The organism is Bacillota bacterium (genome assembly GCA_036504675.1).
Taxonomy (GTDB): Bacteria; Bacillota; Sulfobacillia; order JAJYWN01; family JAJZPE01; genus DASXUT01.
In genome coordinates this window covers 57,672-103,453 of sequence record DASXUT010000173.1, presented here as the reverse complement: position 1 = coordinate 103,453, position 45,782 = coordinate 57,672, and the positions used below count along the sequence as shown (strand labels likewise).

The window sequence follows — 45,782 nt, the reverse complement described above, 5'->3', positions numbered from 1 at the left end:
CGCCTGGGCCGGCCGACGGTCATCGTCGGCCTCGGCACGTGCGGCATCGCCGCCGGTGGTCAGGAAGTCTACGATGCCATTGCCGCCGAGCTGAAGCGGCGCGGGGTCGGCGCCGACCTGGTTTCGGTCGGATGCATTGGCATGTGCGAGCAGGAAGTGCTGGTCGACGTGGTCCAGAAGGGCGCCCCGCGGATCACCTACGCCCGGGTCACCCCGGACATGGTCCCCCGCCTCGTCGAGCAGCACGTGGCCGGCGGCCAGCCGATCGGGGAGTGGGTCGCCGGGACGATCATCGACGAGTTCAACCCGTACCTGGACGTCGACTTCTACAAGAAGCAAAAGCGGATCGTTCTCAAGAACTGCGGGATTATCGACCCGGAGAAGATCGAAGAGTACTTCGACCGGGACGGGTACCGGGCCATGGCCAAGGTCCTGGCGACGATGAAGCCGGCCGAGGTCATCGACGAGGTCAAGAAGTCGGGCCTCCGCGGCCGCGGAGGCGCCGGGTTCCTGACCGGCCTGAAGTGGGAGTTCGCCGCCAAGGCGGCGGGTTCGAAGAAGTACATCATCTGCAACGCCGACGAGGGCGACCCCGGGGCCTTCATGGACCGTAGCGTCCTCGAGGGTGACCCGCACGCGGTCATCGAGGGGATGATCATCGGGGCCTACGCCATCGGCGCTGATGAAGGCTATATCTACTGCCGGGCCGAGTACCCGCTGGCCATCAAGCGGCTCGAGCTGGCCATCGAACAGGCCACCGAGCGCGGCCTGATGGGGCCGCATGTCCTCGGCACCGACTACCGCTTTGAACTGCACATCAAAGAAGGGGCCGGGGCTTTCGTCTGCGGTGAGGAGACGGCCCTGATGGCCTCGATCGAGGGTGAGCGCGGGATGCCGCGCCCGCGGCCGCCGTTCCCGGCCAACCGCGGACTGTTCGGCCGGCCGACTAACATCAATAACGTGGAGACCTGGGCCAACGTCCCCCAGATCATCCTCAACGGGTCGGGCTGGTACGCCGGCATCGGCACCGAGAAGTCCAAGGGGACCAAGGTCTTCGCCCTGACCGGCCGGATCAAGAACACCGGCCTGGCCGAGGTGCCGATGGGGATCACCCTGCGGGAGATCATCTACGACGTCGGCGGCGGGATCAAGGACGACAAGGAATTCAAGGCCGTCCAGATCGGCGGCCCGTCGGGCGGCTGCATCCCGGCCAAGCTGATGGATACCCCCGTCGACTACGAGTCGCTGGCCGCCACCGGGGCGATCATGGGCTCGGGCGGCCTCGTCGTCGTCGATGAGACGACCTGCATGGTCGACTTCAACAAGTTCTTCCTGAACTTCACCCAATCGGAGTCGTGTGGTAAGTGCACCCCATGCCGCGAAGGCACGAAGCGGATGTACGAGATCGTCACCCGGATCACCGAGGGCAAGAGTCAGGTCGAGGACCTCGACAAGCTCGCCGAGCTGGCCCAGATGGTCAAGGAGACGTCCCTCTGCGCCCTCGGCCAGACGGCCCCGAACCCGGTCCTGACCACCCTGAAGTACTTCCGTGACGAGTACCTGGCCCACATCGTCGACAAGAAGTGCCCGGCCCACGTCTGCAAGGCTCTGATCAAATACCGGATCGACGCCGACAAGTGCAAGGCCTGCCTGATCTGCAAGCGCTCCTGCGCCCAGCAGGCGATCAGTGGCGAGAAGAAGATCGCCCACGTGATCGATCAGGCCAAGTGCACCCAGTGCGGGACCTGCGAGCAGGTCTGCCCGTTCGGCGCCGTCATCCGAGAGTAGGAGGGGAGCGAGATGACGGAAATCAAGATGCTCAACCTGAATATCGACGGCAAGCCCGTCAGCGTCGCGGCCGGAACCAACGTCCTGGAGGCCGCGAAGCAGCTCGACCTCGACATCCCGCGCCTCTGCTACGACCCTGAGCTGACGTCCGTCGGCGCCTGTCGCCTGTGCATCGTCGAGATCGAGAAGATGCGCGGCCTGCCGGCTTCATGCGCCACCCCGGTGGCCGAGGGGATGGTCGTCCGGACGAACACGGAGAAGATCCGGAAGTACCGGAAGATGACCCTCGAACTGCTCCTGGCCAACCACCCGCAGGATTGCCTGACCTGCGAGAAGAACGGCGACTGCAAGCTTCAGGAGTACGCCTACATCTACGGCGCCCGGCAGGACACCTATGCCGGCGAGCGCAAGCACTTCAAGCCGGACGACACGAACGCCTTCTTCATCCGCGACCACGACAAGTGCATCGTCTGCGGGCGGTGCATCCGGACCTGCGCCGAGAGCATGGGCGTGGGCGCCGTCGACTACGCCTGGCGCGGCTTCAAGGCCAAGGTGGCGACGTCCTACGACGTCCCCCTGGAAGAGTCGCCCTGCGTCTTCTGCGGCAACTGCGTGACCGTCTGTCCGACCGGCGCCCTGCAGCCCAGGACCCGCATCGGCCAGGGGCGGCCGTGGGAGCTCCGGCGGGCCCGAACGGTCTGCCCGTACTGCGGCGTCGGCTGCCGGTTCGAGCTGCTCTTCAACAAGGAGGGGCGGATCGTCGGCGTTGAGCCGGCCGATGGCCCCGCCAACCACAACAAGCTCTGCGTCAAGGGCCGCTTCGGCTGGGAGTTCATCCAGAGCCCGGACCGGCTGACCAGGCCGCTCGTCCGCAAGGGCGTCCTCGAGGGCCAGACCGGCCAGGCCGGCCGCGACAGCGAGTTCGTCGAGGTCTCCTGGGATGAGGCCCTGGACCTGATTGCCCGCCGTTTCACTGAGCTGAAGAAGACCGGCGGCCCCGGCACTCTGGCCGGCCTGTCTTCGGCCAAGTGCACCAACGAAGAGAACTACCTCATGCAGAGACTGGTCCGGCAGGGTTTCGGGACGAACAACATCGACCACTGCGCCCGTCTGTGCCACGCCTCCACGGTGGCCGGCCTGGCCCTCTCCTTCGGGAGCGGGGCGATGACCAACTCCATCGACGACATCGCCCAGTCCGACTGCGTCTTCGTCATCGGTTCGAATACCACCGAGGCCCACCCGGTCATCGGCATGCAGGTCAAGAAGGCCAAGCGCAACGGGGCCAAGCTGATCGTCGTCGACCCGCGCCGGGTCGACTTGGCCGAGCTGGCCGACCTCCACCTGCAGCAGATTCCGGGGAGCGACGTCGCCCTCCTCAACGGGCTCATGCACGTCATCCTCCGCGAGGACCTTTACGACAAGGGCTTCGTCGAGAGCCGCACCGAGAACTTCGAGGCCCTCAAGACGGCGGTCGAGAAGTTCACGCCCGAGTACGTCGAGAGCCTGTGCGGTGTGCCGGCCGGGCTGATCGTCGAGGCCGCCAGGGCCTACGCCAAGGCGGGGCGGGCGGCGATCATCTACTCGATGGGGATCACCCAGCACACGACGGGCACCGACAACGTCCAAACCGTGGCCAACCTGGCCATGCTCACCGGGAACATCGGGCGCGAGGGGACCGGGGTCAACCCGCTCCGCGGCCAGAACAACGTCCAGGGGGCCTGCGACGTCGGCGCGCTGCCGAATGTCTTCCCGGGCTATCAGGCGGTCACCAACCCCGACCTGAAGGCCAAGTTCGAGAAGGCCTGGGGGGCCAGGCTCGACGATAAGGTCGGTCTCACGGTCACCGAGATAATGAACGCGGCCGCCCACGGCGACCTCAAGGGCCTCTACATCATGGGCGAGAACCCGATGGTCTCCGACCCGGACCTCCGGCACGTCGAGGAGGCTCTGGGCCACCTCGATTTCCTGGTCGTCCAGGACATCTTCCTGACCGAGACGGCCAAGCTGGCCGACGTGGTCCTGCCCGGAGCCTGCTTCGCCGAGAAGGACGGGACCTTCACCAACACCGAGCGCCGGGTCCAACTGTTCCGGACGGCCACCGCGGCCCCGGGCGAAGCCCGGCCCGACTGGCAGATCCTCCGCGACGTCGGACGGCGCCTCGGCCTGGACTGGAACTACAACTCGGTGGCCGAGGTCATGGACGAGGTCGCCGACCTCACCCCGATCTACGGCGGAGTCCGCTGGGACCGCTTGGCCGAGGGCGGGGACGCTTTCAACAAGGGCCTCCAGTGGCCCGTCCCGAACCGTGAGCATCCGGGCACGCCGGTCCTCCATCGCGAGAAGTTCAGCCGCGGTCTGGGCCAATTTGCGACGATCGACTACCGCCCGGCGGCCGAGGGCACCGACGCCGAGTACCCGCTGGTCCTGTCGACCGGCCGGATCCTCTATCACTACCACACCGGGACGATGACCCGGCGCTCCAAGGGGCTCAACTGGATCAGGCCCGAGGGCTACATCGAGGTCAATCCGGAGACGGCCGCCGATTACGGCTTGGAGGACCATGCCTGGGTCAAGGTGACCTCGCGGCGCGGCAGCGTGGTGACCAGAGTCAAGGTCACCGGCATGACCGGCCGGCGGGTCGTCTTCATGCCCTTCCACTTCGCCGAGGCGGCGGCCAACGTCCTGACCAACCCGGCCGTCGACCCAAGGGCTAAGATCCCCGAGTTCAAGGTGGCCGCGGTGAAGCTGGAGAAGGCCGAGGCCCCGGCCTGGGCGGTCGAGAAAGCGGCGGCCCAAAGCGCGGCCGGTGAAGGACAGGCGGCGGCCAAGCAGGTCGCGGCCGCGGGAGGTGGGCGCCGGTGAGCGCGGTCGAGAAGGACGTCAACCTGGGCCACGGGCCCGACGCGACGGCTGAAGGGCCGGCCTTTGACGGCGGCCCGCTGGAGAAGATCCTCGAGAAGTACCGCGGGGCCAAGGGCCCCCTGATCCCCATCCTCCAACAGACCCAGGAAGCCTATGGCTACCTGCCCCGACCGGCGGTCGGCCGGATTGCCAAGTTCCTGAAGGTGCCCGAGTCGAAGGTCTTTGGCGTGGCCACCTTCTACGCCCAGTTCCACCTGACCCCGCGGGGGCGCAACATCGTCCGCGTCTGCCTGGGGACGGCGTGCCATGTCCGGGGCGGCGAGAAGATCCTCGACGCCGTGGCCGACGAGCTGAAGATCCAGCCCGGCGAGACCACCGGCGACCGGCGCTTCACCTTCGAGCGGGTGGCCTGCCTCGGGGCCTGCGGCCTATCCCCGGCGATGATGGTCAACGCCACCACCTACGGCCGGCTGACCCCGAAAAAGATTGCCGAGGTGCTGAAGAAGTACGCGTAAGGACCTCAATCCCGGCCATGAAGAAGCCCCCCAAGGCTGCTTGGGGGGCTTCACCTAGGCCGGCCGCTTACGATTCATGAGGTCCAGGTTCGCCCTAATCCCATAATGGTCAAGCCTCCGGTGTTGATCTCCCCGTTTCTGACCGCTTCCAGGTAAACGTCTCCAGAGAGGACTCTGCGGACGTGTTGAAAGATCTCTTCCTGTTGCCCGCCTGATACAGGAGATGGGCCTCAACCGCCCGGGAAGTGCGACCGTTTCCGCCGGCGAACGGGTGGATTGAGATGAGGCAGAAGTGGGCCAGGATGGCCCGGATGAGCGGTCCGTACCCTCGTCTGACCTCGGGTGAGTTGATGAAGGTGACAGGCTTGCTCATCAAATCGGGTATTCGATCGCTCTAGGGTCGTCATGTCCGCCAGGTTCACGGGGGAATCGCCCGTGGGGCGGCGAACTAGTCAGCGACCACGCCCCCGAGGAGGCGGCCCCAAGGCACCGAACCCGCGGCGCCGGGCCACCGGACCCAACGCACCGGACCAAAATCCTCCCGAAGGGCTCCCTGAAGACCGTAAAGAAAGGACCGAAGGCCAATGGCTTCAGTCCCTGCGTCGAAGGCCTTGATGATCGAAGCTTGCGATGGGTCCGGGCGGGTCCGGCGGCCGGACCAAGTGGCCGTGGAGTATCCCCTGACCGTTCACCTGAATGATACGGAGCTGGCTACCCTTCTGTGCACTCCTGAGCACCTCGAGGATTTGGTGGTCGGGTTCCTGCACGGGGAGGGGCTCATCGTCGGCCTGGACGATCTCGCGGAACTCGGCATCGCCGCCGCCGCCGGCGCGGCCATGGTAAGCCTGCGGCGACCGATCTCGCTGGCGGACCGGCTGTACGCGCGGCGAGTCGTCGCCACGGGATGCGGTCAGGGTGGGGGCGACTTCTACAAAGCCCTCGATGCCCTCCAGATCAAACCTTTATCTCAACCGGGCGACGGCGGCCGGCACGGCCGCGGCTTGGCCAAAGAAGCCATCTTGACGGCGGCCCGCGACCTGCAGACTCGGTCGGGGCTGTTCCGCGAGACCGGCGGGGTGCACACAGCCGTCCTCTGTGCCTCCACCGGCGCCCCCCTTGTGGGCAGGGACGACATCGGCCGCCACAACGCCGTCGACAAGGTGGTCGGGAGCCTGCTTCGTGAGCCCTTAGCCGAAGCCGGGGATGGCCCGAGCTTCCTGATGGTCACCGGCCGTATCTCCTCGGATATCGTCCTGAAGGCCGCCCGTGCCGGCCTCGCCGTCATCGCCTCGCGTTCGGCCCCGACCTCGCTCGCCGTCGACCTGGCCGTCCGGTTGAACCTGGCCCTGGTCGGTTTCGTCCGGGGGCGGCGGATGAATATCTACACGTCGGTCGAGCGGATCGGCTAGGCATCCGCGTCCGTCGCCGGCCCGGTGTCCCCGCCCAGGAAGGCCCGGATGAGGTTCCGCACCCCGGCGGCCTGCTCTGGTGAAAGCTCTTGGAGGAGGCGGAACAGCTCGGCAAGGTCTGGCCGCCGGACAAGGAGGGCGGCCGCGGCCAAGCTCTCCGGCGGGATGTCCGCCGTGGTCTCCTGGAAGACCAGGTTTCCCAGGGGCACCCCGTAGAGCTCAGCCAGTTCCTTCAGGACCTGCAGGCTCGGCAGGCGCTCATTGCGCTCGTACTTGCTGATCGATGAGAAGTGGAGGCCGGTCCGTTTCTCCACGTCGTAGATGCTCATCCGCTTGCTTTTCCGCAGCCGGCGTAGAACGTGTCCGAGGTCGGTCAACGTCTGGAGCCCCTTTCGAGCGATGACGGCCAGGTTCATTGTCGGAGATATTCGACATCCGGGCCGGGAACCCTATGACCCGGCCTTTCCTTGTCGGCGGCCGTTGTCGATGGCCGTCTTCTCAGGGCTCGCCGGGGCTCCCGGGGGACTCTGGGGCTGGGTGGGTCGCGACGGCTTCCGCGGCGACCCCCGGCTGGCCCTCGGGCTTCCGGCCGGCGGTGGGCAGGTAAATCACCCGCCCCCTGGCGGGTGGACCGGTGCGCGGTCGGCCGGCACGTTCGTCGAGCCGGGCCCGCCGGCCCTTTCTTCTGGAGACCAGGGCCGGCCCGGGTCCGATTGACCGCTGCCCCCGAGTGCGCCGACTGACGACGGTGTAGCTGATGTCTCGAATCACCTCCGGCAGATGCTCCGGTAACACCGGCCGGCGCACCTCGCAGATCCGGGCGAAGACCTGCATCGCCTGGGGGCGGTTGCGGCCCAGCCCCCCGGCCGTCTCAAAGGCCTCACGGACCAGGACCGAGCCTTCCCATAGCTGGGAGTGGGCCTTGATGTAAAAGAACGATCCCCCGTGGACCGTCCGGTCACAGAACAGCCCGTAGCGCAGGACCCGCAGCCGCTGCCCCTCGTGATGCTTCTTCTCGACGACGAAGATTCTCTCGGTCAATAGCTCCAACGTGCTCCCTCCTTCACGGACGAGGTTTTTCTCAGGGAGGTCCTCCCTATCCTGTCAAAGATTGACAGAAATCGACGATAAGTTTGTCAACCGGCCACCCTTGCCCCGGCTACCAACGGACCACGTCCCTGGCCCCTGCCGGATTCCTGGCGGCCGACCCGGAAGGATTAGGAAACCAGCCCCGCGAACTAGTCCCACAGCGGCCGGGCCCACAGGGGACGGCCCACAACGCGACAAATGAAGGGGAGGATGCCCGTGCCTCGCGCCGTCATCGTTGCTGCAGCGAGAACACCATTCGGAGGGTTCGGTGGGGCCCTCAAGGACGTCCCCGCCGTCGACCTCGGTGGCCACGTCATCAAGGAGGTCGTCCGGCGGGCCGGGCTCAAGGGCCCGGAGATCGATTATGTTTACATGGGTCAGGTCGTGCAGGCCGGGAGCGGCCAGGTTCCGTCGCGTCAGGCGACGATCAAGGCCGGGCTGCCGACGACCGTCCCGTCCGACACGATCAACAAGGTCTGCGCGTCAAGCCTCCGGGCGGTCAACCTGTCCGACCTGATGGTCAGGGCCGGCGACGCCGAGATCCTCGTGGCCGGCGGCATGGAGAACATGTCGCAAGGCCCCTACCTGCTACCCAAGGCCCGCTTCGGGTACCGGCTGGGGGACGGCTCGATCATCGACGCCACGGTCCACGATGGGCTGTGGTGTGCCATCCACAATTGCCACATGGGCATCCACGGCGGTCGCGTGTCGGTCGAGTTCGGGATCACCCGCCAGATGATGGACGAGTGGTCCCACCGGAGCCACCTGCGGTCGATCAAGGCGATCAAGGACGGCAAGTTCAAGGAGGAGATCGCTCCCGTCACCATCCCGCGGCGCAAGGGTCCGGCCGTCGTCTTCGATACCGACGAGGGCCCGCGGGCCGACTCCACCCTGGAGAAGATCTCCGGCCTGCCGCCGGTGTTCGAGAAGGACGGCCTGGTCACGGCGGGCAACGCGCCGCCCATCTCCGACGGGGCCTCGGCGGTCGTCGTCATGAGCGAGGAGCGGGCCCACAGGCTCGGCCTCGAGCCCCTGGCCACCATCCTCGGGCAGGGCGCCGTCTCCCAAGACCCGCCCTACCTGCACACCGTTCCGCACCTTTCCGGGATGCAGGCCCTGAAGAAGGCCGGTCTGCAGCCCAAGGACGTCAACCTGGTCGAGTTCAACGAGGCCTTCGCGGCCGTCACCCTGACCGCCATCAAGTTGGGCGGGTGGGACCCCGAAATAGTCAACGTGAACGGCGGCGCGGTCGCCCTCGGCCATCCCATCGGGGCCAGCGGCGCCCGCATCCTGATGACCGCCATCTACGAGCTGCGGCGCCGGGGCGGCGGCATCGGCCTGGTCGGCATCTGCAGCGGCGGCGGGCAGGGTGAAGCCACGGTGTTCAAGGTCGGCTGAAAAGCGGCTAGGGAGGGTGACCGGCAGTGGACGTCAAGACGATCATGGTCATCGGCGCGGGCCAGATGGGCGGGGGTATCGCCCAAGTGGCCGCGGTCTCCGGGTTCAACGTGATCATCCGCGACATCACCGACGGTTTCGTCCAGAAGGGCCTCAGCGTCATCGACAGGAACCTGGCCCGCGGCGTCGACAAGGGCAAACTGGTCCAGGCGGACAAGGAGGCGGCGATGGCCCGGATCAAGGGCACCACCGACCTCGGTCTGGCCGCCGGGGCCGACTTCGTCGTCGAGGCGGCCGTCGAGAAGATGGAGGTCAAGCGGGAGATCTTCACCGAGCTGGACAAGGTCTGCCGGCTGGGGGTCATCCTGGCGACCAATACCTCATCCCTGCCTATCACCGAGGTGGCCGCGGTCACCAAGCGGCCGGACAAGGTCATCGGGATGCACTTCATGAACCCGGTCCCCCTGATGCAACTGGTCGAGGTCATCCGCGGCCTGCAGACCTCCGATGAGACCTTCGCGGCGGTTATGGACCTGTCCAAGAAGCTGGGCAAGACCCCGGTGCCGGTGAACGACTCGCCGGCCTTCGTCGCCAACCGCATCCTCATCCCGATGATCAACGAGGCCATCTACTGCGTCTACGAGGGCGTGGCCACCCCCGAGGCGGTCGACAACGTGATGAAGCTCGGGATGAACCACCCCATGGGGCCGCTGGCCCTGGCCGACCTGATCGGGCTGGACACCGTCCTGTACATCCTCGAGGTGCTCTACGAGGGCTTCTCCGACTCCAAGTACCGGCCGTGCCCGCTCCTGCGGAAGCTGGTCAAGGCCGGTTACCTCGGGAAGAAGAGCGGCAAGGGCTTCTACGACTATCAGCCGGCCCGCTAGCCGGCCGGACGCGGGGGGTCTTGGCGGTGAAGCCGGTCAAGCTGAACATGCGTGTCGTGGGTCTGGTGTTGGCCTTGGCGGGGGGGGCGATCGTCTTCTTCTGGCGAGCCCCCGGGCCGTGGCCGGGCTTCACCGTGGCCGTCATCGGCCTCTGGATCCTGACCGCGGGCAACCAGCGCGAGCGGCGGCAGCAGGAGAGGAAAGACCAGGAGGTTCGGGAAAGGCTAAGACAGAAGCGGCAGTCCGACCGACCGCGCGGCGGTAAGTCCGGCGGGGGGCCGTCTGCCTGAGCCGAGGGGGGCATCGTTTCAAGTGAACGGTGAATTCGTCCGCCTGGAGAGGGAAGGGGCCGTGGCCGTCCTGACCATCGATCGGCCCCAGGCCCTCAACGCATTGAACCGCAAGGTCCTGGAAGAAATCTTGGCCGGGGTGAAGGAGTTCGGCGACGACCCGGAGGCCCGCGTCCTGATCATCACCGGCGGCGGCGAGAAGGCCTTCGTGGCCGGGGCCGACATCGCCGGGATGAAGGACTTCTCGGTCCGGGAAGGTCGCGACTTCTCGCGCTTCGGTCAGGCCGTTACGGCCGCCATCGAGAACCTGCCGAAGCCGGTCATCGCCGCCATCAACGGCTACGCCCTGGGGGGCGGCTGCGAACTGGCGATGGCCTGCGACATCCGGATCGCCTCGGAGAAGGCCAAGATCGGCCAGCCCGAGGTCAACCTGGGGATCCTGCCCGGCTTCGGGGGCACTCAGCGCCTGGCCAGGCTGGTCGGCCGGGGCAAGGCCAAAGAACTCATCTTTTCGGCGGTCGCCCTGGACGCGGCCGCGGCCGAGAAGATCGGGCTGGTCGACGCGGTCGTCCCGCCGGAGAAGCTGATGGAGCGGGCCAACGAAGTGGCCACCCTGATCGCCTCGAAGGCCCCGGTGGCCATCGGTCTGGCTAAAGAAGCCATCAACCGGGGGCTCGACCTCGACCTGGCCGACGGCCTGGCCTATGAAGCTGAATTGTTCGCTCAGTGCTTCGCCACGGACGACCAACGCGAAGGGATGGGCGCCTTCCTCGCCAAACGCAAGCCGGAATTCAAGGGTAGATGAACAGAAAGAACTAAGTCATCTCGCAGCAGGGATTTTCAAAGCCGTGGAGAACCCTAATAGCAACTGCATACAACTCTCCGAGCTCGGACTCCTCACGCAGGCGTCTGGGCCGGCGCCCATCAGGCATGGTGGGCTAGGGTTTGCCGGGCGACCGGTAAGCCTCCCGCGCTTGGAAAGGAGAGGCCGTGGTCGCTTCGATTGAAAGACCGGGTCCTCGCCGCGAGCGGAACCTGGTCTTTTTTCGCGGCCGCGCCGAGCAAAATGGGTCCCGGGAGGTGAACGATTGTTGAGCCAAGACCAAGAGGGCAAGCGGGAAAGCAAGCCCAAGCCCCGCACGGAAGGCAACGAAGCCATCGAGGCCCGCGTCCGGGAGGGGGCCGAGGACGGTAAGCTTCCCTGCGCCGTCGCTTTCAAGATCGCCGAGGAGATGAAGGTCTCCCGGCTGGCCGTCGGCGAGGCCGCCGACCGGCTCGGGGTCAGGATCAGCCGATGCCAGTTGGGTTGCTTCCGGTAGGGACCGGGACCGTTTAGTCCTTTCCAGCGCGGATGCCGGGGGTTGTATGGCTGTGTTCCAAGGACAGCCAGTGAAAGGACTGAACCACCGTGGAAAACCGGTCAAAGAGCCGAACCCGCGCCATCGCCATCGCCGTCGTCGCCGTCGTCCTCGTCGCTTCCCTGGTCTTCATCGGTTACCGCAGCTACGCCAAGCCCGGCTCGACCCTGACCCTGGCAACGACCACCAGCACCCAGGACTCCGGCCTGCTGGAGGTGCTCATCCCGGCCTTCGAGAAGGCCGGAGGGATCAAGGTCAAGGTCCTCGCCCAGGGGTCGGGGCAGGCCATGGAGACCGGTCGCAAGGGCGATGCCGACGTCCTCCTGGTCCACTCCCGCAAGGCCGAGGACCAGTTCGTCGTCGACGGCCAGGGGATCGACCGAAAAGATGTAATGTACAACGACTTCGTCATCGTCGGGCCGGCGGCCGACCCGGCCGGGATCAAGGGTTCGGCCAAGGCGGCCGACGCCATGGCCAAGCTGGCCGCGGCCGGGGCCGCGGCCAAGGCCACCTTCATCTCCCGCGGCGACAACTCCGGGACCCATGTCAAGGAGAAGGACCTCTGGACGGCGGCGGGCGTCAAACCGGCCGGGACGTGGTACCTGAGCGCCGGCGCCGGCATGGCCGACGTCCTCCGGATGGCCGGCGAGAAGGCGGCCTACACGCTCACCGACCGGGCGACCTACCTCAACCTGAAGGACAAGCTCAACCTGCCCATCCTGGTCGAGGGGGACAAGGCTCTCTACAACCCCTACGGGGTCATCGCCGTCAACCCGAAGGCCCACCCGAACGTGAACTATAAGGGCGCCACGGCCTTCATCAAGTACATCACCGGACCCGCGGGCCGGAAGATCATCTCCGAGTACGGCCGGGACAAGTTCGGCTCACCGCTGTTCTTCCTCTATCCGGAGACCAAATGAGGCTCCCACCACGGGCCCCTTAGATCGGCGGGGATTCGCCTGTCTGACCTCCTCAACGGCATCATCCAGGGGTTTCAGCTCCTGATCCGGTTCGATCCCGAGCTCTATCGGATCATCTTTCTGTCCATCGTCGTCTCCGGCACGGCCAGCGCCCTCGGGGCGCTGGTCGGTGTGCCGTTGGGGTCGCTCCTGGCCTTCCGGCCCATCTGGGGTAGGGGCTTTCTGATCCGCCTGACCAACACCCTGATGGGCCTCCCGCCCGTCCTTGCCGGGCTCTCGGTCTACCTGCTTCTCTCGAACCAGGGGCCGTTCGGCCGGGCCCGCCTGCTGTTCACCCCGGCGGCCATGGTCATCGTCCAGTTCATCCTGGTCCTGCCCATCGTCACCGGGCTGACTCTGGTGGCCGTGAGGGAGAAGGACCGTCTGGTCAGGGACACCGCCATGGCTCTCGGGGCCAGCCGGTGGCAGACCGACCTGGCCGTCATCAGCGAGGCCAGACGGGCCATCGAGACGGCCGCCATGGCCGCCTTCGGCCGGGCCATCGCCGAGGTCGGCGCGGTCATGCTGGTCGGCGGCAACATCCAGGGGCAGACCCGGGTGATGACCACGGCCATCGTCCTCGACACCAGGCAGGGGCGGTATGACCTGGCCATCGCCCTCGGCCTGGTCCTGTTGCTTCTGGCTTTTGTCGTCAACTCACTGGTAGGCCGGGTCGCCCCCTCGGCGGGAGAGAAGAGACCATGACCGCGGAACCAACCTTCTTGGTCAAACGCCTCGCCCAGGCCTACCGCCGGGGGCGGCTGGCCCTCGACTTGACGAGCGACGGCGCTCCGCTGGCCCTGGCCGGCGGCGGGATCAACGTCGTCCTCGGGCCCAACGGTTGCGGGAAGACCACCTTCCTCCGACTCCTCGGTCTGATCGACCCTCCGGTGGAGGCCGAGGGCTCTATCTTCGGCCATCCGTGGCCGTGGGGGAACGGGTCCGGCTGGGGAGCCGAAAGGCAGAGGATGGCCCTGCGCCGAAGGATGGCCTTCATCTTCCAGCGGCCGGTGCTCTTCGAGGGGACGGTGGCCGGGAACGTGGCCTACGGCCTGCGCCTCCGGGGTCTGGACGGCGGGTCGCCGGAGGTCCGGGCGAGGGTCGAGGAGAGCCTGGCCCAGGTCGGCCTGGTCGGCTTCGCCCCCCGGGCGGCCAAGGGGCTGTCCTCCGGCGAGTCACAGCGGGTCGCCCTGGCCCGGGCCATGGCCTTCCGGCCGGAGGTCTTCCTCCTCGACGAACCGACGGCCAACCTCGACCCGGCCAGCGCCTCAGCCATCGAGGGGCTCCTGAAGAGACTCAGGGCCGAAGGCCGGACGATCGTCCTCGTCACCCACAACCTCTTCCAGGCCAGGCGCCTGGCCGATCGGGTCCTCTTCCTGTCCGAGGGGAGGCTCGTCGAAGATGCCCCGGCGGGGGCCTTCTTCGAACGACCGGCGACCGAGGCCGCCCGGGCCTTCGCGGCCGGCGAAACGGTATTCTAGGCGAAGATTCCAGACGTTTAATCCAGACGGAGGGCCCAAGACGTGAACGTTCGTCCGCTGAAGCTCCTGTCGGTGGCCGAAGCCACGGCACTTTACCACTCTAAACTAGCCGCGGCCGAACCGGCCGTCGAGACGGCCCGTTTAACCGAGGCCATCGGCCGGGTCCTGGCCGAGACGGTCCGGGCGGCCGACGACGTGCCCGGTTTTGATCGTTCCACGGTCGACGGTTACGCGGTCAGGGCCGCCGACACCTTCGGGGCGTCTGAGCCTCTGCCGGCCTTGCTGACCGTGGCCGGCGACGTCCGGATGGGCGCTCCCGCCGGCCCGGACCTGGCGTCGGGAAGGGCCGTCCGGATTCCGACCGGGGGGATGCTCCCGGGCGGGGCCGACGCCGTGGTCATGGTCGAGTACGCCGAGGAGCTTGACGCGAGCACGGTGGCCGTCCAGCGACCGGTGGCGCCAGGGGAGAACGTGCTGGTCCGAGGGGAGGATATGACCGCCGGCGCGCTCGTCCTCGACCGTGGACGGCGCTTGCGGGCCAGTGACATCGGAGCTCTCGCCGGGATCGGGCGCACCGAGGTCGCCGTCTTCCGGCGTCCGCGGGTGGCCGTCATCTCCAGCGGCGACGAGATCGTCCCGCCCGACCGGGCCCCCGGACCCGGCGAGGTCCGGGACATCAACGCCTATGGCCTGGCCGCGCTGGCCACCCAGACCGGGGCGGTGGCTTCCATCGCCGGCATCGTCCGGGACGACTTCGACGAACTCTTGCGGGTGGCGCGGGAAGCCCTGGCGGCCGACGCCGTGGTCATCTCCGGCGGCAGTTCCGTCGGGACCAGGGACGCCACGGCCAGGGTCATCGACGCTCTCGGGCCGCCCGGGGTGCTCGTCCACGGCGTGGCGGTCAAACCGGGGAAACCGACCATCTTGGGCCTCGCCGCCGGTTCACCGCCGCGGCCGATCTTCGGGTTGCCGGGGCACCCGGCCAGCGCGATGGTCATCTTCGAGCTCTTCGTCCGGCCCGTCCTGCGCCGCCTGGCCGGCCTTCAGGAGCAGTCCGTCTTCTCGGAGCAGGGGCCAGTGGCCCCGTCCATCCGGGCCCGCCTGGCCGAGAACGTCCCTTCCTCGCCGGCCCGCGAGGACTACGTCCGAGTCCGGCTGGTGGTCAGGGACGACGGCCTGTGGGCCGTGCCGGTGCCGGGAAAGTCCGGGCTCATCACCACCCTGGTCCAGGCGGACGGGCTGGTCTGTGTCCCCCTCGGTCGTCAGGGCTACGAGGCGGGGGAAGAAGTGAGCGTCCGGCCCCTTACCTGACGACCGAATCCGGAGCGGCCCCGGCCGGGCATCGCGGGCCTCCGGTCGCCCAATCAGGCTCGACGATGAGGTGTGCGCATGGCCAAGCGGGAGATATACCTCCAGGAGATCCCCATCGACGAAGCCCTCGGTCGGATGAACGAGGCCCTGCGGGAAGCCGGCCTTTGGCGGCCGCTGCCCGGGGAGACCGTGGCCGTCCCCGAGGCGGTCGGACGGGTCCTGGCCGAGGCGGTCTACGCCCGCACTTCGGCCCCCCACTACCACGCGGCGGCGATGGACGGATACGCGGTCAAGGCCGCCTCGACCTTCGGCGCCAGCGAGACCCGACCGGCGCGCTTGACCGTGGACAGCGGCGCCTTCCCGGTCGACACCGGCGACCCCCTGCCCCCGGGGACGGACGCGGTGATCATGATCGAGGACGTCAAACCGGTCGACCCGGACGGCATTGAGGTCGCCAATCCGGTCGCTCCCTGGCAGCACGTCCGCAGCCTGGGCGAGGACATCGTGGCCACGGAGTTGGTCCTGCCGTCCAATCACCGACTCCGCTCGATGGACATCGGAGCCCTGCTGGCCGCCGGGGTCAGGGGGGTGTCGGTCCGGCGGCGGCCCAAGGTGGCCATCATCCCCACCGGGACCGAGCTGGTCGACCCGATGAGCCCGGCGGCCGAACGGCTGCGGCCGGGCGACATCCTCGAGTCGAATTCCTACGTCCAGGCCGCCCTGGTCAGCCAGTGGGGGGCGGAGCCACTCCGGCGGAGGATCGTCATCGACCGCCGCGAAGCCATCCTGGCCGCCTTGGGTGAGGCTCTGGAGGCCGCCGACGTGGTCGTCCTCAACGCCGGCTCGTCGGCCGGCTCCGAGGACTTCTCCGCCTGGGCCGTGGGCCAGATAGGTCGGGTGCTCGTCCATGGGGTGGCGATGAAGCCGGGCCGGCCGGTCATCCTCGGCGTGGCCCGTGGCAAGCCGGTGATCGGGGTGCCAGGCTATCCGGTATCTTCCTTCATCGCTTTCGATCTCTTCGTCAAGCCGCTGGTCTTCGCCCTTCAGGGGCTTCCCGCCACGGTCAGGCCGAAGGAACGGGCGGCCATCAGCCGGCGGGTCATGTCGACCAGCGGGGCCGAGGAGTTCCTCCGGGTCAAGCTGGGCTGGGTCGGCCGCCGCCTGGTGGCGACGCCCATCGCCCGCGGCGCCGGGGTGACCATGTCCCTGGTCCGGGCGGACGGCGTCGTCCGCATCCCGCCCCTCACCGAGGGCCTGGCCGAAGGGGACGAAGTCGAGGTCGAGTTGTGGCGGGACCCGGCCGAGGTGGCCGGGACCATCGTCGCCATCGGCAGCCACGACCTCTGCCTGGACCTCCTCGGGGACTTCCTGCACCAGCGGCACCCCGAGCTGAGCCTGTCCTCGGCCAACGTGGGCAGTCTGGGCGGCTTGATCGCTCTTCGCCGCGGCGAGGCCCACCTGGCCGGGACCCACCTCCTCGACGAAGAGACCGGTGAGTACAACCGGACTTACATCCGTAAGTACCTCCCCGGCCGGTCGATCCACCTGGTCCACCTGGTCGACCGCGACCAGGGGTTCCTGGTCGCTCCGGGGAACCCCAAGGGCATCGAGGCCTTCAACGACCTGACCCGCCCGGACGTAAGGTTCGTCAACCGCCAGCGGGGGGCGGGCACCCGGGTCCTTCTGGACTACCACCTGAGGCTGGAGGGCATCGACCCGAAGACGATCGACGGTTATGACCGGGAGGAGTTCACTCATCTGACGGTGGCGGCCGCCGTGGCCAGCGGCGCCGTCGACGCCGGCCTCGGCATCCTGGCCGCCGCCCGGGCGCTGGGCCTGGACTTCGTGCCGGTCACCCGTGAGGCGTATCAGTTGGCCATCCCGGCCGAGCACCGCCGGAGCGAGCCCATCGAGGAACTCCTGCAGGTGATCAAGTCCGAGGACTTCCGGGCGGCCGTGACCGCCCTCGGCGGCTACGACCCATCACAGAGCGGAATGGAAGAGGTCATCGACGATGAAGCATGAGCCAAGGACCAGAGCCGGGGTCCCAGCCCGGCCACCGGCGCCGGTCCCGGCCCTCCGCGACAAGCATGGCCGGACCATCAGCTATCTTCGCATCTCTTTGACTGACCGCTGCAACATGCGGTGCCTTTACTGCCTGCCCGAGGAGGGGGTCGCCCTCAAGAGCCACCGGGACATCCTCACCCTCGAGGAGGTCCTCAGGGTCGCCCGGGTGGCCGTGTCCCTGGGCGTGACCGGCATCCGGCTGACCGGCGGCGAGCCCCTCGTCCGCAAGGGCCTGGTCGATCTGGTGGTCGGCCTGTCCGCCTTGAAAGGCCTCGAGGACCTGGCGATCACGACCAATGGGACCTTGTTGGCCCCCCTGGCTGCGCCCCTCAAGGCGGCGGGGCTCGGGCGGATCAACATCAGCCTGGACACCCTCAGGCCTGAGCGTTTTCCCAGGCTCGCCCGGAGGCATCTGTTCACCGAGGCGGCCGACGGGATCAAGGCCGCCCTGGCGGTCGGCTTCGACCCGGTCAAGCTCAACGTCGTCCTCGTCCGCGGGCTCAACGACGACGAGGTCCTCGACTTCGCCCGCCTGACCCGGCGGCCGTTCGCCCCGGGTCTCGGGGCGGTCCACGTCCGCTTCATCGAACTGATGCCGCTCGGCGAGAGCGCCCATCAGGCGGCCGACCTGCGGGTAACCGGGCAGGAGGTCAGGGAGTGGCTGCTGGCGGCAGGAGAGTTGATCCCGGCCGGAGGCCCGGTGGGTAACGGTCCGGCTGAATACTACCGTTGGGTGCCCCTGATCAATGAAGGCGAAGTCCTGCCCATCGGCGGGGCGGGGACGATCGGTTTTATCAACCCGATCAGCCGGCATTTCTGCTCTCGCTGCAACCGGCTGAGGCTGACCGCCGACGGGAAGATCAACCCCTGCCTGGCCTCAACCCTGGAGATCGACCTCCGGACCGCCCTCCGTTCGGGGGCCGAGGAGGACGAGTTGGCCGAAATCCTGCGGACGGCGGTCGGGCGGAAGCCGGAAGAGCACAACATGGGCGCCGGTGAGGACGACGAGCTCCGCCGGATGTCCCGTTTGGGAGGGTGAGGCGGTGAACGGGGAAGGCGGCAGGGGACCAGAGAAGGCCCCGGGAGCGGGAGGACTGACCCACTTCGACCCATCGGGACGGGCCCGGATGGTCGACGTCGGAGAAAAAGCCGAGACCGTCCGACAGGCCGTGGCCCGCGGCGAGATCAGGGTCGGGCCGGAGGCCCTGGCGGCGATCAGGTCCGGAACCGGCCGGAAAGGGGATGTCCTGGCCGTCGCCCAACTGGCGGCGATCATGGGGGCCAAACGGACGTCCGAATTGATCCCCCTGTGCCACCCCATCGCCCTGACCGGCATCGATGTCCGCCTGACCGTGGTCGACGGGCCGGGGGCGGGCGAGGCCGGCTGGGGAGCCGGCGGCCATGCCGGCGGCAGGGTCCTCATCGAGGCCGCCGTGCGCACCACCGGGCGGACCGGGGCCGAGATGGAGGCTCTCACCGCCGTGAGCGTCGGGGCCCTGACGGTCTACGACATGTGCAAGGCGGTCGACCGCGGCATGGTTATCGGGCCCATCCAGCTGCTCGACAAGTCCGGGGGCAAGAGCGGGGAATGGCGACGGGAAGGCGTCGAAGCCTGGCCGTCCGAGGGGAGCGCGAAGCGATGAGTCTGGAGTTGGGCTCCATCGGCCATATCGCGGCCGTCTGCGTCAGCGAAAAGAAGGGGATGCGGAAGAAGGACGTCGGGCGGGGGCAGTTGATTGAGAATCACGGTCTCGAGGGGGACGCCCACGCCGGGCCGTGGCACCGCCAGGTCAGCCTGCTGGCCATGGAGAGCATCGAGAAGATGCGGGCGGCCGGCCTCAATGTCGGCCCCGGGGCGTTCGCCGAGAACCTGACCACGGTCGGCCTGGACCTCGTCGTCCTGCCCATCGGGACCAGGGTCGAGGTGAGGGATCCCCGGACCGGAGGCGATGCGGGCGGCCCGCTCCTCGAGGTCACCCAGATCGGCAAGGAGTGCCACAGCCACTGCGCCATTTACGAGCAGGCGGGGGACTGCGTGATGCCCAGGGAGGGCATCTTCGTCCGAGTCATCCGTGGCGGCTCGATCAAGGTCGGCGACGCCCTGATCGTCGCCGGGGCGGCCGAGGTTGAGGCCGACCCTGGGGACCCATCCCACGCGGAGGTCCTTCCCCCTTTCACCGCCGGCATCCTGACCGCCAGCGACAAGGGTTCGCGTGGGGAACGCGAGGACAAGAGCGGCCGGGTCATCGCCGAGATCGTCGAGGCGGCGGGGGGCAAGGTGGCGGCCTATGAAGTCATCCCCGACGATGAGGGGCTGATCAAGGAGAAGCTCATCGTGATGGCCGACCAGATGGGCGTCGACCTCATCCTGACCACCGGGGGCACCGGCCTGGCCCCCCGGGACCACACCCCCGAAGCCACCCTGGCCGCCTGCGACCGGCCCGTGCCCGGGATTCCCGAGGCCATCCGCCAGGAAAGCTTGAAGAAGACTTCCCGGGCCATGTTGTCCCGGGCGGTGGCCGGCACCCGCGGGCGTTCCCTGATCATCAACCTGCCGGGCAGCCCACGGGCCGTGAGGGAATGCCTCGAGGTGGTCATGCCGGTCCTCGGGCACGCCCTCGAGCTGCTCCGGGGCGAGGGCGGGGAGTGCGCCCGGCCGGACAAGCCCTGAACCTGGCGGCAGGGCATCGGCCGGAAGCGACCGAACCGGGCCCGGAAACGAACCCGCGGGGAGTCCACTCCGGACTCCCCTTTCCTTTGGCTGCGGTTCATGGTTTCGGCAGGAAAACCTTCCCGCTGACGCGAAACTTCTAGCAATTATTGGAGCAGGCTAGTTCTGGAGGGATCATCCTGTTGGGCTCAGACAAGGACCTCAAGGAAATCCTCATTCCCGCCGACCGTATCCAGGACCGAATCACGGAGCTCGGCCGGCAGATCGCCGCGGAATACGCGGGCAAGAACCTGTTCATGGTCGCCATCCTCAAGGGCGCGGCCATCTTCTTGGCCGACCTGGCCCGCCACATCGACATCCCGGCCACCTTCGACTTCATGGCCGTCTCGTCCTATGGCGCGGCCACCAAGTCCTCGGGGGCCGTCCGGATCATCAAGGACATCGACCAGCCTATGGATGGGCGGGACGTCCTCATCGTCGAGGACATCGTCGATACCGGCCTAACCTTGAACTACCTGACCGAGAATTTTCGGGCCCGCAACCCCAAGAGCCTCAAGGTGTGCACCCTCTTGGACAAAAAAGAGCGCCGCCAGGTGCCGGTCCGCGTCGATTATTGCGGGTTCTCCATCCCCAACGAGTTCGTCGTCGGCTACGGCCTCGACTATCGGGAGTTCTACCGCAATCTGCCGATGATCGGCGTCCTCAAGCCCGAGGTCTACGAGGCCGACACGACCGGCAAGAACGGCGGTGCGAAGTGAGGTTGGGACGGTTTTGACCGACCGTGGGCCCAGGGAACTCGTCGCCGTCATCGACTTCGGGGCCCAGTACAACCAACTGATCGCCCGCCGCGTCCGCGAGCTGGGCGTCTACAGCGAGGTCGTCCCGGCCTGGACGCCGCTGGACGAGCTCCTGGCCAGGAAGCCCAAGGCGATCATCCTGTCCGGTGGCCCGGCCAGTGTCTACGAGGATGGGGCGCCCCGCTATGACCCGCGCCTCTTCGACAGCGGCCTGCCCATTCTGGGTATCTGCTACGGCATGCAGCTGATGGCCTTCCTGCTGGGCGGCCGGGTGACCGGAGCGGAGCGCCGGGAGTATGGTCACGTCACCGCCACGGTCGACACCGGGGCGGCCATCTTCAAAGGCCTCGAACCGGCCATCGACGTCTGGATGAGCCACGGGGTGGTCGTCCAGTCTGTGCCCCCGGGTTTCTCGGTCATCGCCCGCTCGGAGAACACCCCGGTGGCGGCGATGGCCGCGCCGGACCGCCGGATGTACGCCGTCCAGTTCCACCCCGAGGTGGTCCATACCCCGAAGGGTTTGGACATCCTCCGGGCCTTCCTGTTCAACGTGGCCGGCTGCGCCGGGGACTGGGGGCCCAGCTCGTTCATCGAAAGGGCCGTGGCCGACGTCCGAGCGATAGTCGGCCCGGGGCACGTCCTCTGCGCCCTGTCCGGCGGGGTCGATTCCTCGGTCGTCGCCGCCCTCGTCCAGCGGGCCGTCGGCGACCGCCTGACCTGCCTGTTCGTGGACAACGGACTCCTCCGATTGGACGAGGCGGCCCAGGTGCGCGAGACCTTCGGCGGCCACTTCGGGATGAACCTGGTCCACGCCGACGCGAGCGATCGCTTCCTCGGCCGCCTGGCCGGGGTCACCGACCCGGAACGGAAGCGCAAGATCATCGGCGAGGAGTTCATCCGGGTCTTCGAGGCCGAGGCCGCGAAGCTGGCCGGGGCCGGCAAGGTCGAGTTTCTGGCCCAGGGGACCATCTATCCCGACGTCATCGAGTCGGGCGGGGCCCCCGGCGGCGGCCCGGCCTCGGTGATCAAGAGCCATCACAACGTCGGCGGGTTGCCCTCCGACCTGCAATTCAAGCTGGTCGAGCCGCTCAGGTACCTGTTCAAGGACGAGGTCCGGCGGGTCGGGTTCGAGCTCGGCCTGCCGAGCGAGTTGGTCTGGAGGCATCCCTTCCCTGGCCCCGGGCTGGCTGTGCGCGTCCTTGGCGAGGTCACCCGGGAGCGCTTGGAGACCGTCCGCCAGGCTGATGCCATTGTCATCGAGGAGGTCCGCCGGGCCGGCTGGTACGACCGCTTGCTCCAGGTCTTCGCCGTCCTTCTCCCGGTCCGGAGCGTCGGGGTCATGGGCGACGAGCGCACCTATGGCTGCACGGTCGTCTTGCGGGCCATCACCGGGCAGGACTTCATGACCGTCGATTGGGCTCGTCTGCCATACGAGCTCATCGAACGCATCTCGAGCCGCGTGGTCAATGAGGTCAAGGGGGTCAACCGGCTGGTCTATGACGTGACCACGAAGCCGCCGGCGACGGTGGAATGGGAATGAGGGACGTCGATGGAGGCGGAAAGTCGGACAAGAGAGAAAAAGACGAATGATACCTTGAATAGACGGGCTATCATTCGCCTTTTTGTTGACAAGGGGCCGTTCGCCTTGTTATCATCTGGGTGAGGGACGAGCCCCTGCGCCCATAAAGGCGAATATTCTCTTCATAGAGATTGGATAGAGTCCGGTTTTCACCGAGGGGGGGGTGAGGCATCGGCGGAGATAGGGCAAGTGGGCCCCGGAAACACTAGACTGAAACAACAGACCTGAGGGGAGGAGCTATCTACTTGCTGGAACGTCTTTTTCATCTGAGTGAGCGGAAGACCGACGTCCGGACCGAGGTCATCGCCGGGTTGGCGACCTTCATGACGATGGCGTACATCATCTTCGTTAATCCCCTGATCCTCAAGGACGCCGGGGTCCCGGTCGCCGGGGCCATCTTCGCCACCGCCCTCGGCGCCGGACTGGCCACCCTGGGCATGGGCCTCTTTACCAACTACCCCTTCGCGCTGGCCTCCGGTATGGGGCTCAATGCGTTCCTGACTTATTCCGTGGTCATCGGCCTCAAGCTGAGCTGGCAAGAAGCCATGGGCATGGTGTTCATCGAGGGTGTCATCATCACCCTCCTCGTCCTCACCAAGGTCCGTGAGATGATCATGGACGCCATCCCGACTTCTATGAAGCGGGCCATCGGCGTCGGCATCGGCCTCTTCATCGCCTTCATCGGCCTGCAGGACGCCGGCTTCGTCGTCAAGAGCCCGGCCACCCTGGTCACCTTCGGCACCTTGAAGAGCGCCCCTGTCGTCGTCGCCATCTTCGGTCTCTTGGTCACGGCCTTGCTGATGGCCTATCGCGTCAAGGGTTCCATCCTCCTGGGCATCGTCCTGTCGACCATCCTGGCGATCTTCGTCAAGGTCGCCCCGATCCCGACGGATGTCCTCAGCCTGCCGACGGCCGAGTCGTTCAGCACCATCTTCCAGCTGAACCTCAGCTCGTTGGCGGTCCCGGCGCTCTGGGCGGTCATCTTCGCCTTCCTCATCACCGACTTCTTCGACACGATGGGCACCGTCGTGGCCATCGGCGGCGAGGCCGGCTTCGTCGATGAGAAGGGCAAGATGCCGCGGCTCAACCGCATCCTCCTGGTCGACTCCCTGGCCGCCGTCACCGGCGGGCTCCTTGGGGCCAGCTCGATCACGACTTACGTGGAGAGCGCGTCCGGCGTCTCCGAGGGCGGCCGTACCGGCCTGACCTCGGTCGTCGTGGCCATCCTCTTCTTCCTGTCGATCTTCTTCGCCCCGATCATCGGCGTCGTCCCCGGCGTCGCCGTGGCCCCGGCCCTGATCATCGTCGGCTTCCTGATGATGACGGTGGTCAAGGACATTCCCTTCAACCAGTTCGACGAGGCCCTTCCGGCCTTCCTGACCATCCTGATCATCCCCCTGACCTACAGCATCGCCCGCGGTATCGGCTGGGGCTTCATCACCTACGCCCTGATCAAGCTGTTCACGGGTAAGTCCAAGGATGTCCATTGGCTGCTCTACGTGGTGGCCATCCTCTTCGCGGTGAGCTTCCTGCTTTAGGGTAAAGAAGTCGAAGGGCCCCGGGGCGGTCTTCGGTCAGCCGAGACCACCCCGGGGCTCACCGCTGAAGGGACCACCGACCAAGGCGAGATGAACGAAGGAGTGATTCCATGCCAAGCGGTCTCGTCGCTGTTGTTCTGGGCAGCGATTCCGACCTCCCGAAGATGAAGGACTGCGTCACCACCCTGACTGAGTTCGGCATCGGACTTAGGGTGACGGTCTGTTCCGCCCATCGCAGCCCCCAGCGGAGCGCCGAATTCGCGGCCAACGCGGCCGAAGAGGGTTACGACGTGATCATCGCCGCCGCCGGCGGCGCGGCCCACCTGGCCGGGACGGTCGCCGCCTGGTCGACCCTGCCGGTCATCGGGGTACCCCTCTCGGGTTCGCCGATGGGCGGCGTCGACGCCCTCTATTCGACCGTCCAGATGCCGCCCGGCGTGCCGGTGGCCACGGTGGGCATCGACGCCGGCAGGAACGCGGCCATCCTGGCCGTCCAGATTCTTTCCCTGAAGTACCAGTCCCTCCGCGAGAGACTCAACAACTACAAGCGCAAGCTGGCCGAGGGCGTGGCCGAGAAGTCGGCCCGGGTGGAGAACGAAGCCGGTCAGGGCGGCACTGTCGGCGGACCTGTCCAAAGCCCGGGGCCCAGCCAACCGCCCCAAGTGAGCCAGCCGTCCCTGCCGTCCCTGCCGTCCCTGCCGGGCCAACCCGCGCACCCGAAGGAAGAGGGCCCCGCGCAGCCGGGCCCAGCTCCCGCCGCGGTACGCCGCCGCAGCCACCGCTCCGGGCGTCGCCGCAAACCCAACGGGCAGCCGCCTGTCCCGACCGTCTGAGGACCACCTTCAAAGGAGCGCTCCAGGATGATCGACCGTTACTCCCGACCAAAGATGAAGAGCCTCTGGGACCTCTCCACCCGCTACCGGCGGATGTTGGAGGTCGAGGTTCTGGCCTGCGAGGCCTGGGCCGAGCTGGGGCGGATCCCCCGATCGGCGGTCGAGGAGATTAAGGCCAAGGCCCGCATCGACGTCGACCGGATCCTGGCCATCGAGGCCGAGGTCGGCCACGATGTCATCGCCTTCGTCAGCGGAGTGGCCGAGACGGTTGGGGATGCCGGCAAGTACCTCCATTACGGACTGACTTCCTACGACGTGGTCGACACGGCCCTGGCCCTGCTGATGCGGGAGGCCGCGGAGATCCTTCTTTCCGACCTCGACCGCCTGCTGGCCGTGATGGCGCGACGAGCCCGCGAGTTCAAGGACGCGGTGATGATCGGCCGGACGCACGGGATCCACGCCGAGCCCATCACCTTCGGGCTGAAGCTGGCCGTCTGGTACGCCGAGATGAACCGCAACTGGGAGCGCCTGAGGCGGGCCCGCGACATCGTCAGCGTCGGCCGGCTCTCGGGGGCCGTCGGGACCTTCGCCAACATCGACCCGTTCGTGGAGAAGTACGTTTGCGACAAGCTCCAGTTGAAGCCGGCGGAGGCCTCGACCCAGGTCCTGCAGCGCGACCGGCACGCGGAATACCTGACGACCCTGGCCATCGTCGCCACCTCACTGGACAAGATGGCCGCCGAACTCCGGACGCTGCAAAGGACCGAGATTCGCGAGGTCGAGGAGTACTTCAAGCCGGGGCAGAAGGGCTCGTCGGCGATGCCCCACAAGCGCAATCCGGTCGGCCTCGAGCAGATCAGTGGCCTGGCCCGGGTGATGCGCGGTTACGCCGTTCCGGCGATGGAGAACGAGGTCCTGTGGAACGAGCGGGACATCTCCAACTCGTCGGTCGAGCGGGTCATCCTGCCGGACGCGACCATCCTTCTCGATTACCTTCTCGAGCGGTTCACGGGCCTCCTCGATCGGTTGACGGTCTATCCGGAACGGATGGCCCGCAACCTGGAACTCACCGGTGGCCTGGTCTTCTCGCAGCAGGTCCTCCTGGCCCTGATCCAAAAAGGGCTCAGGCGCGAGGAGGCCTACGCCCTTGTCCAGGGGATGGCCATGGAGGCCTGGGCGGGTGGGGCGACCTTCAAGGAGCGGGTCTCGGCCGATGAGACCGTCCGCCGCCACCTCTCGGGCGATGAGATCGCCGCCTGTTTTGACCACGCCGACCACCTCAGGCACCTCAACCTCATTTTCGGCCGGGTGGGACTATAGGAGGCAGGGCAGTTGGACAAGGGAGCCAGGTTATACGAGGGAAAAGCCAAGATCGTCTACGAGACCTCTGATCCGGACCGGCTGATCATCGACTATAAGGACTCGGCCACCGCCTTCGACGGAAAAAAGAAGGGGACCATCCAGAACAAGGGCATCTACAACAACCGGATGTCGGCCACCTTCTTCGAGTATCTCGAGGGGCGCGGGCTGCCGACCCATTACGTACGGACCCTCAGCGAGCGGGAGATGCTGGTCAAGCGGCTGCGGATCCTGCCCATCGAGGTCGTTGTCCGCAACGTCGCCGCCGGGAGCCTGGCCAAGCGGCTCGGTCTCGAGGAGGGCACCCCCCTCAACTCGACCGTCCTCGAGCTTTACTACAAGAGCGACGCCCTGGGCGACCCGCTGATCAACGAGGATCACATCCGGGCTGTCGGGCTGGCCGAGCTGGCCCAGGTCAGGGAGATCGAACGGCAGGCCCTCGAGGTCAACCGGCTCTTGGGCGAGTTTCTGACCCCTCGGGAGATCATCCTCATCGACTTCAAGCTCGAGTTCGGGCTGCACCACGGAACGCTGCTCCTGGGCGACGAGATCTCCCCGGACACTTGCCGTTTCTGGGATCGCACAACCAAAGAGAAGCTGGACAAAGACCGCTTCCGCCGCGACCTCGGCGGGGTCGAGGAGGCCTATCAGGAGGTCATGCGGAGGATCACCTCGTCGGCGAGGTAGACGATTGGGGGACGGGTTTCATGTGGCAGGCCAGGATCTACGTGACATTGAAGAAGGGCGTCCTTGACCCGCAGGGCCGGGCCATTGAGAACGCCCTCAAGGTGATGAGCTATGGCGAGGTTCGAGACGTCAGGGTCGGCAAGTTCATGGTCCTGACCATCGACGCCCCGGATCGCGAGACCGCCGCGGCCAGGGTCGAGGAGATGTGCCGGAGGCTGTTGGCCAACCCGGTCATCGAACAGTACCAGTTTGACCTCGCCCCCCAAGGCGAGGCGGCGGCCGCCGGGAGCCGGGCCGGGACCGGGGTTTGGAACTTCCCGGAGGGTGACGCCTGATGGCCCGGATGAGCTGGGCGGTGGTGGTCTTCCCCGGGACCAATTGCGAGATCGATTGCCGCCACGTCATCGCCGACGTCCTAGACCTGCCGGTGGACTATGTCTGGCACAAGGAGCGGAGCCTGTCCGGCTATGACGCGGTCGTCCTGCCGGGGGGCTTCTCTTACGGTGACTACCTGAGGACCGGGGCCATCGCCCGGTTCTCACCGATAATGGGGGCGGTCGAGGAGTTCGCCGCCTCGGGCCGTCCGGTGCTTGGCATCTGCAACGGCTTCCAGATCCTCCTCGAGGCCGGCCTCCTGCCCGGGGCGATGCGTCGCAACGAAGGCCTGAAGTTCCAGTGCCACGACGTCTTCCTGCGGGTCGAGAACGCCGGGACGGCCTTCACCAATCGCTGCGCGCCCGGTCAGGTCCTGCGGGTCCCGATCAAGCACGGAGAGGGCAACTACTACGCCGACCAGGCGACCCTCGAGGAACTGGAGGGCGAGGGACGGGTGGTCTTCCGCTACGCCGAACCCGACGGGACCGTGAGTGCCGCCGCCAACCCCAACGGCTCGCTGGGCAACATCGCCGGGATCGTCAACCGCGAGGGCAACGTCCTCGGGATGATGCCCCATCCGGAGATCGCCGCCGAACGACTCCTGGGGATGGAGGACGGACGGCTGATCTTCGGGTCGGTCGTCGAATCCTGGGTGAAGGGGGGCGTGGCCGTTGGCCGATGAGCGTGACCGCGACGCCGCCCCCTGGGAAGAGGTCGGGCTGACCGCCGGTGAGTACGACCGAATCGTGGGTATCCTCGACCGTGAGCCGACCCACGTGGAATTGGGCATGTTCGGTCTGATGTGGTCCGAGCACTGCAGCTACAAGACGTCCCGGTCGACCTTGAAGAGACTGCCCACCAAGGGGCCGAGGGTCCTCCAGGGGCCGGGGGAGAACGCCGGGGTCGTCGATATCGGCGACGGTTTGGCCGTGGCTTTCAAGATCGAGAGCCACAACCATCCCTCCTTCATCGAGCCCTACCAGGGAGCGGCCACCGGGGTGGGGGGTATCCTGCGGGACATCTTCGCCATGGGCGCCCGACCCATCGCCATCCTCGACTCGCTCCGCTTCGGCGAGCTCGACGACCCCAAGAACCGCTGGCTCTTCGGGGGCGTGGTCGGCGGCATCGGCGGTTACGGCAATTGCTTCGGCTGCCCGACGGTGGGCGGCGAGGTCTACTTCGACCCGTGCTACCGGGGCAACCCCTTGATCAACGCCATGTGCGTCGGGCTGGTCGACCGGGAGCGACTGTTCTACGGCCGGGCCGAAGGCGCCGGCAACCCGGTCATCCTGGTCGGCTCGAAGACCGGCCGCGACGGCATCCACGGGGCCAGCCTCCTGGCCTCGAAGGAGTTCGATGAGAGGGCCGAGGAGCGCCGGCCGGCCGTCCAGGTGGGCGATCCGTTCCTCGAGAAACTGCTCCTCGAAGCCTGCCTCGAGTTGGCCGGGACGGGGGCCGTCGCCGGGCTCAACGACCTCGGGGCGGCCGGCCTGACCTCGGCGGCCAGCGAGATGGCCAGCCGCGGAAAGCACGGCATCGAGATCGACCTCGACCGGGTCCCCCGGCGCGAGACCGGGATGACCCCCTATGAGGTCATGCTCTCCGAGTCGCAGGAGCGGATGCTCCTAGTGACCAGGTCCGGGCGCGAGGACCAGGTCCGACGGGTCTTCGCCAAGTACGACCTGGACGCGGCGGTGATCGGCCGGGTGACCACCGACGGACGGCTGCGGGTCATCGATAAGGGCCTGGTCGTCGCCGACATCCCGGCCGACGCCCTGGCTTCCGAGGCGCCGATTTACGAGCGGCCCGAGGCCGAGCCGAGGTACCTGGCCGAGGTTCAGTCGCTCGACCTTCGGGCCCTGCCCGAGCCGGACGATGCCGCCCGGGTCCTCGAACGCCTCCTGGCCTCGCCGGACATCGCCGACAAGGCCTGGGTCTACGAGCAATACGACCATTTCATCCTGACCAACACGATCGTCCGTCCCGGCTCGGACGCCGCCGTCCTCAGGCTCAAGGGCAGTCGTCGGGGCCTGGCCCTGAAGACCGACGGCAACGGCCGGTACGCCTTCCTCGACCCGCGGGCCGGGGCGGCCATCGCCGTAGCCGAAGCGGCCCGCAACGTCGTCTGTTCCGGGGCCGAACCGGTGGCCATCACCAACTGCCTCAACTTCGGCAACCCGGAACGGCCCGAGGTGATGTGGCAGTTCCGGCGGGCCGTCGAGGGAATGGCGGAAGCCTGCCTGGCCCTGGGGACCCCGGTCACCGGCGGGAACGTCAGCTTCTACAACGAGACCCTCGGTGAGAACATCCACCCGACGCCGGTCGTCGGCATGCTCGGGGTCCTCGAGGATGTCGAGCGGGACCAGACCACCCAGTGGTTCAAGCGTCCCGGCGACCTCATCGCCGTCCTCGGGCCCAAGGGCGGGGACCAGGCGGCCGGTCTGGGCGGGAGCCAGTATCTCAAGACCATCCACGGCCTCATCGGCGGCCGCCCGCCGGCCCTCGACCTCGCCCTCGAACACCGGGTCGAGCAGGCCTGTCTGAAAGCCATCCGGGGGGGACTGGTCAGGTCGGCCCACGACGTCGGCGACGGCGGGCTGGCGGTGGCCCTGGCTGAAGCCTGTTTCGGCGGGTCCGGCCCGCGGCCCGCCAACGGGGCCGAGGTCGACCTCGACCCGCTGACGGCGCCCGGAAGCACCCGCGACTCCCTTCTCTTTGGTGAGGAGCAGTCGCGCCTCGTGTTGAGCCTCGACCCGGGCGACGCCCGGCGGCTCGGGGACATTGCCGCCGAGGCCGGCGTGCCCTTCGCGGTCATCGGGCGGGTCGGCGGAGACCGGCTGACCATCCGGCTCGACGGCCGCGCCGTCCTGGACCGCCCGGTGGCGGTCCTCGAGAAGCTTTGGCGGGAGGCGATTCCATGCCTGATGAAGTGATCACGGGCCTTGACGACAAGGTCCACGACGCCTGCGGCGTCTTTGGCATCTATGGCCACCCCCAGGCCTCGCGGCTCACTTACTACGGTCTCTATGCCCTGCAGCACCGCGGCCAGGAATCGGCCGGGATCGTCTCGGCCGACGGCGGGCGGGTCCACGTCCACAAGGGCATGGGTCTGGTCTCCGAGGTCTTCGACGACATCGATATCGACCAACTCTCGGGTCACCTGGCCATCGGCCACGTCCGCTACTCGACCACCGGCTCGAGCCTGATCGGTAACGCCCAACCGCTCCTGGTCCGCTACCGCCGGGGGATGCTGGCCCTGGCCCACAACGGCAACCTGGTCAACGCCGGGCGCCTCCGCCGCCAGCTGGAGGACCAGGGCTCGATCTTCCAGACCTCGGTGGATACGGAGGTCATCGCCCACCTGGTCGCCCGGCTCGGCTCCAATGGCCTGGAGTCGGCCATCGCCGCCAGCCTCTCGCTGGTTCGGGGGGGATACGCCCTGCTCTTTCTGACCGAGGACCGGATCATCGGGGTCCGCGACCCCAACGGCATTCGGCCGCTGGCCCTCGGCAAGCTCGGTGAGGCCTGGGTCTTGGCCTCGGAGAGCTGTGCCTTCGATACCATCGGGGGCGAGTTCGTTCGCGAGGTCGGCCCCGGGGAGATGATCATCCTCAGCGAGCGGGGGATGGAGAGCCGGCCGGCCGTCCCGGCGGGCCGCCCCGCCCTGTGCGCTTTTGAGTTCATCTACCTGGCCCGCCCGGACTCCAACCTGAACGGCCACAACGTTCATGCCGTCCGCAAGGAGTTCGGGCGCCGGCTGGCGCGCGACTACCCGGTCGAGGCCGACATCGTCGTCGGGGTGCCCGACTCGAGCATCTCGGCGGCCACCGGCTACGCCGAGGAGGCCGGCATCCCCTATGAGATCGGGCTGATCAAGAACCGCTACATCGGCCGCACCTTCATCCAGCCGAGCCAGTCGACCCGGCAGTTCGGGGTGCGGGTCAAGCTCAACCCACTGCGCAAGGTGATCAACGGGAAGCGGGTCGTCCTGGTCGACGATTCCATCGTCCGCGGAACGACTTCCCGGCATCTGGTCAAGCTATTGCGGGAGGCCGGGGCCCGGGAGGTCCACCTGAGGATCGGTTCGCCCCCCTACATGAACCCGTGCTTCTTCGGCATCGATACCTCGGCCAGCGGTGAGCTGATCGCCGCCCAGAAGGCCATCGAGGACATCCGCCAACTGGTCGGGGCCGACAGCCTGGATTTCCTGAAGGTCGAGGCCTTGGCCGAGGCTACCGGGCTGCCGCGCCAGGACCTCTGCGTAGCCTGCTTCAATCGCGACTACCCGGTGGAAATCGAGCCGGCCGGCAAGTTCGACTTGGAGATGTCCAGTCCGGCCATGGCCGAGATCGCTGGAGGTAAACCCCATGCCCGATAAGGAAGACCGCCCGGACCGCCGCCCGGACAGTGCCGACCGCCTGACCTACCGCCAGACCGGCGTCGATACTGAACTGGCCGAGATGGCCGTCTCGAGGATCCAGGACCTCATCCGGGGAACGGCCCGGCCGGGGGCGATGTTCACCGGTCGCGGCTTCGGCAACCGCTTCGAGCTGGACCCCGGCACCTGGCCCCGCCCGGTGCTGGTCTCTGGGGCCGACGGGGTTGGGACCAAGCTGAAGATCGCCTTCGCTCTGGACAAGCACGACACGGTGGGCCTCGATTGCGTGGCCATGTGCGTTGACGACGTGGCCGCGGCCGGGGCCGAACCCCTCTTCTTCCTGGACTACGTGGCCACCGGGAAGCTCGTCCCGTCCCGTCTCGAGGCCATCGTGGCCGGCGTCGTGGCCGGCTGCCGCCAGGCGGGTTGCGCCCTGATCGGCGGCGAGACGGCCGAGATGCCCGGGATGTACGATGAGAACGAGTACGACCTGGTCGGGTTCTCCGTCGGCGCGGCCGACAAGGACCGGCTTTGGGGCAAGGACCGGGTCAGGGCCGGCTACGTCCTGATCGGCCTGGCCTCGTCGGGACTCCATTCCAACGGCTATTCACTGGTCCGGGGGATCGTCGAGCGGGCCGGCCTGCGGCTGGGCAAGTTCGTCGACGAGTTCGGCCGGACCCTCGGCGAGGAGCTTCTCGAGCCGACCCGGATCTACGCCCGCCACCTTATCGCCGTCGGCGGCGAGTTCCCGGTGGCGGCGGCCGCCCACATCACCGGCGGGGGGCTGGTCCGCAACGTCGGCCGGATCCTGCCGGACGGGCACGGAGCGGTCATCGACCAGGGGTCGTGGGACATCCCCCCGGTCTTCGAGTACCTGGCCCGGCACGGCCGCGTCGATGAGGACGAGTGTTTCCGGACCTGGAACATGGGCCTCGGGATGGTCATGGCGATCGAACCGGCCAAGGCCGACGGCCTGATCGGCCGCCTGCGCCAGCTGGGCGAGCGGGCCTGGCCGATCGGAACGGTCGCCGCCGGACCGGATGCCCGAGTCCGCTTCGCCTAGATGGTCGCCCTGGGCGTCCTGGCCTCCGGCCGGGGGACCAACCTGCAGGCGATCATTGACGCCGTCAAGGCCGGACGGCTCGACGCCCGCCTGGCCGTGGTCATCAGTGACAAGCCGGGGGCCGCGGCCATCGAGCGGGCCAGGCGGCACGGGGCGCCGGCCGTGGTCGTCGACCGGCGGGCCTACGGAGGTCGGGCCGAGCACGAGCGGGCCGTGGTCGAGACCCTCCGCGCCCATCACGTCGACCTCGTCTGCCTGGCCGGGTACATGCGGATCGTCGGTCCGACGCTCCTCGATGCCTTCGGCGGGCGGGTGATGAACATCCACCCCGCCCTCCTGCCGGCCTTTCCCGGCGTCGACGCCCAGAAGCAGGCCTTGGAGCACGGGGTCAAGGTGACCGGCTGCACCGTCCACTTCGTCGACAAGGGCATGGACTCGGGGCCGATCATCCTCCAGCGGGCCGTCCCAGTCCTCGAGGGAGACGACGTCGAGACCCTCGCCGCCCGGATCCTCGAACAGGAACACCAGGCCTATCCAGAAGCCATCCGCCTGTACGCCGCCGGGCGCCTCGAGGTGATCGGGCGGCGGGTCCGCATCCTCGGGGAGGAGGCCACATCATGCCAAGACGTGCGTTAGTCAGTGTGTCCGACAAGACCGGAATCAAGGGGTTTGTTCAAGAGCTCCTGGACCTGGGGTTCGAGGTCATCTCGACGGGTGGGACCGCCCGTCTTCTCAGACAATCCGGACTCCCGGTCAGAGAGGTCTCGGACGTGACCGGTTTCCCGGAAATCCTGGATGGGCGGGTGAAGACCCTTCAGCCGGGCGTCCACGCCGGCATCCTGGCCGCCCGCGACAAACCGGAGCACCTGCGGCAACTGGCCGACCTGGGGATCGAGCCCATCGACATGGTCGTCGTCAACCTCTACCCCTTTCGGGCCACCGTTGAGCAGCCGGGGGTGACCTTCGACGAGGCCATCGAGAACATCGACATCGGCGGGCCGACGATGATCCGCTCGGCGGCCAAGAACCACCGCTACGTGACCGTCGTCGTCGATCCCGAAGACTATGGCCCGGTGCTCGAGGAACTCAAAGCCAACGGGGCGGTCGGGGCGGCCACCAGGTACCGCCTGGCGGTCGAGGCCTTCCGTCATACGGCCAACTACGATGCGATCATCTCCGGCTGGCTGTTGAGGCGGCAGGGGCACTCCCCGGCCGACCGGCCGGAGCGGCTGTTGCTTTACTTTGATAAAGTACAGGACCTTCGCTACGGCGAGAACCCGCACCAGCAGGCAGCCCTCTACAGCGAGCCTTTCGCCTCGCCGTCCAGCCTGGCCGGGGCCACCAAGCTGCAGGGCAAGGAACTGTCCTACAACAACCTGATGGACGCGCAGGCGGCCCTCGAGACGGTCACCGAGTTCGACCGCCCGGCCGCCGTGGTCGTCAAGCACAATAACCCGTGCGGGGCGGCCGTGGCCGACACCCTGGCCGAGGCCTATCGCCGGGCCCACGACGCCGACCCGGTGTCCATCTTCGGCGGTATCGTCGCCCTGAACCGCTCCTGTGACCGGGCCACCGCGGTCGAGTTGGCCAAGATCTTCCTGGAGATCGTCATCGCCCCGGGCTTCGAGGCCGAGGCCCTCGAGGTCCTGGCGGCCCGCAGGGACCTCCGATTGCTGGTGGTCCAGCCGCCCGCCGGCGAACGGCGGGAGGTGACCCGAGCGGCCGGTTACGACCTCCGCCGGATCAGCGGCGGCCTGCTTCTGCAGACGGCCGATGTCGCCGTCGCTCAGGAAACCGCCGCCGGCTGGCGGCTGGTCGCCGGGCCCGCCCCGACCGCCCCCGTCCTGGCCCAGCTCGAGCTGGCCTGGACGGTGGTCAAGCACGTCAAGTCCAACGCCATCGTCGTGGCCAGGGGCGGGGCCACCGTCGGCATCGGGGCCGGCCAGACCAACCGCATCGATGCCGCCAAGTTGGCCATCGAGCATGCCGGTGAGCGGGTCCTGGGGGCCGTCCTAGCCTCCGACGGCTTCTTCCCCTTCGCCGACGTGGTCGAGGCGGCCGTGGCCGCCGGCGTCTCCGCCATCGTCCAGCCGGGCGGCTCCATCCGCGACGACGAGTCCATCGCCGTCTGCCAGAAGGCCGGGCTGACCATGCTCTTTACGGGCATCCGTCACTTCCGGCACTAGGCCCGGCGAAGGTGGCGGGGCCATGAGAGTCCTGGTCATCGGGTCGGGCGGTCGAGAGCACGCCCTGGTCTGGAAGATCCGCCAAAGCCCGCTGGTGGACGAAGTCTTTGTCATCCCCGGCAATCCGGGGATGGAGGGCCTGGCCCGGCGGCTGCCGGGCGACCCGAGGGACGTCGGGGCGCTGGTTCGTCTGGCCGAGGACAGGCGGATCGACCTGACCGTCGTCGGTCCTGAAGACCCACTGGCCGCGGGGTTGGTCGATGCCTTCACCGCCCGGGGCCTAGCCGCCTTCGGTCCCACGGCCGCCGCGACGGCCATTGAAAGCAGCAAGGTCTTCGCCAAGGATCTGATGCGGCGAAGCGGCATTCCCACCGCCAACTATCGGGTCTTCGAGGTCGCGGAGGAGGCCCGGGACTACGTCAGCGGGCGGCCGGAGGGGCCGCTGGTGGTGAAGGCCGACGGTCTGTCGGCCGGCAAGGGCGTGATCATCGCCAGGGATCGGGCCGAGGCCCTCGCGGCGCTCAACGAGGCGATGGTCAGGGCGGCCTTGGGCTCGGCCGGTCGGCGGGTGGTCGTCGAGGAGTTCCTGGTCGGTGAAGAGGTCTCGGTCTTCGCCATCTGCGACGGTCAGCGGGCCCTGCCCCTAGCCGCGGCCGAGGACCACAAGGCGGTCTACGACGGTGACCGCGGGCCGAACACCGGCGGCATGGGGGCCTTCTCGCCGGTCCCGGCCTACACCTCGGCGGTGGCTGAGGCCGTCGGTCGGACCATCCTCGACCCGATCGTCCAGGCCATGGCCCGGGTCGGCCGTCCCTTCCGGGGGATCCTTTTCGCCGGGCTGATGCTGACGGCCGCGGGACCCAAGGTCCTGGAATTCAACGCCCGCCTCGGTGACCCCGAGACCCAGGCCGTCCTGCCGAGGATCAAGGGGGACCTGGTCCCGGTGCTTCTGGCGGCGGCCCGGGGTTCGCTGGACGGGGTGACCATCGACCTCACCGACGAGGCCGCCGTCTGCGTGGTGATGGCCTCCGGCGGGTATCCGGGGCGTTATGTCAAAGGGCGTCCGATCACCGGCTTGGGGGCCGACCTCGGCCCGGGGGTCACTGTCTTCCATGCCGGGACCTCGCGGGATGCCGAGGGTCGATTGTGCACCTCCGGCGGGCGCGTCCTCGGGGTCACCGCGACGGCCGCCGGGCTCGAGGAGGCCATCGCTCGGGCCTACGCGGCGGTGGACCTCATCCACTTCGAGGGGACCCACTACCGACGCGACATCGGGCACCGCAAGGCCGGCCTCCGTGAAACGGGCTTCAGAAACGAGGGGAAGAGCAGACCTTGAACGAAGAGATTAGGGAACATGATGAGCCCAAGTCCCCGGCCGAGAGGTCCCCGGCCCAAAGGATCACCCGGGTGGCCATGATTGCCGCCATCTACGCCGCCCTGACCCTGGCCCTGGCCCCCATCAGCTACTCGGCCCTGCAGGTCCGGGTGGCCGAGGCCCTGACCGTCCTGCCCTTCATCTCTCGGCTGAGCATCCCTGGACTTTTCGTCGGGTGCCTGGTGGCCAACCTCTTCGGCCTCTTCTTCACCGGGCTCGGGTGGTACGACGTGGTCTTCGGCAGCCTGGCCACCCTTTTGGCGGCCTACCTGACATCGAGGGTGCCCCGACCGATCCTGGCTCCGCTCCCGCCCATCGTCATCAACGCCCTGGTCGTCGCGGCCTATGTCAGCGCCTTATCGAACCTGCCCTATTGGCTGACCGCCCTATACATTGCCGCCGGCGAAGCCGTCGCCGGGTATGTGCTGGGTTACCCTCTCCTCATCTTCCTTCTCAAGAGGCCGGCCTTGAGGCGGTACATCGAGTAAGCAGGCCTGCTAAATCCGACATTGCGGGGTCGTCATGGCCATTCTCCAGAAAACCGAGAGCCGCCCGGACGGTCGACCGACCTCAGGGCGGCTCATTCATTGGGCGAGATGGGGGATGGCGGGCCGGACGGGTGGCGCCGCCCGCCGCGCGCCATGGTCAGCCGTCCTGCCCGTCGGCTCCGGCGGCCGGGTCGATCGCCGCGCTCGGCACGCTCTCCTTTGTGGCCCGGTGCCGAATTCGCCAGAGCATGTAGGCCGCCAGGAGGATCAGGGGCAGGCTGACGATCTGGGTCAGGGTGAAGAGCCCGATGCCCAGCTTGGGATTGACATAACCCCAGACGTAGAGCGGGTTGTCTCGGAAGGTCTCCTCGACGACCGCCCGGAGGAGCGAGTACCAGAAGACGAAGGTCCAGAACATGTAGCCGGGCGGCGGGACGTGGGCCTGCTGTCTGAGGGCGATGATCAGCAGGACGACCCCGATCAGGGAACCGTAGATCTGGGTGGGGTGAGCGGTCATCGAGGACCCGAAGGCGCGGCCCATCGATTCCCCGTTGATCAAGTTGCCGATGCGGACCAGGATGATCCCCACGGCCACCCCGGGAACCATCAAGTCAACGTAACGGTAGAAACTGATCTTGCTGTAGATGGCGTAGAGCCAGATGGCGAGAGCGCCGCCGATGATCGCCCCATGGAAGGAAAGGCCACCGTGCCAGGTGGCGATGATCTCCGCCTGGTTGGTGGCATAGTAGCCCCAATTGGTGACGACGTAGCCCACCCGGGCGCCGATGAGGCCCAGGATGATGGCCAGAGGGATAACCGTCAGGACATGGTCCTCGTTCACCCCCCAGCGCCGGGCCTGGCGGTAGGCCAGGTAGGCACCGATGGCCACCGAGGCCCCCATGAGCACTCCATACCAGCGGACGGCGAACGGTCCGACCTCGAAGATGACCGGATTCAAAGGCAGTCTCCCTTCTGTCAAGGCACTTGGGTTATATCCCGCGATTGGCGGGCGCCGTACAGGTTCAGTTTAGCACGGCCGATGGACCCGGGGCAACCGCCTCGCGCCGTCCCCAATCACTCGTAGATCTTTTCCTCGTCCCGGGCGTCGCGGGCGTCGGCCTCCAGGTCGCGGAGGGAGCCGCCAGGGCGGATGGCCGCCTCGAGCGCGGCGAAGAACTCATGCTGGATGATGAGGTCCATGACCTCGTTGGTCCCGGTCCAGATCATCATGATTCGGGCATCGCGGAGGTAACGCTCGACCGGGAAGACCGTCGTGTAGCCGATCCCGCCGAGGACCTGCATGGACAGGTTGACGACCTCCCAGGCCGACTCGGTGGCGAACTTCTTGGCCTCGGAGACCATTCGGCGGACCCGCGAGGCGTCCGGGTCCCGGTCGGCCGAGGCCGCCGCCGCGTGGACCATCGCCGAGGCCGCGTCGAGCTTGGTCAGGGAGTCGGCGATCTTGAAGCTGACTGCCTGGAAGTCCTTGATCCGCCGCCCGAAGGCCTTGCGCTTCGTGGCATAGCGCGCGGCGATGTCGAAGGCCGCCCGGGCGAGCCCCAGCGAGCCCGCGGCGGTGGTCATCCGCTCGGGGATCATCATCCGGTAGAAGATGTCCGAGGCTCCGTTCTCCCGGCCGACCAGGTTCTCGGCGGGGACCCGGGCGTCCTGGAAGAGGACCCGTCCGGTCCCGCCGCCGCGCGTCCCCAGCAGGCCGTAGAGGTACTCGACCTTGACCCCCGGGCCTCGTTCGACGATGAAGGCGCTGATCCCCCGATGGGGAGGGGCGGCCGGGTCGGTGCGGGCATAGGCGAGGAAGTAGTCGGCCCCTTCGGCCCCGACGACGAAGCGCTTCTGGCCGCTGAGCAGGTAGACGTCGCCCTCGCGGCGGGCGGTCATCGTCGTCCCGAAGAAGTCGGAACCGCCGCGCGGCTCGGTCAGGGCTTCGGCCGTGCACAACCGGCCCGCCAAAGTCGGGCCGAGGTACTTGGCCTTCTGTTCGGAAGTGCCGAAGACGTTCAGGGCCTCCCCAACGATGCTCGGCAGGGAATACAGGCAGGCCAGGGAGGTCCCGAGGACGCCCACTTCTTCCAGGGCGACGATCTCCTCCGTCCAGGGCAACCCGCGCCCGCCGTACTCGTTCGGGAAGCGCAGGCCGAGCAGGTGCCTGGCGGCCGCCCGTTCCAGGTATTCCTTGGGATAGTGGATCGCCTCGCCGTCCATGGCCAGGATGAGGTCCTTGGGGACGTCCTCGCGGACGAAGGCCCGGACCTCCTCGCGAAGACTCCTCGAGGTCTCGGTGAGCAGCGCTTCGATCACCGTGGATCCCTCCAGTCGCGGTCGGTTTGGGGACGGGCCAAGTCGAGAATATCACTTGGACGGGCCCGCGGCAACGGAGTCGCAGGAAAAATCAGCCTTCGGGTCTAAGGCTGGCCGCCGCGCGGGCGGTCTACGATAGTCACACGGCCGGGCGCGAACCAGGAAAGACCTCGACCGGGCCCGCAACGCCCGGATTCTTTGACGCGTACGGCCCTCTACCACTGAATCTCCTTATTAAGCCCGGCTCGACGACAGACGACTAAATGACTGCCGAGACAAAACGTGGCCTTTGGGTTACCCGGTTCCACTGCACCAACCCCATCCGCCCGATCAAGACGAGAATCACCGGGATGACCAGGGACAGAACCTTCCTGATCGAGGGCGGCCGGGTCACCGGGATGACCGAATGCTGAGCCCGGAGCCAGGCGACATTTCTCGCGAAATTTGGCAAAGCTTGGCCCCGGACGGGAAACCCGCCGGGACCTGTCGAGAGAGACGATAAGCAAGACCATCGGAAAAAGGCAAACCCGGCGAAAGCCGGGGGCGCAAAATCACGGGTCTACAGCGCGCTCCGGCGCGCCAGGACGGCCGGGTTGCCCGAGTCGGCGCCAGCCCTTCGGCGGCCTGCTTGGCTCCCAGCCAGCAGGCCGCTTTTTCAACAACCTTGACAGACAAACACGGCCCGGACGGGAAGCAACTAGACCAACCCGTGGGTGGGCATGAGGGTACCGGCTAAAGCCGGCCCACGAACCCGCAGTTTCGTTCCAGTCTGAATGCGGTTCGTGGTATAATCAGGAAAGGAGGTCGATACTTTGAAGGCTCTCCTCCGAGCCCTCGTGACCTTGGCCCTTCTGGCTTTGGCCGGCGGGGCGTGGATTAACTGGCCCTGGTGGTAAGCGAAAGACCCGTCCGGGCCAAGTTTATTTTTTTGGGGGACTTCAATGAAGCGTTTTCCCCCCGCCGTCCGGGCCTACTTTATCTTGATCGGCTTGGTCGGAGCCTCCGTCTTCGTCCTTCAGGCCTGGCGCCTACCAGTCGAGTTAGCCGTTCCAGTGGCGATGTCCGGCATAGCGATGGCGGTCTCCGAGTTGGCCCAGGCCATCCTACCCTCGGGTTTGGGGGTTTCGGTTGGCTGGGCCGTCATCGTTTTCAGCGTCCTTGTGCTCGGACCAGCAGGTACGGCCTGGGTCCAGTTCATCGGTTCGACCGTGACCGGAGGGGTCCGCCGCACGTCCATCCTCCCCTTCATGTTCAACCTGGGGAACATGGTCGGTACGGCCACCCTTGGGGCCTACCTTTTTGGTCGGCTGGGCGGGCGCGTCGATTCCCTCGCCGACTCCCGGACCTGGCTGATCCTGGTCTCATCGATGGGTCTGATCTATGTGGGCAACGCCGCCGTGGCCGCCGTCGCGATGAGCCTCTACAAGCGCGGCGGCTTTGCCGTCACCTGGTTGGGCCTGATGAACCAGGTCCTGCCGAGTTTCGTCGTCCTGGGTTTCGTCGGCGTTGCCTTGACCCTGGCCTATCTTCACTGGGGCAACCCGACCCTAATGGCCGTCCTGGTCCTGATCATTCTCCTCCACTATGCCCTCAGGCAGTACACCGCCATCCTGCAGGAGCGGGCGGTCACCGACTTCTTGACCCGCTCGGAGTCCCTGACCGGGAACTGGCGGGCCCATACCGAGCGGGTCGTCGGTTATGTCACGGCCATCGCCAACGAGCTCGGCTTGAAACGCCCGGAGCAAACCCTCCTCCGCTACGCGGCCTGGTTGCATGACGTGGCCCATTGGGATCGGCGGCTGCAGGTGCTATCGGGCGGTCAGACCCCCGCGTCCGTCGATCGGGTTGACTCGGCCGTCCGGGGAGCGGCGGCGGTGGCTGCCCTTGCCCCTCTCGTCCCCGTAGCCACGATGATCCGGCAGATGGGCGAGCGGTATGACGGCAAGGGCGGGCCGGACGGGCTGGCCGGGGAGGGCATCCCCATCGGTTCCCGGATCCTGGCCGTGGCCGAGCGCATCGATCAACTCATCCAGACCCCGGACCGCCCGGCCACCATGGCCGAGGTCCTGGCCAGGCTCCGGGAGGAGGGGGGAAAGGACCTCTGCCCGAGCGTCGTCACCGCCGTCGCGTCGCTTGCCCAGCGGAACGATCCGGCGCTCATTGGGGCTCGCATCGGCGTCAGCCCCGAAGAGCGGGCCCGCGACACCCGCCGCCTGGCCGAGCAACTCCGGGCCATCCTGGGGGCCAGGCGCTACGAGGTCTCTTCCAGGCAGGTCCTGGGCGGTCGGGTCAAGCTCGGCCCTCGCTTCTATCAGTCGTCCGTGGGCGCCCCCAGCCTCTTCACTCTGTACGAACTGGGCCAGGTCTTGAACTCGTCCCTCCATCTCGAGCGAGTCCTGACCATCGTCAGTGAGGTCGCCGAGGAGCTGACCGGGGTCAATTGCCGGGTCGTCCTGGAGGGCAAAGAGGGTTCGACGCCGAGCCCCGAAACGGCCGCCACGGCGGACCGGCCGACGGTCACCATCCCGATGGTCAGCCGGGGCCGCCGGGTCGGCTCCCTCGTCCTGATCGGAACCACCGGGCAGGCCCTCGGTGATCGCCAACTCGACCTGCTCTCTATCGTCGCCGGCCAGGCCGCGCTGGCCGTGGAGAACGCCAAGCTATACTCGGAGATGGAAGTCCGCCTGAGCGAGATCTCTGAGATGAAGGCCTTCACCGACGTGGTCCTGAACAGTCTGACCACCGGGGTGATCGTCTGCGACGAGCGCGGGCGGGTCACCCTGACCACCAAGCGGGCCAGGGAGATCATCCGGTCCCTGAACTACGACGCCGGGCCGACGCCTGAGCTCGAGCGGGTCCTCGACCCGATGACCGGCGACCTCCTCCGCCAGACCATCAACGGGGGGACCAAGGGCTTCCAGCGCTATCCCCTCGAAGAACCATGGGGCCTCGGCACAGTCGAGCTCCACACCTCGCCCCTCCGGGACGCCGCTCAGAAAACCGGGGCCGTGGCCATCATCCACGACGTCACCGAGCGGGTCCGCCTGGAAGACCAGATGCAACGGGTCGAGCGCCTGTCCATCCTCGGCGAGTTGGCGGCCAGCGCGGCCCACGAAATCCGCAATCCGCTGACCTCCATCCGAGGCTTCGTCCAGCTACTGATGACCGGGGAGACCGGGCCCGGGAAGGCCGGCGAGTACTTCCCAATCATCATCCGAGAGATCGACCGGATCGACGGGATGCTCAAGGAGATGCTCGCCCTCACCCGCCGGACCTCTCCCAACCTGACCATCTGCGACCTGCCGTCGATTCTCGACGAGACCCTCCAACTCCTCGAAAACGAAGCCTTCATCCGCCGGGTGGCCGTCGTCCGGGACTACTCCCGTGACCTCCCGGCGATCAGCGCCGACCGGGACCAGATCAAGCAGGTCTTCCTGAACCTCTGCACCAACGCCCTCCAGGCCATGCCCAAGGGCGGGGAGCTGCGGGTCGAGGCCCACGTGGGAATGGCCCAGGAGGTCGGCCAGGTGACGGCCGGGTCAGGCCAGATCGGCTGGGACGGGGGGGAGACGGGGATCGTCGTCAAGGTCTCCGACACCGGCGTCGGCATTCCCCGTGAATACCTCGGCCGCATCTTCGACCCCTTCTTCACGACCAAGGAGGCGGGGACCGGTCTGGGCTTGGTGGTCAGCTTTGGGATCCTGGAGAGCCACCGCGGGCGCATCAGCGTCGAGAGCACGCTGGGGAAGGGGTCTGGCTTCACCGTGTGGCTCAGGGGGGCGTGAATGGGCGGCCACCTAGGCGCCGTGCCGCGACTGCCCCGTAATCAAGGAATCCATAGCCGGCAAGGCCCCGCGCGCCACGCGGGGCCTTCTGTATCGGGGCCGGGCTTTCCGTCTTGGGAGGAGGTTTTCCCGCCAGGATGAGCGAATGCCATTCCGACGGTCGGGCTCGCGGGGCGGGGCGCGCCTCGAAAGACAGCTGACGAGTGCCCGCCGTCGCCGGCGAGCGCCCTCGGGCGGGCGGCCCGCATTCGGCTCCGCCGCCACGGACAGATTACATCGAAAGGGAGAATCCATGGAGATCCTCGAGAACCTCAACGACGCTCAGAGAGAAGCGGTGACCTACGGCGACGGCCCGCTTCTCATTTTGGCCGGGGCCGGGTCGGGCAAGACGCGGGCCCTGACCCATCGCATTGCCTACCTCATCGCCGAGCGCGGCGTCAGGCCCCACGAGATCCTGGCCATCACCTTCACCAACAAGGCCGCCGGGGAGATGCGCGAGCGGGTCGCCCAGCTTGTTGGGCCGGCGGCCGCCGACATGTGGGTGTTGACCTTCCACGCCGCCTGCGTTCGCATCCTGAGACGGGACATCGAGCGGCTGGAGCTTGGGTACACCCGCCGCTTCAACATCTACGACCACTCGGACCAGATGACCGTGGTCAAGAACTGCCTTAAGGACCTCAACCTCGACGAGCGGCGCTGGGCTCCGGCGGCCGTCCACGCCGCCATCGACCGGGCCAAGAACGACCTCGTCACCTGGCAGGAATTCAAGCGACGGGCCGACGACTTCTTCCTGGAGAAGGCGGCCGAGGTTTACGAGGCCTATCAGAAGAAGCTGATTGAGAACAATGCCCTCGACTTCGACGACCTGATTATGTTAACCGTAAAGCTCTTCGAGGCCAGGCCCGACGTATTGGGCTCCTACCAGGATCGCTTCCGTTATATCCTCATCGACGAGTATCAGGACACCAACCGGGCCCAGTACGTCCTGATCAACCTGCTGGCCAAGAAGAACCGCAACCTGTCGGTGGTCGGCGACGACGACCAGAGCATCTACCGCTGGCGGGGGGCCGACCTCCGGAACATCCTCGAGTTCGAGCAGGACTACCCCGAGGTCAAGGTGGTCAAGCTCGAGCAGAACTACCGCTCGACGGGGAAGATCCTTGACGCGGCCAACGCCGTCGTCCGCAACAACTTGGGGCGCAAGGAGAAGACCCTCTGGACGGCCAACCCGGCCGGCGAGCCGGCCCTCTTCTACCAGGCTGAGAACGAGTACGACGAGGCCGCCTTCGTCGGCCACGAAATCCGACGGCTGAAGGCCCAGGAGGGGTTGGAGGACCGCGACTTCGCCGTCCTCTACCGGATGAACGCCCAGTCCCGTGCACTCGAAGACAGCTTCATGAAGGTCGGTCTGCCCTACCGGATCGTCGGCGGGGTCAGGTTCTACGAGCGCAAGGAGATCAAGGACCTCCTGGCCTACCTCAGGTTGATCAACAACCCCTCGGATTCACTGTCCTTCGAGCGAGTCGTTAACGTCCCCAAGCGTGGCCTGGGCGACACCAGCCTCGAGAAGCTGGCCGTCCTGGCCGCCGAGCAGGGTCTGCCGATGTTTCAGGCGGCCATGCTGGCCGCCGAGGGCCTTGGCGACGGACTCTCCCCGCGGGCCCGCAAGGAGCTGGGTAAGTTCGTCGTCCTCCTGGACGAGCTGGGCAAGAAGCGTGAGGCCCTGGGGTTGCCCGAGTTCGTCCGGGCGGTGGCCGAGGGCAGCGGCCTATGGGGCGAGCTCATCGCTGAGCGGACCACCGAGGCCCAGAGCCGGATGGAGAACATCCAGGAGCTCTACACGGTGGCCGCCGATTTCGTCGAGCGCAACGGCGACCAGGCCCTGGAGACCTTCCTCGAGAGCATCGCCCTGATCACCGACCTCGACGGCCTCGACCGGGGGGCCGCCGCGGTCGTCTTCATGACCCTCCACTCGGCCAAGGGCCTCGAGTTTCCAGTGGTCTTCCTGGTCGGTCTGGAGGAGGGGATATTCCCGCACTCCCGAGCCCTCGAGGACGAGGACGAGTTGGAGGAGGAGCGCCGGCTGTGCTACGTCGGGATCACCCGGGCCCGGCGCCGGATCTACCTCACGTCGACCTTCCACCGCAACTTCCGCGGTCAGACGGTCTATAACACGCTATCCCGGTTCGTCCAGGAGATCCCGGAAGGGTTGCGGCTTAACCTGAGCCAACCGGCGGCCGCCGCGGGCCGCCCGCCGTCTCGCGGATCAACGTGGGCTGAAGCCGCCGCCGCCGGACGGCGGGCCTCCGCCGGGATGCCGGCCAGGCTGGGGACGCAGGTGGCGGGGGCGCAAGGGACGGGGGTGGGAGGGGCCGCGCCGGTCGCTTCCCTCCGCCCGGGGGACAAGGTCGAGCACCCGAAGTGGGGGCCCGGCACGGTGGTGACCATCAATGGGAACGGCCCCTCGGCCGAGATCACCGTGGCCTTCCCCGGGGTCGGCCTGAAGAAGCTGGTCGCCGAATACGCCCGACTGCGCAAGGTGTGAGCGGCGACCGCCCGGTCGCCAGCCGCTCGTATCAGCCTCAACAGGTCTTCGGGGGTGATGGCCGTGGCCGATCTGTCCCATGACGAAGCCGCGCGCCGGTTGGAAGCACTGGGGGCGGCCATCCGCCACCACGACTACCAGTACTACGTGCTGGACCAGCCGGAGGTCGGCGACGCTGACTACGACTCCCTGATGCGGGAACTCCTGGCCATCGAGACCGAGCACCCCGACCTGGTCACCCCGGACTCGCCGAGCCAGAAGGTGGGGGGGCAGGTCGCCCCGACCTTCTCCCCGGTCCGCCACCGTGCCCCCCTGCTCAGCCTGGAGAACGCCTACAGCGAGGCCGAGCTGGAGGACTTCGACCGCCGGGTCCGCTCGCTGCTGCCCGGG

The 45,782-nt window shown here is 67.5% G+C and carries 39 protein-coding genes, 1 pseudogene and 2 riboswitches (1 of these 42 only partly in view); of the genes and pseudogenes, 36 read left to right on the top strand and 4 right to left on the bottom strand.

Translation table 11 applies throughout. From position 1 onward, the window contains the following. Positions 1–3: 3 nt before the first annotated feature. From nuoF to fdhD, 4 genes and pseudogenes are all read left to right on the top strand, one after another. Positions 4–1,788 carry an NADH-quinone oxidoreductase subunit NuoF gene (gene nuoF, locus VGL40_14015; protein ID HEY3316380.1) on the top strand — a complete coding sequence of 595 codons (1,785 nt, stop codon included), beginning with the start codon at positions 4–6 and terminating at the stop codon, positions 1,786–1,788. A 27-nt stretch (positions 1,789–1,815) separates the two neighbouring features. Beyond that, positions 1,816–4,545: pseudogene (gene fdhF, locus VGL40_14010) on the top strand (formate dehydrogenase subunit alpha). A gap of 128 nt (positions 4,546–4,673) precedes the next feature. Then, on the top strand, positions 4,674–5,165 hold the full coding sequence (gene nuoE, locus VGL40_14005; GenBank protein ID HEY3316379.1) for an NADH-quinone oxidoreductase subunit NuoE: 492 nt from the start codon (positions 4,674–4,676) through the stop codon (positions 5,163–5,165). A 614-nt stretch (positions 5,166–5,779) separates the two neighbouring features. Continuing rightward, positions 5,780–6,574: a formate dehydrogenase accessory sulfurtransferase FdhD gene (fdhD, locus tag VGL40_14000; protein ID HEY3316378.1), complete on the top strand. Its 795-nt coding sequence runs from the start codon at positions 5,780–5,782 to the stop codon at positions 6,572–6,574. On the opposite strand, the gene VGL40_13995 is transcribed toward fdhD, so the two are convergent. Further along, a complete protein-coding gene (locus VGL40_13995; protein ID HEY3316377.1) occupies positions 6,571–6,951 on the bottom strand; it encodes a helix-turn-helix domain-containing protein in 381 nt (126 codons plus the stop codon). The two genes, fdhD and VGL40_13995, sit on opposite strands and share 4 nt — an antisense overlap. Positions 6,952–7,072: 121 nt before the next feature. After that, entirely contained in the window at positions 7,073–7,624 is a 552-nt protein-coding gene (locus VGL40_13990) for a hypothetical protein (protein ID HEY3316376.1), read from the bottom strand. Between the two features lie 255 nt (positions 7,625–7,879). Between VGL40_13990 and VGL40_13985 the strand changes: the two genes are divergently transcribed. The 28 genes from VGL40_13985 to VGL40_13850 all read left to right on the top strand — a co-directional run bounded on the left by VGL40_13985 (position 7,880) and on the right by VGL40_13850 (position 36,743). Next, on the top strand, positions 7,880–9,061 hold the full coding sequence (locus VGL40_13985) for an acetyl-CoA C-acetyltransferase (protein HEY3316375.1): 1,182 nt from the start codon (positions 7,880–7,882) through the stop codon (positions 9,059–9,061). Positions 9,062–9,087: 26 nt separating this feature from the next. Then, complete coding sequence (locus VGL40_13980) at positions 9,088–9,948, top strand: 3-hydroxybutyryl-CoA dehydrogenase (GenBank protein ID HEY3316374.1); 861 nt, start codon at positions 9,088–9,090, stop codon at positions 9,946–9,948. 26 nt (positions 9,949–9,974) lie between these two features. Then, positions 9,975–10,238: a hypothetical protein gene (locus tag VGL40_13975; protein ID HEY3316373.1), complete on the top strand. Its 264-nt coding sequence runs from the start codon at positions 9,975–9,977 to the stop codon at positions 10,236–10,238. Positions 10,239–10,260: 22 nt separating this feature from the next. Further along, positions 10,261–11,043 (top strand): enoyl-CoA hydratase-related protein, encoded by a 783-nt coding sequence (locus VGL40_13970; GenBank protein ID HEY3316372.1) that lies wholly within the window; start codon positions 10,261–10,263, stop codon positions 11,041–11,043. A gap of 63 nt (positions 11,044–11,106) precedes the next feature. Then, positions 11,107–11,239, top strand: a riboswitch (molybdenum cofactor riboswitch). 90 nt (positions 11,240–11,329) lie between these two features. Next, entirely contained in the window at positions 11,330–11,557 is a 228-nt protein-coding gene (locus VGL40_13965; GenBank protein HEY3316371.1) for a hypothetical protein, read from the top strand. Between the two features lie 89 nt (positions 11,558–11,646). Beyond that, on the top strand, positions 11,647–12,516 hold the full coding sequence (locus tag VGL40_13960) for a substrate-binding domain-containing protein (GenBank protein HEY3316370.1): 870 nt from the start codon (positions 11,647–11,649) through the stop codon (positions 12,514–12,516). A gap of 33 nt (positions 12,517–12,549) precedes the next feature. Next, complete coding sequence (locus tag VGL40_13955) at positions 12,550–13,260, top strand: ABC transporter permease (protein HEY3316369.1); 711 nt, start codon at positions 12,550–12,552, stop codon at positions 13,258–13,260. Beyond that, positions 13,257–14,036 (top strand): phosphate ABC transporter ATP-binding protein, encoded by a 780-nt coding sequence (locus tag VGL40_13950; GenBank protein ID HEY3316368.1) that lies wholly within the window; start codon positions 13,257–13,259, stop codon positions 14,034–14,036. The genes VGL40_13955 and VGL40_13950 overlap by 4 nt, the downstream gene beginning before the upstream one ends. Before the next feature lie 42 nt (positions 14,037–14,078). Then, positions 14,079–15,347: a gephyrin-like molybdotransferase Glp gene (gene glp / locus VGL40_13945; GenBank protein ID HEY3316367.1), complete on the top strand. Its 1,269-nt coding sequence runs from the start codon at positions 14,079–14,081 to the stop codon at positions 15,345–15,347. Between the two features lie 78 nt (positions 15,348–15,425). Further along, positions 15,426–17,372, top strand: a complete 1,947-nt coding sequence (locus tag VGL40_13940; protein ID HEY3316366.1) for a molybdopterin biosynthesis protein — start codon at positions 15,426–15,428, stop codon at positions 17,370–17,372. Then, a complete protein-coding gene (moaA, locus tag VGL40_13935) occupies positions 17,362–18,453 on the top strand; it encodes a GTP 3',8-cyclase MoaA (protein HEY3316365.1) in 1,092 nt (363 codons plus the stop codon). The genes VGL40_13940 and moaA overlap by 11 nt, the downstream gene beginning before the upstream one ends. A 4-nt stretch (positions 18,454–18,457) precedes the next feature. After that, positions 18,458–19,057: a cyclic pyranopterin monophosphate synthase MoaC gene (gene moaC / locus VGL40_13930; GenBank protein ID HEY3316364.1), complete on the top strand. Its 600-nt coding sequence runs from the start codon at positions 18,458–18,460 to the stop codon at positions 19,055–19,057. Next, a complete protein-coding gene (locus VGL40_13925) occupies positions 19,054–20,085 on the top strand; it encodes a molybdenum cofactor synthesis domain-containing protein (protein ID HEY3316363.1) in 1,032 nt (343 codons plus the stop codon). The genes moaC and VGL40_13925 overlap by 4 nt, the downstream gene beginning before the upstream one ends. A 182-nt stretch (positions 20,086–20,267) precedes the next feature. Beyond that, the gene (gene hpt / locus VGL40_13920) at positions 20,268–20,843 is read left to right on the top strand and encodes a hypoxanthine phosphoribosyltransferase (GenBank protein ID HEY3316362.1); all 576 of its coding nucleotides are present in this window, start codon (positions 20,268–20,270) and stop codon (positions 20,841–20,843) included. 13 nt (positions 20,844–20,856) lie between these two features. Continuing rightward, a complete protein-coding gene (guaA, locus tag VGL40_13915; GenBank protein ID HEY3316361.1) occupies positions 20,857–22,422 on the top strand; it encodes a glutamine-hydrolyzing GMP synthase in 1,566 nt (521 codons plus the stop codon). Between the two features lie 284 nt (positions 22,423–22,706). Beyond that, the gene (locus VGL40_13910; protein ID HEY3316360.1) at positions 22,707–23,999 is read left to right on the top strand and encodes an NCS2 family permease; all 1,293 of its coding nucleotides are present in this window, start codon (positions 22,707–22,709) and stop codon (positions 23,997–23,999) included. Between the two features lie 110 nt (positions 24,000–24,109). Beyond that, positions 24,110–24,832: a 5-(carboxyamino)imidazole ribonucleotide mutase gene (purE, locus tag VGL40_13905; GenBank protein ID HEY3316359.1), complete on the top strand. Its 723-nt coding sequence runs from the start codon at positions 24,110–24,112 to the stop codon at positions 24,830–24,832. Positions 24,833–24,859: 27 nt separating this feature from the next. After that, positions 24,860–26,152, top strand: a complete 1,293-nt coding sequence (gene purB / locus VGL40_13900; GenBank protein HEY3316358.1) for an adenylosuccinate lyase — start codon at positions 24,860–24,862, stop codon at positions 26,150–26,152. A gap of 12 nt (positions 26,153–26,164) precedes the next feature. Next, the gene (gene purC, locus VGL40_13895) at positions 26,165–26,878 is read left to right on the top strand and encodes a phosphoribosylaminoimidazolesuccinocarboxamide synthase (GenBank protein HEY3316357.1); all 714 of its coding nucleotides are present in this window, start codon (positions 26,165–26,167) and stop codon (positions 26,876–26,878) included. 20 nt (positions 26,879–26,898) lie between these two features. Then, positions 26,899–27,213, top strand: coding sequence for a phosphoribosylformylglycinamidine synthase subunit PurS (gene purS / locus VGL40_13890; protein HEY3316356.1), 315 nt, complete (start codon positions 26,899–26,901; stop codon positions 27,211–27,213). A gap of 8 nt (positions 27,214–27,221) precedes the next feature. Beyond that, the gene (purQ, locus tag VGL40_13885; protein ID HEY3316355.1) at positions 27,222–27,935 is read left to right on the top strand and encodes a phosphoribosylformylglycinamidine synthase subunit PurQ; all 714 of its coding nucleotides are present in this window, start codon (positions 27,222–27,224) and stop codon (positions 27,933–27,935) included. Then, positions 27,925–30,186 carry a phosphoribosylformylglycinamidine synthase subunit PurL gene (gene purL, locus VGL40_13880; GenBank protein HEY3316354.1) on the top strand — a complete coding sequence of 754 codons (2,262 nt, stop codon included), beginning with the start codon at positions 27,925–27,927 and terminating at the stop codon, positions 30,184–30,186. Before purQ ends, purL begins: the two co-directional genes overlap by 11 nt. Next, positions 30,171–31,631: an amidophosphoribosyltransferase gene (gene purF / locus VGL40_13875; GenBank protein HEY3316353.1), complete on the top strand. Its 1,461-nt coding sequence runs from the start codon at positions 30,171–30,173 to the stop codon at positions 31,629–31,631. The genes purL and purF overlap by 16 nt, the downstream gene beginning before the upstream one ends. Continuing rightward, positions 31,621–32,694, top strand: coding sequence for a phosphoribosylformylglycinamidine cyclo-ligase (gene purM, locus VGL40_13870; protein ID HEY3316352.1), 1,074 nt, complete (start codon positions 31,621–31,623; stop codon positions 32,692–32,694). Before purF ends, purM begins: the two co-directional genes overlap by 11 nt. Further along, entirely contained in the window at positions 32,695–33,330 is a 636-nt protein-coding gene (gene purN / locus VGL40_13865) for a phosphoribosylglycinamide formyltransferase (GenBank protein HEY3316351.1), read from the top strand. It begins immediately after the preceding gene. Next, a complete protein-coding gene (gene purH / locus VGL40_13860) occupies positions 33,312–34,880 on the top strand; it encodes a bifunctional phosphoribosylaminoimidazolecarboxamide formyltransferase/IMP cyclohydrolase (protein ID HEY3316350.1) in 1,569 nt (522 codons plus the stop codon). The genes purN and purH overlap by 19 nt, the downstream gene beginning before the upstream one ends. Positions 34,881–34,902: 22 nt before the next feature. After that, entirely contained in the window at positions 34,903–36,216 is a 1,314-nt protein-coding gene (gene purD / locus VGL40_13855; protein HEY3316349.1) for a phosphoribosylamine--glycine ligase, read from the top strand. Then, entirely contained in the window at positions 36,213–36,743 is a 531-nt protein-coding gene (locus VGL40_13850) for a QueT transporter family protein (protein HEY3316348.1), read from the top strand. Before purD ends, VGL40_13850 begins: the two co-directional genes overlap by 4 nt. A gap of 157 nt (positions 36,744–36,900) precedes the next feature. Here VGL40_13850 and lgt read toward each other — a convergent pair whose 3' ends face one another. Beyond that, on the bottom strand, positions 36,901–37,701 hold the full coding sequence (lgt, locus tag VGL40_13845; GenBank protein ID HEY3316347.1) for a prolipoprotein diacylglyceryl transferase: 801 nt from the start codon (positions 37,699–37,701) through the stop codon (positions 36,901–36,903). A 116-nt stretch (positions 37,702–37,817) separates the two neighbouring features. After that, complete coding sequence (locus VGL40_13840; GenBank protein ID HEY3316346.1) at positions 37,818–39,062, bottom strand: acyl-CoA dehydrogenase family protein; 1,245 nt, start codon at positions 39,060–39,062, stop codon at positions 37,818–37,820. 263 nt (positions 39,063–39,325) lie between these two features. Here VGL40_13840 and VGL40_13835 point away from each other — a divergent pair, with 263 nt between their 5' ends. From VGL40_13835 to ligA, 4 genes are all read left to right on the top strand, one after another. After that, the gene (locus VGL40_13835; protein HEY3316345.1) at positions 39,326–39,475 is read left to right on the top strand and encodes a hypothetical protein; all 150 of its coding nucleotides are present in this window, start codon (positions 39,326–39,328) and stop codon (positions 39,473–39,475) included. 97 nt (positions 39,476–39,572) lie between these two features. Further along, positions 39,573–39,663: riboswitch (cyclic di-GMP riboswitch) on the top strand. A 340-nt stretch (positions 39,664–40,003) separates the two neighbouring features. Then, the gene (locus tag VGL40_13830; GenBank protein HEY3316344.1) at positions 40,004–42,847 is read left to right on the top strand and encodes an ATP-binding protein; all 2,844 of its coding nucleotides are present in this window, start codon (positions 40,004–40,006) and stop codon (positions 42,845–42,847) included. A 292-nt stretch (positions 42,848–43,139) separates the two neighbouring features. After that, positions 43,140–45,392 (top strand): DNA helicase PcrA, encoded by a 2,253-nt coding sequence (gene pcrA, locus VGL40_13825; protein ID HEY3316343.1) that lies wholly within the window; start codon positions 43,140–43,142, stop codon positions 45,390–45,392. Positions 45,393–45,449: 57 nt separating this feature from the next. Continuing rightward, positions 45,450–45,782: the beginning of an NAD-dependent DNA ligase LigA gene (gene ligA / locus VGL40_13820; GenBank protein ID HEY3316342.1), read on the top strand. 1,869 nt of this gene lie beyond the right edge of the window; only the first 333 of its 2,202 coding nucleotides appear in the window; its start codon is at positions 45,450–45,452; its stop codon lies beyond the right edge, outside the window.

Excerpts from the sequence above, each read along its gene's own strand:
- purH (HEY3316350.1), top strand. The coding sequence starts at position 33,312 with ATGCCAAGACGTGCGTTAGTCAGTGTGTCCGACAAGACCGGAATCAAG.
- purB (HEY3316358.1), top strand. The coding sequence starts at position 24,860 with ATGATCGACCGTTACTCCCGACCAAAGATGAAGAGCCTCTGGGACCTC.
- purF (HEY3316353.1), top strand. The coding sequence starts at position 30,171 with ATGCCTGATGAAGTGATCACGGGCCTTGACGACAAGGTCCACGACGCC.
- VGL40_13925 (HEY3316363.1), top strand. The coding sequence starts at position 19,054 with ATGAGTCTGGAGTTGGGCTCCATCGGCCATATCGCGGCCGTCTGCGTC.
- VGL40_13835 (HEY3316345.1), top strand. The coding sequence starts at position 39,326 with ATGACTGCCGAGACAAAACGTGGCCTTTGGGTTACCCGGTTCCACTGC.
- purD (HEY3316349.1), top strand. The coding sequence starts at position 34,903 with ATGAGAGTCCTGGTCATCGGGTCGGGCGGTCGAGAGCACGCCCTGGTC.
- purS (HEY3316356.1), top strand. The coding sequence starts at position 26,899 with ATGTGGCAGGCCAGGATCTACGTGACATTGAAGAAGGGCGTCCTTGAC.
- fdhD (HEY3316378.1), top strand. The coding sequence starts at position 5,780 with ATGATCGAAGCTTGCGATGGGTCCGGGCGGGTCCGGCGGCCGGACCAA.
- moaA (HEY3316365.1), top strand. The coding sequence starts at position 17,362 with ATGAAGCATGAGCCAAGGACCAGAGCCGGGGTCCCAGCCCGGCCACCG.
- purQ (HEY3316355.1), top strand. The coding sequence starts at position 27,222 with ATGAGCTGGGCGGTGGTGGTCTTCCCCGGGACCAATTGCGAGATCGAT.
- VGL40_13830 (HEY3316344.1), top strand. The coding sequence starts at position 40,004 with ATGAAGCGTTTTCCCCCCGCCGTCCGGGCCTACTTTATCTTGATCGGC.
- purM (HEY3316352.1), top strand. The coding sequence starts at position 31,621 with ATGCCCGATAAGGAAGACCGCCCGGACCGCCGCCCGGACAGTGCCGAC.
- VGL40_13940 (HEY3316366.1), top strand. The coding sequence starts at position 15,426 with ATGGCCAAGCGGGAGATATACCTCCAGGAGATCCCCATCGACGAAGCC.
- pcrA (HEY3316343.1), top strand. The coding sequence starts at position 43,140 with ATGGAGATCCTCGAGAACCTCAACGACGCTCAGAGAGAAGCGGTGACC.
- purE (HEY3316359.1), top strand. The coding sequence starts at position 24,110 with ATGCCAAGCGGTCTCGTCGCTGTTGTTCTGGGCAGCGATTCCGACCTC.
- VGL40_13950 (HEY3316368.1), top strand. The coding sequence starts at position 13,257 with ATGACCGCGGAACCAACCTTCTTGGTCAAACGCCTCGCCCAGGCCTAC.
- purN (HEY3316351.1), top strand. The coding sequence starts at position 32,695 with ATGGTCGCCCTGGGCGTCCTGGCCTCCGGCCGGGGGACCAACCTGCAG.